This is a genomic window from Lysinibacillus sp. NPDC058147 (assembly GCF_042884205.1).
GTDB lineage: Bacteria > Bacillota > Bacilli > Bacillales_A > Planococcaceae > Lysinibacillus.
This window is the reverse complement of sequence record NZ_JBHVUJ010000003.1, coordinates 228944-286614: the sequence shown is the minus strand read 5'-3', so window position 1 is coordinate 286614 and position 57671 is coordinate 228944. Positions and strand designations below refer to the sequence as shown.

The 57671-nt window shown below is 37.9% G+C and carries 59 protein-coding genes (2 of these 59 running past the window's edge); 58 read left to right on the top strand and 1 reads right to left on the bottom strand.

What is annotated here, in order from left to right:
• From fliF to ACFVT8_RS10645, 58 genes are all read left to right on the top strand, one after another.
• Positions 1-856 carry the 3' portion of a flagellar basal-body MS-ring/collar protein FliF gene (gene fliF / locus ACFVT8_RS10930; RefSeq protein ID WP_387079980.1) on the top strand. 734 nt of this gene lie to the left of the window's left edge, so 856 of the gene's 1590 nt are visible here — the last part of the coding sequence; its start codon lies beyond the left edge, outside the window; the stop codon is at positions 854-856.
• 15 nt (positions 857-871) lie between these two features.
• A complete protein-coding gene (fliG, locus tag ACFVT8_RS10925; RefSeq protein ID WP_053594207.1) occupies positions 872-1885 on the top strand; it encodes a flagellar motor switch protein FliG in 1014 nt (337 codons plus the stop codon).
• Positions 1878-2666: a flagellar assembly protein FliH gene (gene fliH / locus ACFVT8_RS10920; protein ID WP_387079981.1), complete on the top strand. Its 789-nt coding sequence runs from the start codon at positions 1878-1880 to the stop codon at positions 2664-2666. Before fliG ends, fliH begins: the two co-directional genes overlap by 8 nt.
• A gap of 5 nt (positions 2667-2671) precedes the next feature.
• Positions 2672-3997 carry a flagellar protein export ATPase FliI gene (gene fliI, locus ACFVT8_RS10915; protein WP_053483299.1) on the top strand — a complete coding sequence of 442 codons (1326 nt, stop codon included), beginning with the start codon at positions 2672-2674 and terminating at the stop codon, positions 3995-3997.
• A gap of 1 nt (position 3998) precedes the next feature.
• On the top strand, positions 3999-4448 hold the full coding sequence (gene fliJ / locus ACFVT8_RS10910; RefSeq protein WP_387079982.1) for a flagellar export protein FliJ: 450 nt from the start codon (positions 3999-4001) through the stop codon (positions 4446-4448).
• 4 nt (positions 4449-4452) lie between these two features.
• Positions 4453-5061 carry a MotE family protein gene (locus tag ACFVT8_RS10905; RefSeq protein WP_387079984.1) on the top strand — a complete coding sequence of 203 codons (609 nt, stop codon included), beginning with the start codon at positions 4453-4455 and terminating at the stop codon, positions 5059-5061.
• A 23-nt stretch (positions 5062-5084) separates the two neighbouring features.
• A complete protein-coding gene (locus tag ACFVT8_RS10900; RefSeq protein ID WP_387079986.1) occupies positions 5085-6353 on the top strand; it encodes a flagellar hook-length control protein FliK in 1269 nt (422 codons plus the stop codon).
• Between the two features lie 2 nt (positions 6354-6355).
• The gene (gene flgD, locus ACFVT8_RS10895; protein WP_387081482.1) at positions 6356-7036 is read left to right on the top strand and encodes a flagellar hook assembly protein FlgD; all 681 of its coding nucleotides are present in this window, start codon (positions 6356-6358) and stop codon (positions 7034-7036) included.
• Positions 7037-7051: 15 nt separating this feature from the next.
• Positions 7052-7423, top strand: a complete 372-nt coding sequence (locus ACFVT8_RS10890) for a TIGR02530 family flagellar biosynthesis protein (RefSeq protein WP_387081484.1) — start codon at positions 7052-7054, stop codon at positions 7421-7423.
• Positions 7424-7500: 77 nt separating this feature from the next.
• Complete coding sequence (flgG, locus tag ACFVT8_RS10885; protein ID WP_387079988.1) at positions 7501-8469, top strand: flagellar basal body rod protein FlgG; 969 nt, start codon at positions 7501-7503, stop codon at positions 8467-8469.
• Positions 8470-8631: 162 nt separating this feature from the next.
• Positions 8632-8853, top strand: a complete 222-nt coding sequence (locus tag ACFVT8_RS10880; RefSeq protein ID WP_049668748.1) for a flagellar FlbD family protein — start codon at positions 8632-8634, stop codon at positions 8851-8853.
• A complete protein-coding gene (fliL, locus tag ACFVT8_RS10875) occupies positions 8843-9271 on the top strand; it encodes a flagellar basal body-associated protein FliL (RefSeq protein WP_387079990.1) in 429 nt (142 codons plus the stop codon). Before ACFVT8_RS10880 ends, fliL begins: the two co-directional genes overlap by 11 nt.
• 31 nt (positions 9272-9302) lie before the next feature.
• Entirely contained in the window at positions 9303-10298 is a 996-nt protein-coding gene (fliM, locus tag ACFVT8_RS10870; RefSeq protein ID WP_387079992.1) for a flagellar motor switch protein FliM, read from the top strand.
• Positions 10291-11532, top strand: coding sequence for a flagellar motor switch phosphatase FliY (gene fliY / locus ACFVT8_RS10865; protein WP_387079994.1), 1242 nt, complete (start codon positions 10291-10293; stop codon positions 11530-11532). Before fliM ends, fliY begins: the two co-directional genes overlap by 8 nt.
• A gap of 21 nt (positions 11533-11553) precedes the next feature.
• Positions 11554-11916: a response regulator gene (locus tag ACFVT8_RS10860; protein ID WP_049668450.1), complete on the top strand. Its 363-nt coding sequence runs from the start codon at positions 11554-11556 to the stop codon at positions 11914-11916.
• A 4-nt stretch (positions 11917-11920) separates the two neighbouring features.
• Positions 11921-12592 (top strand): flagellar biosynthetic protein FliO, encoded by a 672-nt coding sequence (locus ACFVT8_RS10855; RefSeq protein ID WP_387079997.1) that lies wholly within the window; start codon positions 11921-11923, stop codon positions 12590-12592.
• Positions 12589-13254: a flagellar type III secretion system pore protein FliP gene (gene fliP, locus ACFVT8_RS10850; protein WP_370042857.1), complete on the top strand. Its 666-nt coding sequence runs from the start codon at positions 12589-12591 to the stop codon at positions 13252-13254. The genes ACFVT8_RS10855 and fliP overlap by 4 nt, the downstream gene beginning before the upstream one ends.
• A gap of 13 nt (positions 13255-13267) precedes the next feature.
• A complete protein-coding gene (gene fliQ, locus ACFVT8_RS10845; RefSeq protein ID WP_053483288.1) occupies positions 13268-13537 on the top strand; it encodes a flagellar biosynthesis protein FliQ in 270 nt (89 codons plus the stop codon).
• 4 nt (positions 13538-13541) lie between these two features.
• Positions 13542-14318, top strand: coding sequence for a flagellar biosynthetic protein FliR (gene fliR, locus ACFVT8_RS10840; protein WP_387079998.1), 777 nt, complete (start codon positions 13542-13544; stop codon positions 14316-14318).
• Between the two features lies 1 nt (position 14319).
• A complete protein-coding gene (flhB, locus tag ACFVT8_RS10835; RefSeq protein WP_387079999.1) occupies positions 14320-15408 on the top strand; it encodes a flagellar biosynthesis protein FlhB in 1089 nt (362 codons plus the stop codon).
• 23 nt (positions 15409-15431) lie between these two features.
• The gene (flhA, locus tag ACFVT8_RS10830) at positions 15432-17465 is read left to right on the top strand and encodes a flagellar biosynthesis protein FlhA (protein ID WP_387080001.1); all 2034 of its coding nucleotides are present in this window, start codon (positions 15432-15434) and stop codon (positions 17463-17465) included.
• A complete protein-coding gene (gene flhF / locus ACFVT8_RS10825; protein WP_387080002.1) occupies positions 17462-18649 on the top strand; it encodes a flagellar biosynthesis GTPase FlhF in 1188 nt (395 codons plus the stop codon). Before flhA ends, flhF begins: the two co-directional genes overlap by 4 nt.
• Positions 18646-19521, top strand: coding sequence for a MinD/ParA family protein (locus ACFVT8_RS10820; protein ID WP_387080003.1), 876 nt, complete (start codon positions 18646-18648; stop codon positions 19519-19521). Before flhF ends, ACFVT8_RS10820 begins: the two co-directional genes overlap by 4 nt.
• Positions 19522-20676 carry a protein-glutamate methylesterase/protein-glutamine glutaminase gene (locus tag ACFVT8_RS10815; RefSeq protein ID WP_387080005.1) on the top strand — a complete coding sequence of 385 codons (1155 nt, stop codon included), beginning with the start codon at positions 19522-19524 and terminating at the stop codon, positions 20674-20676. It begins immediately after the preceding gene.
• 14 nt (positions 20677-20690) lie between these two features.
• The gene (locus tag ACFVT8_RS10810) at positions 20691-22763 is read left to right on the top strand and encodes a chemotaxis protein CheW (RefSeq protein ID WP_387080007.1); all 2073 of its coding nucleotides are present in this window, start codon (positions 20691-20693) and stop codon (positions 22761-22763) included.
• Between the two features lie 27 nt (positions 22764-22790).
• A complete protein-coding gene (locus tag ACFVT8_RS10805; RefSeq protein ID WP_370042849.1) occupies positions 22791-23237 on the top strand; it encodes a chemotaxis protein CheW in 447 nt (148 codons plus the stop codon).
• 9 nt (positions 23238-23246) lie between these two features.
• A complete protein-coding gene (locus ACFVT8_RS10800; RefSeq protein ID WP_132357421.1) occupies positions 23247-23879 on the top strand; it encodes a chemotaxis protein CheC in 633 nt (210 codons plus the stop codon).
• Entirely contained in the window at positions 23880-24386 is a 507-nt protein-coding gene (locus ACFVT8_RS10795) for a chemotaxis protein CheD (RefSeq protein WP_387080009.1), read from the top strand.
• Positions 24386-24760, top strand: coding sequence for a hypothetical protein (locus tag ACFVT8_RS10790; protein ID WP_387080011.1), 375 nt, complete (start codon positions 24386-24388; stop codon positions 24758-24760). The genes ACFVT8_RS10795 and ACFVT8_RS10790 overlap by 1 nt, the downstream gene beginning before the upstream one ends.
• 266 nt (positions 24761-25026) lie before the next feature.
• The gene (locus ACFVT8_RS10785) at positions 25027-25797 is read left to right on the top strand and encodes a FliA/WhiG family RNA polymerase sigma factor (protein ID WP_387080013.1); all 771 of its coding nucleotides are present in this window, start codon (positions 25027-25029) and stop codon (positions 25795-25797) included.
• Between the two features lie 37 nt (positions 25798-25834).
• Entirely contained in the window at positions 25835-26143 is a 309-nt protein-coding gene (locus ACFVT8_RS10780) for a hypothetical protein (RefSeq protein ID WP_053483277.1), read from the top strand.
• A 9-nt stretch (positions 26144-26152) separates the two neighbouring features.
• Positions 26153-26752, top strand: a complete 600-nt coding sequence (locus tag ACFVT8_RS10775; protein ID WP_387080014.1) for a hypothetical protein — start codon at positions 26153-26155, stop codon at positions 26750-26752.
• A gap of 157 nt (positions 26753-26909) precedes the next feature.
• Complete coding sequence (gene rpsB, locus ACFVT8_RS10770; RefSeq protein ID WP_132357415.1) at positions 26910-27629, top strand: 30S ribosomal protein S2; 720 nt, start codon at positions 26910-26912, stop codon at positions 27627-27629.
• Positions 27630-27730: 101 nt separating this feature from the next.
• Positions 27731-28618: a translation elongation factor Ts gene (gene tsf, locus ACFVT8_RS10765; RefSeq protein WP_387080016.1), complete on the top strand. Its 888-nt coding sequence runs from the start codon at positions 27731-27733 to the stop codon at positions 28616-28618.
• Positions 28619-28972: 354 nt separating this feature from the next.
• Positions 28973-29698 (top strand): UMP kinase, encoded by a 726-nt coding sequence (pyrH, locus tag ACFVT8_RS10760; RefSeq protein ID WP_387080018.1) that lies wholly within the window; start codon positions 28973-28975, stop codon positions 29696-29698.
• Positions 29698-30255: a ribosome recycling factor gene (gene frr, locus ACFVT8_RS10755; protein WP_387080019.1), complete on the top strand. Its 558-nt coding sequence runs from the start codon at positions 29698-29700 to the stop codon at positions 30253-30255. The genes pyrH and frr overlap by 1 nt, the downstream gene beginning before the upstream one ends.
• A gap of 523 nt (positions 30256-30778) precedes the next feature.
• On the top strand, positions 30779-31573 hold the full coding sequence (locus ACFVT8_RS10750; protein WP_387080020.1) for an undecaprenyl pyrophosphate synthase: 795 nt from the start codon (positions 30779-30781) through the stop codon (positions 31571-31573).
• Complete coding sequence (locus tag ACFVT8_RS10745; RefSeq protein ID WP_387080022.1) at positions 31570-32370, top strand: phosphatidate cytidylyltransferase; 801 nt, start codon at positions 31570-31572, stop codon at positions 32368-32370. Before ACFVT8_RS10750 ends, ACFVT8_RS10745 begins: the two co-directional genes overlap by 4 nt.
• Before the next feature lie 162 nt (positions 32371-32532).
• Positions 32533-33678: a 1-deoxy-D-xylulose-5-phosphate reductoisomerase gene (gene dxr, locus ACFVT8_RS10740; RefSeq protein ID WP_387080023.1), complete on the top strand. Its 1146-nt coding sequence runs from the start codon at positions 32533-32535 to the stop codon at positions 33676-33678.
• 45 nt (positions 33679-33723) lie between these two features.
• Complete coding sequence (gene rseP / locus ACFVT8_RS10735) at positions 33724-34986, top strand: RIP metalloprotease RseP (protein ID WP_387080025.1); 1263 nt, start codon at positions 33724-33726, stop codon at positions 34984-34986.
• A 191-nt stretch (positions 34987-35177) separates the two neighbouring features.
• On the top strand, positions 35178-36884 hold the full coding sequence (locus ACFVT8_RS10730) for a proline--tRNA ligase (RefSeq protein ID WP_387080027.1): 1707 nt from the start codon (positions 35178-35180) through the stop codon (positions 36882-36884).
• A 234-nt stretch (positions 36885-37118) separates the two neighbouring features.
• Positions 37119-41450: a PolC-type DNA polymerase III gene (locus ACFVT8_RS10725; RefSeq protein ID WP_387080029.1), complete on the top strand. Its 4332-nt coding sequence runs from the start codon at positions 37119-37121 to the stop codon at positions 41448-41450.
• Between the two features lie 596 nt (positions 41451-42046).
• Entirely contained in the window at positions 42047-42517 is a 471-nt protein-coding gene (rimP, locus tag ACFVT8_RS10720) for a ribosome maturation factor RimP (protein ID WP_079560495.1), read from the top strand.
• 30 nt (positions 42518-42547) lie between these two features.
• Positions 42548-43687, top strand: coding sequence for a transcription termination factor NusA (gene nusA / locus ACFVT8_RS10715; RefSeq protein WP_387080031.1), 1140 nt, complete (start codon positions 42548-42550; stop codon positions 43685-43687).
• Positions 43688-43865: 178 nt separating this feature from the next.
• Positions 43866-44144 (top strand): RNase P modulator RnpM, encoded by a 279-nt coding sequence (rnpM, locus tag ACFVT8_RS10710; protein WP_068983119.1) that lies wholly within the window; start codon positions 43866-43868, stop codon positions 44142-44144.
• Positions 44141-44452, top strand: a complete 312-nt coding sequence (locus ACFVT8_RS10705) for a YlxQ family RNA-binding protein (RefSeq protein WP_387080033.1) — start codon at positions 44141-44143, stop codon at positions 44450-44452. Before rnpM ends, ACFVT8_RS10705 begins: the two co-directional genes overlap by 4 nt.
• A 14-nt stretch (positions 44453-44466) precedes the next feature.
• Entirely contained in the window at positions 44467-46722 is a 2256-nt protein-coding gene (gene infB, locus ACFVT8_RS10700; protein WP_387080034.1) for a translation initiation factor IF-2, read from the top strand.
• Positions 46722-47000, top strand: a complete 279-nt coding sequence (locus ACFVT8_RS10695; protein WP_387080036.1) for a DUF503 domain-containing protein — start codon at positions 46722-46724, stop codon at positions 46998-47000. The genes infB and ACFVT8_RS10695 overlap by 1 nt, the downstream gene beginning before the upstream one ends.
• A gap of 104 nt (positions 47001-47104) precedes the next feature.
• Positions 47105-47446 carry a 30S ribosome-binding factor RbfA gene (gene rbfA, locus ACFVT8_RS10690; protein WP_100543905.1) on the top strand — a complete coding sequence of 114 codons (342 nt, stop codon included), beginning with the start codon at positions 47105-47107 and terminating at the stop codon, positions 47444-47446.
• Between the two features lie 136 nt (positions 47447-47582).
• The gene (gene truB, locus ACFVT8_RS10685) at positions 47583-48494 is read left to right on the top strand and encodes a tRNA pseudouridine(55) synthase TruB (RefSeq protein ID WP_387080038.1); all 912 of its coding nucleotides are present in this window, start codon (positions 47583-47585) and stop codon (positions 48492-48494) included.
• A 13-nt stretch (positions 48495-48507) separates the two neighbouring features.
• On the top strand, positions 48508-49461 hold the full coding sequence (ribF, locus tag ACFVT8_RS10680) for a riboflavin biosynthesis protein RibF (protein ID WP_387080040.1): 954 nt from the start codon (positions 48508-48510) through the stop codon (positions 49459-49461).
• Between the two features lie 411 nt (positions 49462-49872).
• On the top strand, positions 49873-50142 hold the full coding sequence (gene rpsO, locus ACFVT8_RS10675; RefSeq protein ID WP_249073087.1) for a 30S ribosomal protein S15: 270 nt from the start codon (positions 49873-49875) through the stop codon (positions 50140-50142).
• A 275-nt stretch (positions 50143-50417) separates the two neighbouring features.
• On the top strand, positions 50418-52532 hold the full coding sequence (pnp, locus tag ACFVT8_RS10670; RefSeq protein WP_387080042.1) for a polyribonucleotide nucleotidyltransferase: 2115 nt from the start codon (positions 50418-50420) through the stop codon (positions 52530-52532).
• Between the two features lie 126 nt (positions 52533-52658).
• A complete protein-coding gene (locus ACFVT8_RS10665) occupies positions 52659-53882 on the top strand; it encodes a M16 family metallopeptidase (RefSeq protein ID WP_387080044.1) in 1224 nt (407 codons plus the stop codon).
• A 202-nt stretch (positions 53883-54084) separates the two neighbouring features.
• Complete coding sequence (locus ACFVT8_RS10660; RefSeq protein ID WP_387080046.1) at positions 54085-55080, top strand: ABC transporter substrate-binding protein; 996 nt, start codon at positions 54085-54087, stop codon at positions 55078-55080.
• 15 nt (positions 55081-55095) lie between these two features.
• Positions 55096-56088 carry a FecCD family ABC transporter permease gene (locus ACFVT8_RS10655; protein ID WP_387080048.1) on the top strand — a complete coding sequence of 331 codons (993 nt, stop codon included), beginning with the start codon at positions 55096-55098 and terminating at the stop codon, positions 56086-56088.
• Complete coding sequence (locus ACFVT8_RS10650; protein ID WP_387080049.1) at positions 56088-56870, top strand: ABC transporter ATP-binding protein; 783 nt, start codon at positions 56088-56090, stop codon at positions 56868-56870. The genes ACFVT8_RS10655 and ACFVT8_RS10650 overlap by 1 nt, the downstream gene beginning before the upstream one ends.
• An 11-nt stretch (positions 56871-56881) precedes the next feature.
• Positions 56882-57376, top strand: a complete 495-nt coding sequence (locus ACFVT8_RS10645; protein WP_387080051.1) for a HugZ family pyridoxamine 5'-phosphate oxidase — start codon at positions 56882-56884, stop codon at positions 57374-57376.
• 33 nt (positions 57377-57409) lie between these two features.
• Here the strand turns inward: ACFVT8_RS10645 and ACFVT8_RS10640 are convergent, their stop codons facing one another.
• Positions 57410-57671: the final stretch of an ABC-2 transporter permease gene (locus tag ACFVT8_RS10640; protein WP_387080052.1), read on the bottom strand. The gene runs 356 nt beyond the window's last position; 262 of the gene's 618 nt are visible here — the last part of the coding sequence; the start codon falls outside the window, past its right edge; its stop codon occupies positions 57410-57412.

Genomic DNA, 57671 nt, shown 5'->3' with positions numbered 1-57671 from the left:
TGAACGTGATCTACAACGCCAAGTTCAAAATATGCTAGGTACCCTTATGGGACAAGACAAAGTAATAGTTTCTGTGTCAACAGACATTGATTTCAAAAAAGAAAATCGTGAAGAAAACCTAGTAACACCGGTTGACGAAGAGAATATGGCAGGAATAGAAATTAGTGCTCAACGTATTTCGGATCAATATTCTGGTACAGCTGCAGCTACTGGTACACCTGAAGCTGAAACGACAACAGATAACTTTACTACTTATAACGAAGGTACTATGGGTAACGGGGATTCCGAGCATACCGAAGAAACAATTAATTATGACGTAAACCGTATACGCAAAGAGATCCAAGAGGCACCTTATAAAATTAAAGATATGGGTATCCAAGTAATTGTTGAACCACCGACAGGAGCTGACGCGGGAACGTTACCAAATGGGGTTCAAGAGGATATCCAGAAAATTTTAAGTACTATTGTTCGTACGACGATTTCTAAAGATGTAGCAGCTGAACTTACTCAACAGCAAATCGATGAAAAAGTAGCTGTTTCAGTGCATGAATTAAATGGTAAAGCAACAGAGGTAGCTAGCGAAAAATCTGTTATTCCATGGTGGGTTTGGGTAATCGGCGGCATATTACTAGCTGTAATATTATTGCTTGCATTCTTCATTGTCCGATCACGTAAACGTGCGCAGGAAGAAGAAGAACTTAGTATCCTAGATGAACAAGAAGAACTAATGATTGAAGATATTAATGAAGAAATTGAAACGGAAGCTACAATGCGTCGTAAGCAGCTTGAAAAAATGGCAAAAGATAAGCCAGACGATTTTGCGAAGTTACTACGTAGTTGGATTGCGGAAGACTAACTAGGAGGTTCGACTGTGTCCAAGAAAGATAAAGAATTAACCGGAAAACAAAAGGCCGCTCTCTTGTTAATTTCATTAGGGCCTGAGGTTTCAGCTTCTGTCTATAAACATTTAACAGAAGAGGAAATTGAACGTTTAACATTAGAGATTTCAAGCGTTAAAAAAGTAGAAGCAAATGTTAAAGAGGAAATTATTGAAGAATTCCACAATATTGCACTTGCGCAAGATTATATTACACAGGGTGGTATTGGCTATGCGAAGACAGTATTGGAGAAAGCACTTGGTGTAGAACAGGCGCAAACGATTATTAATCGTCTAACATCTTCTTTACAAGTGCGTCCCTTTGACTTTGCACGTAGAGCTGATCCAGCACAAATTTTTAACTTTATTCAAAATGAACATCCACAAACGATTGCCCTTATTCTATCTTATTTAGAGGCAGGGCAAGCGGGCGTTATTTTATCTTCATTGCCACAGGAAGTACAGGCTGATATTGCTAAACGTATAGCCGTAATGGAATCAACTTCACCAGAAGTTATTAGTGAAATTGAATCTGTTTTAGAACGTAAATTGTCATCAACTGTTACACAGGATTACACAGAAACGGGTGGCATAGATGCAGTTGTTGAAGTGTTAAATGGTGTAGACCGACAAACGGAAAAAACGATTCTCGATGCACTCGAAATTCAAGATCCAGAGCTTGCAGAAGAAATCAAAAAACGTATGTTTGTATTCGAGGATATTGTTACGCTCGATAACCGTTCGATTCAACGTGTTATTCGTGATTGTGAAAATGAAGACTTACTGCTTTCAATGAAAGTTTCAAGCGAAGAAGTAAAAGATATTATTTTCCGCAATATGTCACAGCGTATGGCTGAGACATTTAAGGAAGAAATGGAAATTATGGGACCTGTACGTCTGCGTGATGTAGAGGAAGCACAATCTCGAATTGTTGCGGTTATTCGTCGCTTAGAGGATGCTGGTGAGATTATTATTGCACGTGGTGGAGGAGATGACGTCATTGTCTAGAATCATCCGTTCTGTATATACACAGTCCAATGGCGATCATGTCAAAAAGATTCAAATTCGTGACATGTTTGAGATGCAAGAGATAGAAAACGGAGAAGTTCCACCTCAAAAACAAATTACTATCGAAGAAGTGCTAGAAGAGCGCGAACGTTTGCTTGCAGATGCTAGAGCTACTATTCAGGCTGAACGTGAGGCTTATGAACAAGAGAAGCAAATGTTCTTTCAGGAAATTGAACATTTAAAGCAAGGTTGGGAAGAAGAACGACCTAATCGAGTGCAAGAAGCGTATGACGAAGGATTTGGTCAAGGATATGAGGATGGGATAAACAAAGCAAATGAAGCGATGGCCCAATCTCTCCAAACGGCCAATGAAATAATTAATCATGCGAGCGAAAATGCTCGAAAATATATTGAAGATCAGGAATCGATCATTTTAGAGCTAGGCTTAACCGCTGCAGAGCGAATTATTGATGCGTCTTTAGAGCGAGACAATGAATTATTTGTTTCAATCGTTCGTAGAGGTCTTAAAGAAGCGAGAGAAATGAAAGAAATAAAAATTTACGTTTCACCTATCTACTATGCATTAATTACTGCTAATCGAGATGAACTAGCTGAAATGTTCCCAACTGACGTACCATTTATGTTATTTGTAAATGAGGATTTAGAAAATGAAACAGATTGCTATATTGAAACAAATCATGGCCGTATTGTTGTAAGTATTGATGAGCAATTAAACGAACTAAGATTAAAGCTATATGAAATATTAGAAAGTAAGGAATGATCTAGATGAAAACGGCTCAATTAATCGAACAAATTCCTCAAATACCAACCTTTAAAAAATTTGGTAGAGTAACTAGAGTTGTCGGCTTGATGATTGAGTCGCAAGGTCCAGATAGTTCTATTGGTGACGTTTGTAAAATTCATGTAGAAACTTCTAAAAACGGTCATCAAATCATCTTAGCAGAGGTTGTAGGCTTCAAAGATGAAATTGTTGTCTTAATGCCTTTTACCTCTCTTCGAGAAATATCAATTGGCTGCCTAGTCGAAGGTACAGGGGCACCGCTTGAGGTAAAAGTAGGTCCTGAGCTTATCGGGAAAGTACTTGATTCCATGGGAAATCCAATAGATGGAACTGTATTACCGAAAGGATTAATGTCAGTTCCGACTGAGCAGGACCCACCGAATCCGCTAACACGCCCACCTATAAATGAGAGACTTGAAGTAGGTGTTAAAGCAATTGACGGCATGTTAACTGTCGGTAATGGACAACGTGTTGGTATTTTCGCTGGTTCTGGGGTTGGGAAAAGTACATTGCTCGGTATGATTGCGCGCAATACCCAAGCAGATTTAAACGTAATCGCACTGATTGGAGAGCGTGGTCGTGAGGTTCGTGAATTTATAGAGCGTGATTTAGGACCGGAGGGTTTAAGTCGATCTATAGTTGTTGCTGCCACTTCTGATCAGCCTGCATTAATGCGAATTAAAGGAGCATTTACCGCAACAGCAATTGCCGAATATTTTAGAAACCGTGGTTTAAATGTCATGTTAATGATGGACTCAGTGACCCGTGTTGCTATGGCACAGCGTGAAATTGGTCTTGCAACAGGTGAACCACCAGCTCAAAAAGGATACACACCATCTGTATTTGCGATTTTACCGAAACTATTAGAACGCACAGGTACTAATGAGAAAGGCTCTATTACTGCCTTTTATACAGTATTAGTAGATGGTGATGATATGAATGAGCCAATTGCAGATACTGTGCGAGGGATTTTAGATGGTCATATAGTCCTTGATCGAAACCTTGCCAATAAAGGTCAATATCCAGCTATTAATGTATTAAAAAGCGTCAGCCGTTTGATGAATCATGTGGCAGAACCAGAACACAAAAAGGCTGCCGAACGATTAAGGGAGCTCTATTATACATATGACAAGTCAGAGGATCTAATTAATATCGGTGCTTATAAGAAAGGTACATCAAAAGAAATTGATGAAGCAATTTACTATGAACCTCTCATTACCGCATATTTAAAGCAGGGCTATTTAGATAAAGTGACCCTTGTGGAAAGTATGAATGAGTTAATTTCATTATCGAACGGTGGTGGAAACTAGGGTGGTCAGCTATATATATCGTTTTGAAAAAGTGTTAACCATTCGTGAACAAGAAAAAAATGAAACTGAAATTGCGTATAAAGAATCTGTACGTTCTTTTGAAGAAGTAGCAACTAAGCTATATGATTTGTTAAAAAAGAAAGAAGATTTAATAGAGTTTCAGCAGGAGCGTTTAGCTGTAGGCTCATCAATAGAGGAGGTTCATCACTATGCACGATTTATTGATAGCCTCGAAAAAACAATTGTTGATGTACAGCAGAAAGTTGTTCAAGCTCGTGCAAAAATGAATTGGCACGAAGAAAAATTATTAGAAAAAAACTTGGAAGTACGTAAATTTGAAAAAATGCGAGAAAAAGATTTTAAAGTATTTCAGCAGGAACAGGATCGTATCGAAGGTATTTTTTTAGATGAGATTTCATCGCTTACGTATAACAAGAGAGAAATCAGGTGATTTCATGGCAAAAACAGACAATCGACTTAAAACAGAATTAGTAGAACATCCGCCTAAACGTAAATCAGGAGGCTTTCGCAAGTTTTTTACTTGGTTTGTAATACCTATCATGTTTGTAGCGGCAGTTCTACTTGTTGTTGCAACCCTTATGAATACGAATGTCTTTGATTTAGGGAAGAAGGCAGTTCAAAGCTTACCATTCGTTCCTTCAGAAGAACAACAAGCAAAAGATGCTGTAGTTAATAATGATTCGAAGGTTGTAAATTTACAGGCCGAAGTACAAGAAAAAGATGCGGAAATCGCTCAGCTGCAAAAGAAAATGGATACTGCAACAACTGAAAAAGAAAAGTTAACGACAGAAAATGAACAGCTGAAATTTGAAATTGAAAAATTAAATAGGGAGCAAAGTGACGTAAAGCGTGACTTTACTGATATTTTAAAAACATTTGATAAGATGTCTCCTAAAGCAGCAGCGCCAGTCCTTATTAAAATGAGCGATACTGAAGCACTGCGTATTTTAACAAACTTAAAACCAGATAAATTAGCAGCGATTCTCGAAAAAATGAGTCCACAAGATGCAGCGAAATATACAGAAATGATGGCTAAACAATAAGATAATCTGAAAGGAGGTGAAACATGATGGATGTGGCGATGATGCAAATGATGTCTAATGCTATACCAACTAAAACAGCGACTACAAAACCTGCAACACAAGGCGATTCCAATGTTAAAGCAAATGAACCGTCGAACAAGTTTGGGTCTGTTTTTGGACAGATTATTTCTTCTTCAAATCAAAAACAGCAACCTACACAGTCAACAGATATAAAGGATACCTCTGATTTAGCAGCAGTTTTAAATGCTGATTCTATAGAAGAAGTACTAGACGTACTGGGTATTCCACACGACGATGGTTTGTTAATGCTTCAAATTGGTGACGAGGGCAAAGCTGTTGCTATGGATGAAATGTTAAATCTTGATAATTTAATGGATGCGTTGGGGATTGATACCGAACAACTTCAAAAGTTAGTACAACAGTTGCTAGGCGAGGATAAAGAAGCGAAAGATGTATGGGAGCTTTTAGCAATAGTAGACGCTCAAGCACCAATGCTTCAAACACAAGTAGTAGCAGCTTTACAGGGTGAAGGACAAGTGACTCCAAAGGAAGTAGCGCCATTGCTTCAAGTGTTAAAGTTAGCACAATTAGTTGGACAAAAAACGGACTTAACAGCATCACAAGAAAACGTGTTAACTGACATAAAAAGTCTTTTAACAACGATACAAACACAAGTAGAGACGACTCTATCTGAACAGCAAGTAACAACTAAAACAACCGTAACACTTCCGTTGCAAGGCTTCCAGAAAGTAGTTCAACAGGTTCAGGTTACAAAGCAGGCAGACACAAGTGCTAATGAAATAGTGACTCCTAATACAGTCCAAACAAAAGCAGACACGTTCCAAGTGACCCTGCCAGCGGCAAAACCAGCACAGTCTGAGGCATTTTTAAAAGAGATGCAAGCAATTATCAATAGAGCCCAAATTTCTAATGCACAAGGTATTACACGTTTAACATTGAAATTGTATCCAGAAAATTTAGGAACAATTCGTATCGAGCTTGTGCAAAATGACGGTGTCCTTACAGCCCGTCTACTAGCTTCAACAGCTCAAGGACGTGAATTACTAGATAGTCAGGCACATCAATTAAAACAAGCTTTTGTTCAGCAAAATATTCAAGTTGACCGTCTCGATATTGCCCAATCATTGCAAGACGCAGATCGCCAACAACGTGATCAAAACTTCTTCAATAATTTCTTTAAGCAACAACAGCAAGATGAGCAAGAGCAAAAAAGCGAAGATGACGATGAAGGCAAATCATTTAGTGACTATTTAATAAATGAGGAGGTGTAATGATGGCCGATGCAACGACTAATACAAAACCAGTAAATACAAATGTAACGGATGAACTTTATTATTCCAATTATAAGAAGCCAACGAAGCAGACGGGGAATAGTGATCTTGGAAAGGATGCTTTCTTAAAATTATTAATTACTCAATTACAACATCAAGATCCGACAAATCCTATGGACGACCGAGAATTCATTTCTCAGATGGCACAATTCTCTTCTTTAGAGCAAATGCAAAATATGACAAAAGCGATGGAATCATTACTTGCCTCACAGCAACAAACACAACTTATGAGTTATACAACATTTATTGGTAAGGAAGTGCAATGGCACGAGCTAACAGATAAGCTAGACGAAAAAAATAAACCTATTATTAATGAAGGAACAGGCACAATTAAATCGGTGAAGTTTGTAGATGGTGAGCCGGTGTTTGTACTAACTGATGGTAAGGAATTAACTCCTGGTAATATCTCAGCTATTTTAGGCGGTTCAAGTGAAAATGTAGTAACAGAATCTCCACTTGTACAAGCAAGTAAACTAATTGGTAAAAATGTTACGTATAAGGAAGGCGAGCAAGAACTACAAGGACGTATCGTTTCTGTAACAACAAAAGATGGCGTAATTCATTATGTCTTAGACAATGACAAAAAATTAACAGATAAAGAATTTACCGTAATCAGCGAATAAAGGTGGAGAAGAATGATGGATAAGTTTTCACTTCATCGTGTACCATTGCATCCATCTATTCGCCAGGCACAACCTAAGCCAATAAACACACAGCAATCGTTTAAAGCTCATTTACAAGAAGCTACCAATCAACAAGAGTTAAAAGTGAGCAAGCATGCCCATGAACGTATTATGGAGCGTAAGATAGCGATTTCTGAACAAGAATGGCAGGTTGTATCAGACAAGGTATTTGAAGCACACTCAAAAGGTGTCAAACAACCATTAGTCTTGATGGATCAAGCAGCTTTAATTGTCAGTGCTAAAAACGCAACTGTCATTACAGCGATGGACCGCACGGAAGCAAAACAGCAAATATTTACAAATATTGATGGCACTATCGTGCTATAAGGGCTGGACCTTTGAAAGGAAGCCTAAGTGTGCTGATTGATAGAGGCACACAATATAAATGAAGGGAGAACGACATTATGTTACGTTCTATGTATTCAGGTATTTCAGGTCTTAAAAACTTCCAAACAAAGCTTGACGTTATTGGTAATAATATTGCTAACGTTAATACAGTTGGTTTTAAAAAAGGGCGTGTTAATTTTAAAGATTTAATGTCTCAAACACAAGCTGGTGCATCTGGATCTACGGCTACACGTGGAGGTGTAAACCCTCAACAAGTAGGTCTAGGTTCACAATTAGCTGCTATCGATACTATCCACGGTGGCGGATCCTTACAGAGTACAGGACGTGGACTAGATTTAGCTATTGAAGGCGATGGTTTCTTTATGGTGGCTGATGCTAATGGCGCTCCAGACGCAGATTCTGGCTTTATTGATGAAGAAGGATTCAATAACACGTTATTTACACGTAATGGTATTTTCTACATGGACAACAATGGCTACTTAGTAAATGCCGACGGGAAATATTTAGTTGGGGTCACTGCTGGTGACGAGATTGTTACCGAGAAGGATGATACAGGTATTTTACCAGATGATGCACCCAAAACATCTGGTGATGATGGTGCTAATTTATTTGATGATGAAGGAGTATTAACACCTGCTGAGGGTACTGTAGGACCTATTCGGATCCCGACAACAGCTAAAGAAGTAAATATCGGAGCTGATGGTACTATTACTTATACAGATTTAAACGGTGATCTACAGTGGGCTGGACAGTTGGTAATGGCTAAATTCCCGAACGCTGGTGGTCTTGCTAAAGTAGGGGGTAATTACTATCAACAAACTACAAACTCAGGTGTAGCATATGCACAGGTAGCTACTGTAGCAGGTATGGGTAAAGTTGTTGCAGGTGCTGTAGAAATGTCTAACGTCGATCTATCTGAAGAATTCACAGAAATGATTGTTGCACAACGTGGTTTCCAATCGAATACTCGTATAATTACAACGTCAGATGAAATTCTTCAAGAGTTAGTAAACTTAAAACGATAAATTAAATGAGTTATTTTTAGTTCTGTCGCTAAGCATGTTTAAGAAAAAACGTATAAATTACTGGGACATAATCCTGGTGAGGCTAGTGTTCAGATTGTAAAAACATAATTTCATATGAGGGAGGGTCGGGCCGGCTCTCTTGCTAGACCCGGCCCTATTTCAATGATTGAACTAACACGTCTAAATGGCAAAGCATTTACATTGAATGCTTTATACATAGAAACGGTCGAATCTTTTCCAGATACGACTATTACATTAACGACTGGAACCAAAATCATTGTTTTACAAAGTGAAGATGAGGTGCGACAAAAGGTAACTGCCTTTTATAAAAATATACAAATACTATCAAACCCGCATCTACGAGGTGAAGAAGATGAAGAATAACAAAGTGTTAACGATGATTATCATCGTGCTAGTAGCAATTATACTTATCGGGGGTATTTGCTTTGCATTGTTTACACAATTTAATAAACCAGCAAAGTCTCTTGAGCCAACTATTGATGAAATCGTAGCAGCTTCTGTTGAAATTCCGGAAATTACAACTAATCTAGCTGATAACAAAATTGTACGCTTTTCGTTAAAAATTCAAACATCAAGTAAAGATGCTGCTGCTGAATTAACGAAGCGTGATTTCCAAGTGAAAAATATTGTTCTTCAAGAGCTTTCCGAAATGGAGCAAAAAGATTTAGAAGGTAAGCAAGGTAAACAAGTTTTCCAAAAATCATTAAAAACAAAAATTAATGAATTGATGCAAGAGGGAGAAGTTCAGGAAGTTTATTTTACCTCCTTCATCACCCAATAATAAAGAAACTGCTTGAAATGGAGGTGGGCAAATGGCAGGAGATGTGTTATCTCAATCCGAGATAGATGCGCTGCTTTCCGCAATATCAACTGGGGAAATGTCAGCGGACGACATAAAAAAAGAGGACGAGGGACGCAAGGTTAAAGTATATGACTTTAAACGAGCACTACGTTTCTCAAAAGATCAAATCCGAAGTTTGACCCGTATACATGAAAATTTTGCACGATTACTGACAACTTTCTTTTCTGCTCAGCTGAGAAGCTATGTGCAGATTACTGTTGCATCAGTAGACCAAATACCATTTGAAGAGTTTGTACGTTCGATTCCGAATATGACACTCATTAATGTGTTTGAAGTGCCGCCATTAGATGGTAATATATTGATGGAAATAAACCCAAACATTGCCTACTCGATGTTAGATCGTTTAATGGGCGGTAGTGGGGCGAGTCATAGTAATGTGGACAACTTAACAGAAATTGAAACGAAAATTATGACAAACCTTTTTGAACGTTCATTCGACAATTTACGCGAGGCTTGGGAAAATGTTGCGGAGATTGATCCAATTTTAGTAGAGCTTGAGGTTAATCCTCAATTTTTACAAATGATTTCACCAAATGAAACGGTTGTCGTTATTTCCTTAAACACAATCATCGGTGAGACAAGCGGTATGATTAATATTTGTATTCCGCATGTTGTATTGGAGCCAATTGTTCCGAATCTTTCTGTTCGCTACTGGATGCAGACAAATACAAAAGAGATGTCTCCAGAGCAAACAAAAATGCTTGAAACACGTGTGAAACAAGCAAAACTACCTGTTTCCGTTGAACTAGGTATTACAGACATTACCATTGAGGATTTCCTCACAATGCAAGTTGGAGATGTCATTCAATTAGAACAAAAAATTGACGATCCACTACTATTAAAAGTAGGAACATTACCGAAATTTACAGTTCAACCAGGAAAGCAAGGCAAAAAATTAGCAATCCAGATTATCGACCCTTTGAAAGGAGGAGACGAAGATGAGTGATGAAATGCTCTCCCAAGAAGAAATTGAAGCGTTATTAAGGGGCGAGACGTTGGAAGATAAAAACAGCGACACTGAAGCTTCAACAAATGAGGATATTAATGATTTAAAGGTAGAGGATTATCTCGATTCGTTTGCGCAAGATGCATTAGGTGAGGTAGGAAATATATCTTTTGGTAGCTCTGCCACAGCCCTTTCAGCGTTATTAGGTCAAAAAGTAGATATTACTACTCCAAGTATTTCAATGATTAACCGTAATAAATTAGAAGAGGAATTCCCTCATCCTTATGTAGCGGTACAAGTTGAATATACAATCGGGTTAACAGGTATGAATTTACTTGTTATTAAGCAATCTGATGCAGCGATTATTGCTGATTTAATGTTAGGTGGAGATGGCTTAAATCCGAAACCAGACTTAGGTGAAATTCAGCTAAGTGCCGTGCAAGAAGCTATGAATCAAATGATGGGTTCTGCAGCTACTTCAATGTCGACAGTATTTAATAAAAAAGTGGATATTTCTCCACCTACTATTGATTTAATGAATATTTCTCAAAATGAAGGACGAGAGAATATTCCTGAAGATGATTTACTCGTAAAAGTATCCTTCAGATTGAGAATTGGTAATTTAATTGATTCAAATCTAATGCAATTATTACCGCTGAAATTTAGCCAAAACATTGTGAAATCTTTATTAGGAGAAACGGAATCAATCGAGGAACCTGTAGCTGCGACTATAGCGCCTGAAGCGCCAGTAGCACCGACTCCTGTACAACCACAGGCGTCTATGCAACCACAAGCACCTGTAACACCACCGCCTGCGCAGCCAGTATATCAACAACAGGCAGCGCCTGTGCAGCAACCAATGTATCAAGAGCAACAACAGATTCCGATGCAAGCAACAAGACCTGTTCAACCGGTCAATGTTCAACAAGCACAGTTTGCTAGTTTTGATCCAAATGTTATCTCGCAATCTGAAGCTAGAAATTTAAATATGCTACTTGATATTCCATTGCAAGTTACTGTAGAGTTAGGACGTACAAAGCGTTCTGTAAAAGAGATATTAGAACTATCTAGCGGTTCGATTATTGAACTAGATAAATTAGCTGGTGAACCGGTTGATATTTTAGTTAATAGCCGTTTAATCGCTAAAGGTGAAGTCGTTGTTATTGACGAAAACTTCGGTGTCCGTATTACAGATGTTTTAAGTCAAGCAGAGCGCTTAAATAATTTAAGATAGTTTCAATTGGAGGAGTTAACCATGTCTAAAAGAATTTTGATTGTAGACGATGCTGCATTCATGCGCATGATGATCAAGGATATTTTATCGAAAAATGGATTTGAAGTTGTCGGAGAGGCAGCAGATGGTTTACAAGCTGTTGAAAAGTACAACGAATTAAAGCCAGATTTAGTAACAATGGATATCACGATGCCAGAAATGGACGGTATTGCAGCTCTTAAAGCAATTAAGGGTTCAGATCCAAATGCAACTGTAATTATGTGTTCAGCAATGGGACAACAAGCGATGGTAATCGATGCAATTCAAGCTGGTGCGAAAGACTTTATCGTTAAGCCTTTCCAAGCTGATCGTGTAATTGAAGCGATTCAAAAAGCTCTAGGATGATCGAATGAAAATGTTAAAATCATTTCGTCAAACGATGATTTTCGCATTTCTTGTATCCTTCCTGTTTTTGTACCCTACAACGACTCCTGTGTATGCAGACTCTAACAAGAATATGGTAGACGACTGCTTCAAAGGAGATTGTAAAGAAGATATTGCTCCAGCTGCTAAACAAGATTCAGATATACAAGCAGCTGGAGATGTATCTGCATGGGAATACATAAAAATGGTTTTGGCGCTTATTTTTGTTGTAGCTTTATTTTATGGGTTAATGAAGTTTTTAAATAAAAGAAATTTAAACTTTCAACGTAATCAATTAGTACAAAATTTAGGCGGTTTATCGTTAGGTGCTCAAAAGTCCGTACAGCTATTACAAGTAGGTAAAACACTATATTTAGTGGGGGTCGGTGAAGATGTCCAACTATTACGTGAAATTACTGATCCTGAGGAAGTTGCAGCGCTTTTAGCACTTTATAATGAACGACAAGAACTTGCAACAACATCACCGTATATTGCAGAAGTATTATCTAAGTTTAAGAGAAAAAATAATGAAAGTTCACCAGCGCAGCAAAAACAAGGCTCTTTTGGTGAGCTATTTGAAAAAAAGATTTCCGAAATTAAACAGGAGCGCAGTGAAGAACTGGAGAAATGGAAGCAAAAGGAGAATGATGATAAATGAATGATGTAATCAGTGTTTTTTCCAACAGCGATCCGACTAATGTCTCTAGCGCTGTGAAGCTTCTCTTATTGCTAACAGTTCTCTCGCTGGCACCAAGTATTTTAATTTTGATGACATCGTTTACACGCATTGTTATAGTGCTTTCGTTTGTTCGTACTGCGTTGGCCACACAGCAAATGCCACCTAACCAGGTCATTGTAGGTCTTGCCTTATTTTTAACTTTCTTTATCATGGCCCCAACATTTCAAGAGGTCAATAAAGAGGCATTGCAGCCATTATTTTCTGAGAAAATCGGAATTGAAGAAGCGTATGATCGTGCCAGTGTGCCGTTTAAAGAGTTTATGAGTAAGCATACAAGGCAAAAAGATCTTGATTTATTTTTAAAGTATAATAAGGCAGAAAAGCCAGCATCTGTAGAAGAAATTCCTCTTACAATGCTAGTACCTGCTTACGCGTTGAGTGAGCTTAAAACAGCGTTTCAAATTGGCTTTATGATTTTTATTCCATTCCTAGTAATCGACATGATTGTCGCAAGTACTCTAATGTCGATGGGGATGATGATGTTACCACCGGTTATGATTTCATTGCCGTTTAAGATTTTATTATTTGTACTCGTTGATGGTTGGTATCTAGTGATGAAATCATTACTACAAAGTTTTTAGGGGATGATACAGTATGACAAGTGAATTGGTTATTTCAATTGCAGAGCGTGCCATTATGATTATCCTTCTAACAAGCGGTCCGCTATTATTAGTTGCTTTAATCACTGGTTTAGCGGTAAGTATTTTTCAGGCAACAACATCGATTCAAGAGCAAACATTAGCATTCGTTCCAAAAATCATAGCTGTATTAGCTGCTATCGTATTTTTCGGTCCTTGGATGTTATCACAAGTGACTAGCTATGCGAGAGACATTTTTGAGAATTTAACGCGTTATATAGGGTGAGTAGATGAATGAATTAATCCCGCATTTTACGGTTTTCTTATTAGTACTTGTGCGCGTATCGGCATTTTTTGTCACTGTGCCCTTCTTCTCGTACAGAACGATTCCGCCACAAGTTAAAATAACTCTCGCATTAGTTTTAGCTTGGATGATGTACTATACAATTGACGTCGAACCATTTGTATTTAATGGTGATTACATACTTTTAGTGATGAAAGAAGCGCTCATTGGACTGTTACTCGGTCTAGTAGGCTATATCATCATGTCGGCAATTCAAATTGCCGGAAGCTTTATAGATTTTCAAATGGGTTTTGCCATTGCCAATATTATTGACCCGCAAACAGGTGCACAAAGTCCATTGATAGGACAATTTTTTAATACGCTAGCAATTCTCTTTTTACTAGCTATAAATGGACATCATATGATTCTCGATGGAATTTATTATAGTTATCAATTCTTACCGATGAATCAAGGATTTCCTAATTTCGCAAATGACAATTATATAGAGTTTATCATCACAACATTTACGGCTGTTTTTGCGATTGCCTTTCAAATGGCTGCTCCTGTTGTAGCATCTTTATTTTTAGTCGATTTGGCGCTAGGAATCACAGCGAAAACTGTACCACAATTAAATATCTTTGTAGTTGGTTTTCCTATTAAAATTGGCGTTAGTTTTCTAGTGTTATTCACAATGATGGCTGTAATGGTTCAAGTGATACAAAAGCTAATTACAATAATGATTTATGCTATGCGTGACTTAATGGCTATTTTAGGTGGTGGATAAAATGTTGCTACTGCTGGATTTAGATTTACAGTATTTTGCGGGAGAGAAAACGGAAAAGGCGACGCCCAAAAAACGACAAGATGCTCGAAAAAAAGGTCAGGTTATCAAAAGTCAGGATATTTCCAGTGCGATTGTCATGCTCATGGTATTTATCTTTTTATACTTCTTTGCAGGTTCAATGCGAGACGATCTTTTAGCTTTTTTTAGGCAAACTTTTATTCATAACATACGCGTAGAAACACTAACAATTGATAGTGTGATGCGCCTATTTACAGAAACATTAGCGCAAATGGCTTATATTATTGTTCCAATTATGGGAATTGCATTTGTTGGAGCATTGGCAGGGAACTTTCTACAATTCGGTTTTCTATTTACATTAGAGCCGATGAAGTTTGATTTGAAAAAAATGGACCCAATCAAAGGGTTGAAAAAAATATTTTCAGTTAAAGCCATTATAGAGCTTCTAAAGTCAGTATTAAAGATTAGCTTCATCGGTGGCGTGACGACAATTATAGTTTGGACGAACTTACCAGAAGTTTTGGCGTTATCCTTTAAAAGTCCATGGGTAACTCTTATTACTGTGGGTAAGCTTGTTGGCATCATGGGGATAGCTGCTTCGCTCGTCTTACTTTGTGTATCCCTTTTAGACTGGATGTATCAAAAATTTGATTACGAAAAAAATCTTAAAATGTCTAAGCAAGATATTAAAGATGAATATAAAAATAGTGAGGGCGATCCGCTGATCAAATCGAAAATCAAGCAACGCCAACGCGAAATGGCGATGCGTCGTATGATGTCAGAGATTCCAAACGCCGATGTTGTTATAACAAACCCAACTCACTATGCGATTGCCCTCAAATATGATGAGGAAAGTATGGATGCCCCACGCATTGTTGCCAAGGGTACAGACTTTATCGCTCAAAAAATTAAACTGATTGCGAAAGAACATGACGTAATTATGGTTGAAAATAGACCATTAGCACGAGCAATGTACGATCAAGTAGAAATCGGTGATCAAGTACCAGAAGAGTTTTTCAAAGCAATAGCAGAAGTGCTTGCTTATGTTTATCGAATTAAGCGGAAAATTTAAAGCTTTTTGTAGGAGGGACACAAATGAAAGTTCGCGATATAGGGGTTTTAGGTGCGGTTATTTTAATCGTTGCGATGCTCATCATTCCTCTTCCTCCGTGGATGTTAAGTTTCTTAATCGTCATTAATATTACATTAGGATTAATAGTACTGTTAACAGCAATGAGTATGAAGGAAGCGTTAGACTTTTCTATTTTCCCCTCAGTTATTTTATTGTTAACTTTGTTCCGACTCGGACTGAGCGTTTCTACAACACGTGCCATTTTAGCCAAAGGTGATGCTGGTGCTGTTGTTGAAACGTTTGGTGACTTTGTAGTCGGCGGGAATGTACTAGTTGGTTTAGTTGTATTCTTAATTCTTGTGTTAATTCAGTTTATCGTTATTACAAAAGGGGCGGAGCGTGTAGCTGAAGTAGCAGCACGTTTCACACTGGATGCGATGCCGGGTAAACAAATGAGTATTGATGCTGATTTAAATGCAGGAATTATTTCTGAACGGGAAGCACGTGAACGACGCGAAAAAGTAGCGGGTGAAGCGGACTTCTACGGAGCGATGGATGGTGCCACAAAATTCGTAAAAGGGGATGCCATTGCCTCAATGGTCATGGTTATTATCAACTTATTATTTGGTATCATCATCGGTGTTGTGCAGATGGATCTTAAATTTGCAGATGCAGCAAATCATTTTTCTAAGTTAACGGTTGGGGATGGTATTGTCTCACAAATTCCTGCGCTACTTATCTCTACAGCAACTGGGATTGTCGTAACGCGTGCATCCTCTAAAGGTAGTCTTGGTGAAGATATTACAGGACAGTTATTTGCTCAAGCAAAACTGCTTTATGTAGCGGGTGGAACAATACTTTTACTTGGATTTTTCACACCTATTCCTCTCTGGATTACAATTCCAATTGGGGGTTCACTAATTGCTGGTGCTTATATGATGGATCATAAAAAACCAGAGGATGAAGAAGAATTACTTGAACTTGAGGAAGAAGTGGCAACAGACGGCATGAAGAGCCCTGAAAACGTTGTGAATTTATTAAATGTGGACCCAATCGAGTTTGAATTTGGCTATGGTTTAATACCGTTAGTAGATGCTGCTCAAGGCGGTGATTTATTAGACCGAGTCATTATGATACGTCGACAGTTAGCATTAGAATTAGGGATTGTCATTCCGGTTGTCCGTATTCGCGATAACATTCAATTACAACCAAATGAATATCGCATTAAAATAAAGGGTAACGAAATGGCGCGTGGTGAACTTCTGCTTGATCATTATTTAGCAATGAGTCCAGGAGATGATGATTCCATCGAAGGAATTGACACAGTTGAACCGTCATTTGGCTTACCTGCAAAATGGATTACTGAACAAGTTAAAGAGGATGCCGAAATGTTCGGCTACACAGTTGTTGACCCACCAAGCGTTGTATCGACTCACTTAACGGAAATGATTCGTGCAAATGCTTATGAATTACTTGGTCGTCAAGAGACGAAGCAGTTAATTGATCATTTACGTGAAACGCATCCAATTTTAGTCGAAGAGTTGACGCCTACACCTTTATCGACTGGAGAAATTCAAAAAGTACTGGGTAAACTTCTACGAGAAAATGTTTCAGTCCGAAACTTACCAATTATTTTCGAGACACTAGCAGACTATGCAAAGTTAACGAGCGATACCGATATATTAACTGAGTATGTACGTCAATCATTGGCACGTCAGATTACTTCTCAATACGTAGGGGACAGCACATCATTAAAGGTCATAACAGTTTCGGGTAAAGTAGAGAAAATGATTGCTGATAGTATTCAACAAACTGATCACGGAAATTATTTAGCGATGGATCCACAAGATTCTCAAACTGTTCTGGAGACTATTGCTGCAGAAGTAGAACGCGTTTCCTTTATGGAGCAATCTGCTATTATCTTATGCTCTCCAGCAGTTCGTATGTATTTACGTCAGCTAACGGAGCGTTATTTCCCGCAAATTCCAGTTCTATCATACAATGAACTTGATGCTACAGTTGAAATTCAAAGTGTTGGGGTGGTGAATGTTGAATGAAAATGAAAAAATATTATGCATCCTCCATACCAGAAGCGATGAAGCTTGTGCGTGCTGAATTAGGTGAGGACGCTGTCATTTTGAATTCAAAAGTAGTAATTACAAAAAAGTTTTTTGGAATCATTAAAAAGAAAAGTTTTGAGGTTGTTGCAGGGATTGATTCAATGGAGCCAAGTAATGTGGCTCCAACACCTGCAGTTTCACCTATAACAACACCTAAAAAAGAAAATGTAAGGTTACAAGAGATTACGAATGCTGTGCAAGCTAAAGTACAGCAACAGAATGATGCGCCTTTACATGAGGAAACTGGCATTTCTGAAGATTTGAAGAAGGAAATTGCAGATTTAAAATCTTTAATGCATTCCATGCATAAGAAGACTATCCAAGATCAATATCCCGATGAACTCTTACCCTTCATTGAATACTTAAGACAGCAGGAGCTAAGTGAGGAGCTCATCACAACGATCGGTGATGAGCTTTTTACGCATTTCAAAGAAGCGTCAGAAATCAATTTTTCTCAATGTAAGATGATTACGAAAAATTTATTGCGCAAAGAGCTAGAGGATCTCCCAATTGGGGGCTTATCCTATGAAAAAAAATATATTAATGTTTTAGGTCCAACAGGTGTCGGAAAGACTACGACCATTGCTAAAATGGCAGCTAGAGCAGTTTTAGAAAAAAAGAAAAAAATAGGATTTATCACGACAGATACTTACCGTATTGCCGCAATTGAGCAATTAAAAACGTATGCTGGACTATTGCAGGCTCCTGTTGAAATTGCCTATAATGCAACAGATTTTGAACAAGCAATCCACCGATTGGCTCATTTAGATTTAGTGTTTATAGATACAGCAGGTCGCAATTATAAAGAGGTAAAATATGTAGACGATTTACAACGTCTCATAAAATTTGATGATCAAGCAGAGTCTTTCTTAGTACTTGCTATGACAACGAAAGAAAAGGACATGGCAAACATTATAGAGCAATTCAAGAAATTACCGGTTGAAAAATTCATTTTTACAAAGATTGATGAAACAAATTCTATTGGCACAATGATTAATTTAATGATTAAATATAATAAAGGACTTGCTTACTACACGAATGGTCAAGAAGTACCAGAAGATATTGAAGAAGCTGATCTAGAAGCAGTACTAAATTTATTTTTCCAAGGTGAAGAAAAATGAGAGACCAAGCTGAAACATTACGCTTGAAAATGTTGAGACAGCAGGGCGAATTAGGTAGGGCAATTGCGGTTGTTAGCGGCAAAGGTGGGGTTGGTAAAAGTAACTTCACGATGAATTTCGCAACTACATTGGCTAATAAAGGGAAAAAAGTTGTCATCGTTGATATGGATATTGGTATGGGCAATATCAATATTTTGATTGGAAGAAATGTTTCTTATAGTTTAAAAGATTACTTGGAAGGAAATAAGTTACTAGATGAGGTAATATTTGAAGGTCCTTACGATTTAAAGTATATTTCAGGTGGGTCTGGTATGTCGGGCGTCTTAGAATGGTCAGAGGAACTGTTTGAACGACTCATTCATGCATTTGAACAGCTTCAAAAAAACTTTGATTACATCTTATTTGATATGGGAGCAGGGGCTACTAGTTGGTCATTAGATTTACTTGCCTCAATTGATGAAATCATTGTTTTATCAACAGCTGAGCCAACTTCTATAACAGATGCATATTCAATGATGAAATACATTTATATGCGAGATCCAGACAAGCAGTTTTATATACTCTGTAACCGTGCTTTTAGTAAAGAAGAAGGACTGGAAACCAATGAACGCCTAAAGCGTACGATGAAACGTTTTTTGGACAAAGAGGTTACGATATTAGGCTCATTACCTGAAGATTCTGTTGTGCGTAAGGCTGTGCGTGAGCAAGTACCCTTTTCACTTGCCTATCCAGACGCACTTATTACAAAGACACTTCACCTTATAGTGGCGCGTTTTATGGAACACCGTGCGGAGGAAATTCATGCACATGATCAGTCAGCGGGTAAATTCTTAACTAAATTAAGAAGTATTTTTTCGAAAGGACGTGATTAATTGGACTTTTTACATAAAAGCAAGCTATTAGTTGTTGATGATTCTGCTTTTATGAGAAAGCTAATTAGTGACTTTTTTGTTGGCAACTCGAAGGTTGAAGTAGTTGGAACAGCACGAAATGGGAAAGATGCGATAAAAAAGATTCAATCATTGCAGCCAACAGTTGTGACAATGGATATTGAGATGCCTGAAATGAATGGGCTTGATGCTTTAAAAGAAATTATGACTATATGTCCAGTACCTGTTGTTATGCTCTCTAGTACTACTCAACGGGGAGCAGAAAATGCCTTATCAGCAATTGAATTTGGAGCAGTAGATTTTGTCGCAAAGCCTAGTGGAACAATTTCTCTTGATTTACATAAAATCCAAACCGAACTTGTCCACAAGGTTGAACAAGCATCATTGGTACCTATTTCAAAATTAAAGAAACCTTCTAGTAGTAAAAAACAACAAGAACAGACAATAACAGCGAGTACCATTAGAAGAGAATCACTTAGTGAAGGCAGAGTGACTCCTCCTGTCAATATTTTTCCGACAAGGGTAGAACTATCAAAGCCACATGTGGAATGGAGTAAAGTAGGTCGGAAAATTGTGCTGATAGGTACTTCCACAGGCGGACCTAGAGCATTACAAGAAGTGATTACAAAAATCCCAAAATCGATTCAAGCACCAATTTTAATTGTCCAGCATATGCCAGCAGGGTTTACAAAATCTCTTGCTACTCGTCTGGATCAATTGAGTGAAATTACGGTAAAGGAAGCTGAGCAAGGAGATATTCTCCAAAACGGAGTGGCGTATATTGCACCTGGTGGGTATCATTTAAAACTTAGAAAAGTAGGTACCTCCTTTGGCATAGTCCTTGATAATAATGAACCACCTAGATCAGGACATCGCCCTTCTGTAGATGTGATGTTTGAAGATGTGAGTCAAATTACAGATTTTGATAAAGTGGCAGTTGTTATGACAGGTATGGGCCATGACGGCTCTAACGGACTTAAAGCACTAAAAAGTACTGGAAATGTAATTGCAATCGCTGAGTCAGCAGAAACTTGCATAGTGTATGGAATGCCGAAAGCAGCAGTGGAAACTCAACTTGTCGATGAAGTTGCAGATGTAGATAATATTGCACAAACAATTATGAAATATTTGCCTTAAAGGGGTGTCCTCTTATGGAAGTCAATCAATATTTAGAGATGTTTATTGAAGAAAGTAAAGACCATTTACAAGCGTGTAGTGAACATTTATTAGAACTAGAAAAAAATCCAGATGATTTGGCGATTGTTGGAGAAATTTTCCGCTCTGCGCATACATTAAAAGGTATGTCTGCGACAATGGGCTTTGAAGATTTAGCGGACTTAACTCATAAAATGGAAAATGTGTTGGATGCAATCCGAAACGAGAAAATCCATGTTTCTCCTGAAATTTTAGATGTTGTCTTTGAGTCTGTAGACCATTTAGAAGAAATGGTGATGGACATTGCGAATGGTGGAGATGGAAAACGTGATGTATCTTCTACTGTTGCTCAATTAAAGCGTATTGAATTAGGTGAAGAAGCGATTCCTGAAGTAGTAGGAACTACTGAGACACCAGCTGTTGCTGTAGCAAGTATGTTAGAGTATGATGGCTTCGAACAAACAGTTATTTCACAATCTGCTGAGCAAGGTTTCAATGCATTTGAAATTTCAGTGAAATTACGTGAGGACTGTCTTTTAAAAGCAGCACGAGTATTTATGGTGTTTGAGATTTTAGAAAAAGATGGGGATGTTATTAAATCAAGTCCATCTGTAGAAAAACTTGAAGACGAACAGTTTGATCAACAATTTTACGTAGCTTTCGTAACAAAAGAATCTGCCGAAGATATGCAGAAAAAGATTATGAAAGTTTCGGAAGTCGAAGAGGTGATTGTCTCCACTATCGAACAAAAGCAATATAGTGAAACAGAACAAGCACTTCAAGAAGTAGCAGCAACAGCTACAGCAACGGTAGAAGCGGTGGCTAAACCTGCTACTGCTCCTGAAAAAAATACTGCAGCACCTCAACCGGAAAAAGCAGCAACTCCTGCTAAGGCTGATAAAAGCCATGCGCCTGTTGGTAATAAAACAATTCGTGTTAATATCGAGCGACTTGATATATTAATGAATTTATTTGAAGAGCTTGTTATCGATCGAGGACGACTACAGTCTATTGCAACTGAGGTTAACCATGGAGAGTTAAATGAAACAGTAGAACGTATGAGCCGTGTTATGGGTGACTTACAAACTATTATTTTAACGATGCGTATGGTTCCGGTTGAAACAGTATTCAATCGCTTCCCAAAAATGATTCGTCAATTATCTCGTGATCTAAACAAGAAAATTAACCTCGAAATTATTGGCGCTGAAACAGAATTAGATCGTACAGTAATCGATGAAATTGGGGATCCTCTTGTTCATTTAATTCGTAATTCTGTTGACCACGGTATTGAAAATCCTACGGCTCGTCTTGCTAAAGGTAAACCGGAAGAAGGAACAGTTGTACTGCGTGCTTATCATAGTGGTAACTATGTCTTTATTGAAATTGAAGATGATGGAGCAGGTATTAACCGTGAAAAAGTACTTGCGAAAGCTATTTCTAAAGGTATTGTTACACAAGAACAATCATATTCGATGTCAGATAAGCAAATCAATGAGCTTATTTTGGCTTCTGGTTTCTCAACGGCAGATGTTATTTCTGACGTATCAGGCCGAGGCGTTGGATTGGACGTTGTTAAAACAACAATAGAATCATTAGGTGGAAATATTTCAATTGAATCTACACAAGATGTAGGCTCAGTATTCTCGATTCAATTACCACTAACATTATCGATTATTTCTGTAATGCTAGTAGAAATCGAAAAAGAAATTTATGCAATTCCACTTTCATCAATTATCGAAACTTCAATTATCCGTTCATCAGAAATTATGAATGCTCATAATCAAAAAGTAATCGACTTCCGTGGCAAAGTAGTACCACTAGTATTCTTAGAAGAAATCTTTGAGGTACCTCGCAAAGAACTACAGGATGATGAATTCCATTCAGTGGTCATCGTTCGAAAAGGTGAAAAGCTTGCTGGTTTAGTTGTAGATTCATTCATTGGCCAACAAGAAATTGTTCTGAAATCATTAGGAAATTACTTAACGAATATCTTTGCAATTTCAGGTGCAACAATTTTAGGTAACGGGAAAGTAGCCTTAATTGTGGATTGTAACGCACTTATTAAATAAGGTGAATGAATAAGAGAGGTGTAAACAATGACAAACGCAGTGGAACAAGAAAGTATTAAAGTAATTGTTTTTCAATTAGCAGATAAAGAATATGCGATCCCAGTGTCACATGTACAAGGGATTGAAAAACTAATGCATATTACACGTGTACCGAAAACGGCGAAATATGTAAAAGGTGTTATTAACCTTCGCGGTGTCGTAACGCCAATTGTAGATTTACGTGAACGATTTGAATTACCTGTCTCTGAGCATGAAGAAACTACACGTATTATCATTATTTCATTAGAAGATATGGAAGTAGGTTTCGTCGTAGACTCTGCAAATGATGTGTTAGACATTCCAGCGGACTCAATTGAACCACAGCCCGAAGTGGTAGGTTCATTGGAAGAAGAGTTTATTTCAGGAGTGGCTAAAATAGATAAACGATTATTAATTTTATTGCATTTAGAGAAAGTACTAAATCCACTAAAGTAGGGATCGATAATGACATATAATCAAAAGATTACATCACTACATTTAGATGTATTGAAGGAAATTGGTAATATAGGTGCTGCGCATGCTGCGACAGCACTTTCCAATTTACTTGGTAAAAAAATTGATATGCGAGTACCCAAGGTTGAAATGGTGTCATTTAATGACATGATGGAGCTTGCTGGAGGATCTGAAAATGTCGTAGTTGGAATCTATCTACGCATTGAAGGTGATGCTGAAGGTAGTATGTTCTTTATCCTGCCAATAGAACAAGCAAATCGTTTTATTCGTCGTCTCATATTTGATGAATCATTCGACTTTAAAAAACGACCTGTTTCAGAGTTAGGTTTATCAGCTATGCAGGAAATGGGTAATATTTTATCCGGCTCTTATTTATCGGCGTTATCTGACTTTACAAATTTAAAAATTTATCCAACAGTGCCAGGACTAAGTGTTGATATGTTTGGTGCTATTATTAGTATTGGTTTGATAGAATTATCACACGTTAGCGATAATGTTATCGTAATAAACACATCCATTTTTGAAGACGGTGTAGAGGATCAGGAAACAGTAAGAGGGCATTTCTTCTTATTACCAGATCCAGACTCATTTGATGCTATTTTTAAAGCATTAGGAGTTTCGTAGATGATACTAAACAGTAGTAATGGGCAAGTTATCAAAGTTGGAATTGCACAAATGGATGTAGTAAAGTTACCAAATACGATAAGAACATCAGGACTTGGGTCTTGTGTAGGTGTTATTTTATATGATGAATCAAAAAAAATTGCTGGTTTAATACATGTGATGTTGCCGGATTCGAGTTTAGGTAGACAAGAGTCAATAAATGTCGCTAAATTTGCAGACACAGGCATTGCAGCAATGATTGACTTATTAAAGTTAGAAGGCGTTCAAAAATTCAAACTAAAGGCAAAAATTGCGGGTGGTGCACAGATGTTTCAATTCACTTCAGATAAAGACTCCATGCGTATCGGCCCACGTAATGTAGAAGCTGTAAAGCAAGAGCTAAAGCGTCACGGAATTCGTTTAGTTGCCGAAGACACGGGTGGTAATAGTGGTAGAACAATTGAATTTAATCCTGCGACGTCGTCATTACATATTCGAACGGTTAACCAAGGAGTGAGCGAAATATAATGTTTGGTTCTATTTTTTATAACCTATGGGGAGCGTTAATTGCCTTTTCTCTATATTTTTTTATTACATTTCTAAAGCCCTATACACCACTACGTATTATCATAGGGTCATTTGTGGCGGGAATATTTGTGTTTTTCGTAATGTATATTGTAAGGTTTTTAATTGCCTACGTTTTATTCACACCAGAGGGCGATGAAGAAGTCGTTGAAGGTGAGCATGAAGAAAACGCATCCGACAATCACGAGGAAGAAAATCAAGAAACACAGACGGCCAACTCTGCCGTTGAGTTTCAAGATGAAAGCTCAGAAGAAATTGCTCAGGTTGTACGAACGATGATGAATCGTGAGGATGATCCACAAGTTAATAATGCTTAAAAATGGGAGTCGCGAGTAGCGGCTCTTTTTTATAGTTATCTAAATTCTTTTGCATTAGTAAGTTTTTACTATATCCAAACTAAAAAATGCCTGACACATAAATGTAAAGAATCTGTGATAGAGTACGAGAAACAAATGAAATTATAGTCGATTTTTGTTATAATATAGGAAAGAATTACAGAATGAACTATTAAATATACATCAAGGTAATATAAGACAGTGGCAAACAGACGCGTAAATGCGTTTTTCTTAGAGAGGTGGATTACATGACACAACCAATTCTGAACGATGAACAAAAGCTGTGGAACCGCTGGATAAATGAACGTGATCCAGATGCTGGTGATTTACTTATAAAAAAATATATTTCTCTAGTATCTTATCATGTACAACGAATTGGAGCTAGCTTACCAAAGAATGTATCGCGAGATGATTTAACGAGCTTAGGTATGGTAGGTCTTTTTGACGCGTTGAATAAATTTGATATTAATAGAGACTTGAAATTTGATACATATGCCTCTTTTAGAGTAAGAGGAGCAATTATTGATGGTTTACGTAAGGAAGATTGGTTGCCACGCTCTGCACGTGAGAAGGCGAAAAAGTTAGATGCACAGATTGAACAGTTAGAACAAAAATATATGCGTCATGTAACACCTGAGGAACTTGCTGAACATATGGCTTTACCTGTTGAGGATGTTTACCAAACTGTACAAGAGCATTTCTTTTCAAATGTTCTTTCCATTAATGAGCAGCAAGATCAAGATGAGACTGATGGAAAGTCATTTGTTATTCGTGATGATACGACTAAAACACCTGAGCAAGCTATAGTTAAGTCAGAATTGCTTGGGGATTTAGCGGAAAATATCCAAAAGCTCAATGATAAGGAGCAGCTGGTGCTTAGTTTATTTTATTCTGAGGAATTAACATTAACAGAAATTGGAGAAATGCTTGAATTATCAACATCACGCATTTCACAAATCCACTCTAAGGCGTTATTAAAGCTACGGAAATTATTATCCAATGAAATGATTAATGCATAATAATCCTTATATACATATCATTGAAGGAGGGAGTCATATGAGTTTAAAGGGTGTCGAATTACAAATAGCTATTCCAAAAACGTTTGAAGCAGGAAAAATGGCTGATCAGGCACAACAACAAACTTTGGCTCAGCAAGTACATGCAAATGAAGCGTTAAAAAAAGAAATAGAACGCAAGCAAAAAGTTGTGAATACTTCAGAAGGTATGGATGGGATTAGTGAAGATGAAGAAGCAGGTGGCGAGTATATAAAAGGTACTCGAAAAAAGAAAAATAAGGATGACGAGAAGCGTGAAAAGCAGGCGCAGCATCCGTTTAAAGGGAATTTCGTGGATTTTAGTGGATAGGAGTTTACTATGACAATCATACTAATTGCAGTTCTATTTATTTTACAGCTAATTTCATTTTACTTCCTTATTATATTAAATACGAAGCTAGCAAAATTTAAGGACTTAGAAAAAAAGCAGGAGCGCTTAATGAGTGAAATGGATGATACCATCAGTGTCTATTTAGCTGAGATGAAAGATGAAAATGATCGCCTAATTCAAGAGCTGCAAAGAGTTTCTAAGTCTGAAACTAAAACGAATGCTGTGAAACAGGAAGAACAGATTGTGAGACAGGAGCAGGCGCAACCACCTTCTCTGAAAAAGGAAGAAAGCACAGTAGACGGTCCTATTAGTCTAGATAATGAACAGCGTATTTATGTGCCCAAAAATATCGTAGCCAATGCGTATTCACGTCAGCAGCAAACTGGAGCTAAAACTGAAGCGAAGGTGGTACATTCGAAGCAACAAGCAACTGATGCAACCAAAAAGCAAGAAGCTAAGCTAAAGCCATTAACAGTGGAACAACAAGCTATTGAATTAGCGAAACAAGGTAAAACACCAGAAGAAATTGCCAAGCAGCTGCAAAAAGGAAAGACGGAAATCGAGCTTTTATTGAAATTTCACCACTAAAACAGTTGCGAATGGGATAAAGCTATGATATAGTTGCAAATGGTGTTATTAATACACACGCATTTTGATGTAGTAAGTGGTGCTCTAAGCATAGGGTAGCTTGTTGCAAGTGATAAATGCGGAGGATAAAAACCAAACATACTAGGAGGAAATTCACATGTCAGTAATTTCTATGAAACAATTACTTGAAGCTGGTGTACATTTCGGTCACCAAACTCGTCGTTGGAACCCAAAAATGAAGAAATATATCTTCGTTGAGCGTAACGGGATCTACATCATCGACTTACAAAAAACTGTTAAAAAATTAGAGGAAGCTTATGACTTCATGCGTCAAGTTGGTCAAGACGGTGGTAAAGTTCTTTTCGTTGGTACGAAAAAACAAGCACAAGAAGCGATCAAAGATGAAGCTGAACGTTCAGGCAACTACTACATCAACCAACGTTGGTTAGGTGGTACTCTTACAAACTTCGGTACTATTCAAAAACGTGTTGCACGTATGAAAGCAATCGAAAAAATGGAAGAAGAAGGAACTTTCGAAGTTCTACCTAAAAAAGAAGTAATCCAACTTAAAAAAGAACACGAACGTCTAATCAAATTCTTAGGCGGTATCCGTGATATGCACGATCTTCCAGACGTAATGTTCGTGGTTGACCCACGCAAAGAACGCATTGCTGTTGCAGAAGCTCGTAAATTAAACATCCCTCTAGTAGGTATTGTTGATACAAACTGTGATCCAGATGAAATCGACTACGTAATCCCTGCTAATGATGATGCTATTCGCGCTGTTAAACTTTTAACTGCTAAAATGGCTGACGCTTTAATCGAGTCAAAACAAGGTGAAGAAGAAGCTCCAGCTGTAGAAGCTGCTGCTGAGTAATTCACGTTTACAAAAAGGTGATAAGTGGCTCAGGACCCTTATCACCTTTTTTAGAACTTATCACTAAAATTTGTACAACCAATTTGAGGAGGAAACACTAAATGGCAAACATTACTGCACAATTAGTAAAAGAATTACGTGAAAAAACTGGCGCTGGAATGATGGATTGTAAAAAAGCGTTAGTACAAACTGATGGCGATATTGATGCTGCAATCGATTTCCTACGTGAAAAAGGTCTTTCTTCAGCTGCTAAAAAAGCTGACCGTATCGCTGCAGAAGGTACTACTTACATTTTAGAACAAGGTAACGAAGCAATCATCCTTGAAGTAAACGCTGAAACAGACTTCGTTGCTAAAAACGATAAATTCCAAGTATTAGTTGCTTCTTTAGCTGAGCAATTACTTGCTGCTAAACCTGCAACAGTTGAAGCTGCATTAGAGCTTACAAATGCTGAAGGTGTAAAAATTGTTGACCAAATTTCAACTGCAGTTGCAACTATCGGTGAAAAAATCACTCTTCGTCGTTTCGAAGTGAAAACAAAAACTGATGCAGATGCATTCGGTTCTTACTTACACATGGGCGGCCGTATCGGTGTATTAGTTGCTTTAGAAGGTTCTACAGACGCTTCTGCTGCTAAAGATGTTGCTATGCATATCGCAGCTATTAACCCTACTTATGTTTCTCGTGATGAAGTTTCTGCTGAAGAAGTTGAACGTGAGCGTAAAGTATTAACTGAACAAGCTCTTAACGAAGGTAAACCAGAAAACATCGTAGCAAAAATGGTTGAAGGTCGTCTTGGTAAATACTTCGAAGATGTTTGCTTACTTGACCAAACGTTCGTTAAAAACTCAGATCAAAAAGTACGTGACTTCGTTGCTTCAACAGGCGGTTCAGTAAACGGCTTCGTACGTTACGCTGTAGGTGAAGGTATCGAAAAACGTGAAGATAACTTTGCTGAAGAAGTAATGAGCCAAGTTAAAGGTAACTAATTTAGCTTGCGTTTGATCCTAACCAAATAATATCTAGATTTTTCTAGACAAAAGAATGGGGAACACAACATAGCGTGTTCCCTATTTTTCCGAAATGAACGGAAAAAAAGATAAAATTGGTTCATCCACCAAAAGTTGTGGATGTTTGTTAAAACGTATACTATATATATAAGTTGATCGGGGTGGAGACTGGGCAGGAAAGCGCCCGGTCGGAATAGAAATCAACCACTCGTTATGGTTATGAGCCATATAATTTCCTATTCTGCCTTATTCATAACTAGCAATTATTGTTATTTATACTATAATGGAAAAGGGAATAGAGATGTTTTAAATAAAGTCTGACGGAGGTTTACAATGAGTGTGCCACAATATAAACGAGTAGTTATAAAATTAAGTGGTGAAGCGTTAGCTGGAGAAGCGGGCTTCGGTTTATCACCAAAAATAATCAAGTCTGTTGCAGAAGAAGTAAAAGAAGTAGTAGATCTTGATGTAGAAGTTGCTGTTGTTGTAGGTGGCGGTAATATATGGCGTGGAAAAATCGGTAGCGAAATGGGGATGGATCGTGCAGCAGCCGACTATATGGGTATGCTAGCAACGGTTATGAACTCTTTAGCGTTACAAGATGCACTAGAGAAATTAGGAATTGAAACACGTGTACAATCTTCAATCGTAATGACACAAGTAGCAGAGCCATATATTCGCCGTAAAGCAGTTCGTCACCTAGAGAAAAAACGTGTAGTAATTTTTGCAGCAGGTACGGGTAACCCATTCTTCTCTACTGATACTACAGCTGCATTACGTGCAGCTGAAATCGACGCAGATGCGATTTTAATGGCAAAAAATAATGTAGATGGTGTTTATTCTGCTGATCCAAAAGTAGATGCAACTGCCATCAAATATGATACACTCACATACTTAGACGTTATCCAACAAGGCTTACAAGTAATGGATTCGACAGCTTCTACTTTATGTATGGATAATGATATTCCGTTAATTGTCTTCTCAATTACGGAACCGGGTAATATTAAACGTGCCGTTCAAGGCGAGAAAATTGGAACAGTTGTTAGGAGGAATGCATAATGGCTAAACAAGTTTTAGAACAAGCTAAAGAAAAAATGAACAAGACAATTGCTGCTTTTACACGTGAACTATCTTCAATCCGTGCAGGTCGTGCAAATGCTGCTCTTTTAGATCGCATTACGGTTGACTATTATGGTGCACCAACACCAATAAATCAGCTTGGTGGTGTTTCGGTACCAGAAGCACGTTTATTAGTTATTACACCTTACGATAAAACAATTTTAGGTGAAATCGAAAAAGCGATTATGAAATCAGATATTGGTATTACACCAACAAATGATGGATCTGTTATTCGTTTAATGATTCCTGCTTTAACAGAAGATCGTCGTAAAGATCTTGTGAAGCAAGTGAAAAAAGAAGCAGAGGATGCAAAAATCGCTGTACGTAATGTTCGTCGCGATGCTAATGATGATCTTAAAAAACTTGAAAAAGCTGGCGAAATCACAGAAGATGATCTACGTGGCTACGGTGAAGATATTCAAAAATTAACGGATGAATTCATTGTTAAAGTAGACCAAGTAACGAAAGATAAAGAAAAAGAAATTCTAGAAGTGTAAGCAATTATTTGCTTTGCATATCTATGATGGAACTTTTTGATGAGATGAAGGCGTCCTATAAATAACAGGACGTCTTTTCTCTTTACTGTTAAAAGTTATATACAGTAAACTTTAATTATTTTAGAGAAAAAATCTTTCATCTATTATTGCTTTCTTTTAAAATTAAAAGAAATACATTATTGAAGATTGAACGAAATAAGGGAAACAATACCCCTTTTTAACCTTAAGTTGAGCGAGCGTGATAAAAGCCTTAAAAGCCCTTCTTTATAAAGAGTTCATCACCAAAAGCTGGAATGACATTTTAGTGAAAACATATGTCGAGTTAAGTTGATTTTCGATTCGACTGTGCTCAGTAGTAACGAAAATGGAACAAGACGATAAGGTGATAATCCTAAAATGTGTGTAGTTCTAAAATAAGATAGTTCATACATAGTCAATTTAGAGGGAAAAAAAAGACAAAAAGCGCTTTTGTTTGTTATGATAGGTTAGTATACGTCCGATTAGTTGTAGTGGGGGAGTTAGCATGTTTAAAAAGCTATTAGGTAAACAAATAAATATGGATTCACTATCATTGGAGGAACGTGTTGCCCTTGCTAAAAACGAGCCGATTCCTGCCCATGTAGCGATTATTATGGACGGAAATGGACGTTGGGCGAAAAAGCGTGCCATGCCACGTATTGCTGGACACCATGAAGGTATGAAGACGGTACGAAAGGTAACTAGATTTGCATCAGATCTAGGTATTAAAGTTTTAACAGTGTATGCGTTCTCTACAGAAAATTGGAAGCGACCAAAAGCAGAGGTCGATTTTCTAATGCGTCTACCTGTAGAATTTTTAGGTTCCTTTTTACCTGAAATGATGGAACGTAATGTACGTGTTGAAATGATAGGAGATCCATCTTTGTTACCTGCACATACGCAAAAAGCGTTGTATGAGGCGATGGAGGAGACTAAGCATAATACAGGATTAATTCTAAATTTTGCTCTGAATTATGGAAGTCGTTCGGAAATGGTTAGCGCCATGAAAACAATGCTTCAAAAGGTGCAGGACGGTCAGTTAACGATGCAAGACATAACGGAAGAATGCTTGACATCTCATTTAATGACGGCTCATCTGCCAGAGCCAGATTTATTAATTCGTACAAGTGGTGAAGTACGATTAAGTAATTTTATGTTATGGCAGCTCGCCTATACAGAATTTTGGTTTACAAATACATTGTGGCCAGATTTTAGTGCGGAAAACTTACTGGATGCGGTGGAAAACTACCAGAAACGTAATCGCCGTTACGGTGGGTTGAAGGGAGAAGAAACAACTTGAAACAACGAATTATCACGGCAATAATTGCAGCAGCACTATTTATTCCATTTGTTATCTATGGAAAAGTGCCATTTACAATACTTGTGCTTGCAATGGCTGTTGTCGGCTTTTATGAAATACTAAAAATGAAAGGTATTTCACTTTTTTCAGTGCCTGGTTTTTTAGGGCTACTAACATTAATATTCCTTGTTATTCCAAAGGACTGGTCGAGTAAGGTAGTAGATGCAATTGGCTATTCCTCCGATTTAATGGTTGTGTATGGTCTAATGATGCTATTGCTCATATACGTAGTCCTTGTAAAAAATAAAATTACATTCGATGAAGTTGCATTTATTTTATTAGGTGCGTTTTATGTTGGGTTAGGATTCCATTACTTAATCGAAACACGAAGCTATGGTCTAGAGTTTGTCGTATATTGTTTACTTGTAGTTTGGACAACTGATTCAGGTGCATATTTTGTTGGAAGAAAGATAGGCAAAAATAAGCTATGGCCAGAAATCTCACCGAAGAAAACCGTGGAAGGTTTTGTAGGGGGAATTGTCATTGCAGTAATCTTTGCTGTTGGGATGCAGGCAATTTATCCATTTAGGGATGGCTATGTCTCACTTATTTTCATTACAATCTTTGCGTCAATTATTGGTCAAATGGGCGATTTAGTGGAATCTGCTATCAAGCGTCATTTTGACGTAAAAGATTCAGGCAAAATTTTACCTGGACATGGAGGTATTTTAGATCGCTTTGATAGTCTATTATTCGTCGTGCCTTTACTACATTTTTTGCATTTTTTTAGTAACTAGGAATGATAGCTACTCATCGGTCGCCTATAGGAAACATCCAGTCGGAACCGAAATCAACTCTACGTTATGGTGATATGCCATAACAATAGCATTTTCCTCTAAACAGAGTGATAATAATCGTGCTATATCATTTGCTGAGATAGAAAAAGGGGACAATTTGTCGTGAAAAAAATTAGTTTACTTGGTGCAACTGGTTCAATCGGTTGGCAAACCTATGATATTTTAAAAGAACAACGCGATGCCTTTCATTTAGTGGCGTTTTCTTCAGGGAAAAATATCGAAAAAACTCGTGAAATGATTGAAACTTTAAAGCCTGAGCTTGTATCTGTTCAATTAGAAGAAGATGCAATTATGCTCGCTAAAGAATATCCACAAGTACATTTTACGTTTGGTGCAAAAGGGCTTGTAGAGGTCGCTACACATCCTGATTCAACGGTGCTTGTAAACGCGGTTCTTGGAAGTGTTGGACTAGAATCGACATTAGCTGCAATTCGCATGGGCAAAACAATTGCCATCGCCAATAAAGAAACACTTGTAACCGCGGGACATTTAGTGATGGCTGAGGCCAAGAAATATAATGCAGCAATTTTGCCGGTTGATAGTGAGCATTCTGCGATTTTCCAATCGATGAATGGTGAGAATCCGAAAAATATTGAACGTTTAATTATTACAGCTTCTGGTGGTAGCTTCCGTGACAAAACACGCGAGGATTTGAAGCATGTAACGGTTGCGGATGCGCTAAATCACCCGAACTGGTCAATGGGTGCGAAAATTACGATAGATTCAGCTACAATGATGAATAAAGGACTAGAAGTCATTGAAGCACATGTCTTATTTGATATGCCTTATGATAAAATTGATGTACTTTTGCATAGAGAAAGTATTATTCACTCCCTAGTTGAGTATCATGATACTAGTGTCATTGCACAGTTAGGTACGCCGGACATGCGTGTACCTATCCAATATGCATTAAGCTACCCAGATCGTATGCCGCTGCATAACGGACAACGACTTAATTTAGCACAAATTGGTCAGCTACATTTTAAAGAAATGGATTTTGAACGTTATCCAGCATTGCGACTAGCATATGAGGCTGGGCGCACAGGCGGTACAATTTTAACAGCAATGAATGCAGCGAATGAAGCGGCAGTTGCGGCATTTTTACAAGGGAAAATAACATTCCTTGAAATTGACGAAACGATTGAGCGTGTCATGCAAGCACATAACAACATATTAGTGCCAGATTTGCAAACAATTTTGCATGTAGACAGTGAAACAAGAAAAACAGTGTTAGACATGGTAAAATAAAGAGAGAAGATATCGTTAATTATTCGCTTTTAAAGGTGGGGTATTATGCAAACAGCTATTGCATTTATTTTAATATTTGGCCTACTTGTATTCTTCCATGAATTTGGTCACTTCTTGTTCGCAAAACGGGCAGGGATTATGGTTCGAGAATTTGCAATCGGTATGGGACCAAAAATTTATGGGAAAACACATGGTGAAACAATCTATACGATACGTTTATTGCCGATTGGTGGTTACGTACGTATGGCTGGTGAGGACATGGATGGCGCTGAATTACAGCCGGGCTATCGAGTAGGGCTTATTGTAGATGAAGATAATGTGGTAAAGAAAATTATCTTTAATCAAAATAATAAGCAATTACCAGATCTGTTATTTTTAGAAGTTGAGCGTGCTGATTTAGAAAAGGATTTGTTTGTAGAAGGCTATGATGAAGAAGAAAATTTAGTTCGTTATAATGTTGCAAGAGATTGTATTCTCGTAGAAAACGGTAAAGAAACGTTAATTGCACCATACGATCGTCAATTTAACGCTAAAACAGTCGGTCAACGAGCTATGACAATCTTTGCTGGCCCGTTATTTAACTTTATATTAGCTTTTATTATTTATATGTTGATTGGATTAATTCATGGTGTACCTACGTATGAGCCAATCATCACAGAAGTAGTAGATAATGATCCGGCTGCACAAGCAGGAATGCTTGCAGGAGATAGAGTAGTTGGCATTGATGGACAAGTAGTTAAAAAATGGCAAGACCTGGCTGCTATTGTACAAGATCACCCAGGTGAAAATATTAATGTAACAGTTGATCGAAATGGTCAGCAAGTTAACCTAAATATGAAGGTAAAAGAAGTAGAACAAAATGGCGAAAAATATGGTCAAATAGGGGTTAAGTATGAGAGCCCACGTGAATTTAATCCATTAAAGGCTGTTGTTTATGGCGCTCAAGAAACTTATAATATGACTGCTAAAATATTTGAATTGCTTGGTATGTTAATTACCGGTAAATTCACAATAGATGCTCTATCAGGTCCAGTAGGAATTTACAAAGCGACAGAGCAAGTAGCTCAATATGGATTCATCAATTTAATGAATTGGGCTGCAATGTTAAGTATTAACCTTGGAATTATGAACTTACTACCGCTTCCAGCACTAGATGGTGGGCGACTATTGTTCTTTGGCTTCGAAGCAGTAAGAGGTAAACCGATTGATCGTCAAAAAGAGGGTCTTGTGCATTTTGTTGGTATCGTACTATTGATGATCTTAATGGTCGTAGTTACATGGAACGATATACAAAGATTTTTCTTTTAACTAAATGAAGTAAAGTTAAGTTTTTCAAGTAAAACATATTTAAAGGAAGCCCTGGCAATTACGCCATGGTGAAAATTGATTGAAAAAACATAGCTTTGAGCGCAATTTTTTTGAAACATTGCGTTCAAAGCTAAATTTGTTTATGCTAATTAGAGTATAAAAACTTATCTATTAAAAAGGTGGAACACTGAATGAAGCAAAGTAAAACATTTATCCCAACGCTACGTGAAGTACCTGCTGATGCAGAGGTAAAATCACATAAGCAATTACTACGTGCAGGGTTTATTCGTCAAAATACAAGTGGGGTATACTCGTATTTACCGCTTGCAAAACGTGTGTTAACAAAAATAGAAAACATTATTCGTGAAGAGATGGAAGCAATCAATTCAATTGAGCTTTTAATGCCTTCATTACAATCTGCTGAACTTTGGCAGGAATCAGGCCGCTGGGAAAAATATGGTCCAGAATTAATGCGTTTAAAAGACCGTCATGATCGTGATTTCGCATTAGGACCAACACATGAAGAAGTAATTACAACTTTAGTACGCGATGAAATTAAATCATATAAAAAATTACCATTAACACTTTATCAAATTCAAACTAAATTCCGTGATGAAAAGCGTCCTCGCTTTGGTTTACTACGAGGTAGAGAGTTTATTATGAAAGATGCATACTCTTTCCATGCATCACGTGAAAGTTTAGATGAAACATATGATGATATGTATCGTGCCTATTCAAATATTTTCTCTCGTCTAGGTTTAAACTATCGTGCAGTTATTGCAGATGCAGGCTCAATTGGTGGGAAAGGCACACATGAATTTATGGTGCTTTCAGAAATTGGAGAAGATACAATTGCATACTCTGATACGTCTGATTATGCGGCGAACATCGAAATGGCAGAAGTTCTTGTAGACTATCAACCATCAGATGAAGCATTAAAAGAGCTTGAAAAAGTGGCAACACCAGATCAAAAAACAATCGAAGAAGTATCAGCTTTCTTAAATGTTGAACCTTCAAATGTCATTAAATCATTAGTGTTTGACGTTGACGGTGAATTAGTGGTTGTACTTGCTCGTGGAGATCACGAAATTAATGATATTAAACTGAAAAATGCGCTTGATGCTGGTTCTGTTGAACTTGCTAGTGAAGCGGCGATTCTTGAAGCATTAGGCTGTGGAATTGGTTCAATCGGTCCTGTTAAATTACCAGTAGACATAAAAGTAGTAGCTGACAATGCTATTAAATCGATTCGTAACGGTGTTGCTGGTGCGAACGAGGATGGTTTCCACTTAGTAAACGTTAACCCTGAGCGTGATTTTGCAGTGAATGAATACGTAGATATTCGTTTTATTCAAGAGGGTGATCCATCTCCTGATGGACAAGGTACTATCAAATTTGCAGAAGGTATCGAAGTTGGTCATATTTTCAAATTAGGAACAACTTACTCTGCAAAAATGAATGGTACATTCTTAGACGAGCAAGGTAAAGCACAGCCATTCATTATGGGATGCTATGGTATTGGTGTATCACGTATTTTAGCTGCTGTTGCAGAGCATTTCCAAGATGAAAATGGTTTTGTTTGGCCAACACAATTAGCTCCTTATGATATCCATGTTGTTCCTGTTAATACAAAGGATGAAGCGCAGGTTGCCTTAGCTGATGAACTTTATGGTTTATTGAAATCATACCGTTATGATGTGCTATTAGATGATCGTGCTGAGCGAGCTGGGGTTAAATTTGCAGATGCTGATTTAATTGGCTTACCTGTCCGTGTAACAGTAGGTAAAAAAGCAACTGAAGGTGTTGTTGAAGTGAAATTCCGTCAAACAGGTGAAACGTTTGAATGGAAAAAAGAAGAGGTCATTGATCGCTTAAATGAATTTTTTCGCAAAAATTAATTTCCTTTAGAGCTTGTCCCAAAAAGGATGTAATGGCACTAAATAGATAAAAGATTCGCGCCACTTCTCGGGGACAGCGAGCCAAGCATGAATTCATAGATGTTTAGGATTTGTGAGGCTTGACGGTCGCCCGCGGAAAGGGAGCGAATTTTTTCTTTGGTTCGTAAACGTTGGTGAGGAAATAAAACAAGGGGCTTTTAAGACTGCCTCTTTCTGAAAGTAGGTGTCAATAGATTGGAACAGCAACAAGAAGCAAGATCGAAGTTTCAAATGCTCTTGCAACAACTAGAGTTAACAGATGATGTGTATATGTCCTTTTTTGAAGAAGGTGAATTATCAAGACTAACTGTACACAAAAAGAACAGGCTATGGAATTTTACCATTAAATTACGAGATGTACTTCCTTTTCCACTATACCAACTATTTCGTACTCGTTTGACTGAAAAATTTTCAGCGATCGCTCAAATCCACACAACTTTTGATACAGTAGAGAAAAATGTTACAGAAGAACTTGTCCAACAATATTGGCTAACAGTAGTAGAACAAATAGATGAAATGGCGCCACCTTTAAAACATTGTCTAGCATCGCAAATGCCTATGTGGAATGGGCAAAAAATTACTTTATCCTGCATGCAAGAAATGGAATTTATGATGCTGAAAACAAAGTATGCAGAAAAGCTTTCCGAAAGCTATAGTCAATTTGGCTTTCCACACATTGTGATAGATTTTGTGCTTCAAGATCAAACGGAAGAAATGATTGCGGCACAGGAAGCTTTCATGGAACAGAGGCGTTTAGAGGAAGCAGCTTTAGCTCAGCAAGCGATACAAGATTACCAAAAACGTGAGCAGGAGAAGAAAGAAAATCCAGCTATTGCGAACCTTGGCGACCGCCCATTCCAGCTTGGTATGTTAATTAAAGATGATGAAACAATGGAAATTAAACGCATTGTTGAGGAAGAACGCCGTGTTATCATAGAAGGTTTTGTTTTTGATACGGAGATTAGGGAGCTGAAAAGTGGTCGCTCTTTATTACAAATTAAAATTACCGACTATACGGATTCCATCGTTGTAAAAATGTTCTCGCGTGATAATGATGATGCAGAGCTAATGCAACATTTGAAAAAAGGTATGTGGGTTAAAGTTCGTGGTTCTGTACAAACTGACACATTCATTCGTGATTTAATCGTTATGGCAAATGATATCAATGAAATCAAAAAAGAAACACGACAGGATAAAGCGCCAGAGGGAGAAAAACGAGTTGAATTGCATTTGCATACACCAATGAGTCAAATGGATGCTGTGACACCAGTTGATAGACTCGTTGCACAGGCTGCAAAATGGGGTCATCCAGCCGTGGCTATTACCGACCATGCTGTTGTGCAATCCTTCCCAGAGGCATATTCTGCAGGGAAAAAGCATGGAATAAAAGTTATTTACGGTCTGGAGGCTAATTTAGTAGACGATGGTGTACCGATTGCTTATGCATCTGAGCACCGATTATTAGCTGATACTACCTATGTCGTGTTTGACGTAGAGACGACAGGGCTATCAACTGCTTACGATACTATCATTGAGCTCGCTGCGGTGAAAATTAAAGATGGCAATGTGATAGACAAATACGAAAGCTTTGCAAATCCACATCATCCACTTTCAGCAACGACCATTGAACTGACAGGTATTACAGATGATATGGTACGAAACGCGCCAGAAGTAGAGCAAGTCATTAAGGAGTTCCATGCATTTATCGGAGATGGCATAGTAGTAGCCCATAATGCATCGTTTGATATGGGTTTTTTATACACAGGCTATAAAAAATTCGGGCTAGAGGGAACGATTCATCCAGTTATTGATACGTTGGAGCTTGCCAGAATGCTTTATCCAACGATGAAAAACCATCGTTTAAATACACTTTGTAAAAAATTCAATATTGAATTAACCCAGCATCACCGAGCTATTTACGATACAGAGGCAACTGGTTACTTACTTTTACAGCTGTTAAAAGACGCAGATGAATTAGATATCAAATACCACGACGACTTTAATAAGCATGTTGGTGGTGGAGATGCTTATAAAAAGGGACGACCAATGCACTGCACAATATTAGCGGTAGATAATGCTGGACTAAAGAATTTATTTAAAATAGTCACCCACTCCCATACAAAAACTTTCTATCGTGTACCCCGCGTAACACGAGCGGTTCTAGAGCAATATAGAGAAGGTTTATTAGTTGGATCAGGTTGTAGTAATGGTGAATTATTTGAGACGATGATGAATAAATCCCCAGAGGAAGCAGAGCAAGTTGCGAGATTTTATGATTATATTGAAGTTCAACCAAAGGCAGTGTATGCACCTTTAATTGAGCGTAATGTCATTCGTGATGAATGGACACTTGAAGATATTATTCGCAAGCTCGTAAAGCTAGGGAAGAAGATGGATAAACCAGTTGTAGCTACCGGTAATGTCCATTACTTAGATCCGACAGATGGGATGTTCAGACAAATTCTAATCGGTTCTCAAGGTGGCGCCAATATTTTAAATAGATCGAAGCTGCCTGAAGTTCATTTTAGAACAACTGATGAAATGCTTGAAGAATTTGATTTTTTAGGACCGGATCTTGCAAAGGAAGTAGTTGTTACTAACTCTCAAAAAATCGCAGATATGATTGGTGATGTTAAGCCAATTAAAGATGATTTATATACACCAAAAATCGAAGGCTCAGATGATGAGGTCACAAATTTAACCTATGAAATGGCTCATCGTATATACGGAGAAGAGTTGCCAGAAATCGTGAAGGCTCGAATTGAAAAGGAACTAAAGTCAATTTTAGGCCATGGTTTCGGAGTAATTTATTTAATTTCTGCGAAGCTTGTGAAAAAATCATTAGCTGATGGCTATTTAGTAGGTTCCCGTGGTTCAGTTGGTTCTTCATTAGTGGCGACCTTTATGGAGATTACGGAAGTAAATCCACTTCCTCCTCATTATGTTTGTCCGGATTGTAAGCATTCCGAGTTTTTTAATGATGGTTCAGTAAGCTCAGGCTTTGACTTACCAAATAAAGATTGTTCTGAATGTGGAACGCCGTATAAAAAGGATGGACAGGATATCCCATTCGAAACGTTCCTTGGCTTTAAAGGAGATAAGGTACCTGATATTGATTTGAATTTCTCAGGGGAATATCAACCACAAGCCCATAACTATACAAAGGTATTATTCGGTGAAGATTATGTATATCGTGCTGGGACAATCGGTACAGTTGCGGAAAAAACAGCGTATGGCTATGTAAAGGGCTATGCAAATGATAATAATCTACATTTCCGTGGTGCCGAGGTAGATCGATTAGTGCAAGGCTGCACGGGCGTAAAACGTACAACAGGGCAGCACCCTGGGGGGATTATCGTAGTACCGGATTATATGGATATTTTTGACTTCTCACCAGTGCAATTCCCTGCGGATGCACAAGATGCAGAATGGCGTACAACACACTTTGATTTCCATTCCATTCACGATAATATTTTAAAACTTGATATTCTTGGGCACGATGATCCGACTGTGATTAGGATGTTGCAGGATTTATCGGGGATAGATCCAAAAACCATTCCAACAGATGATCCAGTCGTTATGAAAATCTTTAGTACTCCAGAATCTTTAGGCGTAACAGAAAAACAAATTGGCTGTAAGACAGGAACACTCGGTATTCCTGAGTTCGGTACCCGTTTTGTACGCCAAATGCTTGAAGATACAAAGCCATCAACATTCTCAGAGCTTGTGCAAATTTCAGGACTTTCACACGGAACGGACGTATGGCTTGGTAATGCGCAAGAGTTAATTCAAAACGGTACATGTGTACTGAAAGAAGTAATTGGCTGTCGTGACGATATTATGGTGTATTTAATTTATCAAGGTCTAGAACCGTCACTGGCGTTTAAAATTATGGAGTCCGTGCGTAAGGGGAAAGGTTTATCTGAAGAATTCGAAGCAGAGATGCTAGCGAATAAAGTACCAGGCTGGTATATCGAATCATGTAAGAAAATAAAATACATGTTCCCGAAAGCCCACGCGGCAGCTTACGTGTTAATGGCTGTTCGTATCGCTTGGTTTAAGGTGCATTTCCCGATTCTTTATTACGCAGCGTATTTCACAGTACGTGCAGATGATTTTGATTTAATTGCGATGGTACAGGGCTCGCAAATGATTCGTGCAAAAATTGATGAAATCAATATGAAGGGCTTAGATGCTTCAACAAAAGAAAAAAACTTATTAACTGTAATGGAACTAGCACTTGAAATGTGTGAGCGCGGTATGAGCTTCCAAAAGGTGGACTTATATCGTTCGCAGGCTAGTGAATTTATCATTGATGGAAACTCTTTAATCCCACCATTTGACGCAATTCCTGGACTTGGTACGAACGTTGCTAAACAAATTGTGGCTGCACGTGAGGACGGAGAATTTTTATCGAAGGAAGATTTACAACAACGAGGTCGAGTATCCAAGACATTAATAGAATACATGGATCAATTAGGTTGTTTAGAAGGAATGCCTGATGCGAATCAGTTATCACTTTTCTAAAATAAGAAGGTTAGACTGAAGACATCATCATCATAACGAATAACTTATAAGCCTTATGCTCAAATTAAGGCTATAAAGTTGAGGATGACATTTGTTAAAATGTATACCTTGTATAAAAGTTGATTGGAGTGGAGGCTAGGCGACTCCTTGGGGATTAGCGTCACAGATGAGACCCTGGAGCGAGCATCGCGAGTGAAGCGGCTCATCGGACGCCCCCAGGAAGCTCTGCTCTGCGCGAAAGCGAAGCGTCAGTGGCAAAGCGCCAAGCCGGAACGGAAATCAACTCTCACGTTATGGTGATGAACCCTAATTTAAGCAAAAAATTCAAATTCCAGACACAATTATGCCGAGGCATAATTGATTAGATGTCTAGAAAAAGGAAATTTGCATTGTGCTGTAAACTATGCTATCCTTATGGTAATAATTTGTTGATATTTTTCCAGCAAAAGAGTGGGGCCTTCCCGCTCTTTTCTGTTGTTATACCGTAGCAAAACAAATTTTTGACTAACCGCAGGTAAGACCGTTAAATTTCACCAAAGCTACTGGTGGAATTTCTGTTTTATTACGCTAGAATTAGATAGATACAGGAGGAAACAATGAGCAAAGTACCATCTTTAATTGAAGAGCTCGCTAAACCGATTGTTGAAGAGTTGAATCTTGAGCTAGTAGATGTCGAGTTCGTAAAAGAAGGACGTAACTGGTTTTTACGTGTTTATGTGGATACACCTGAGGGTGGAATTGACATTGAACAATGTGCTCAAGTAAGTGAACGACTAAGTTTACTGTTGGATGAAAATGATCCAATTACACAAAACTATTATTTAGAAGTTTCTTCACCTGGAGCAGAACGTCCATTAAAAAAAGATACTGATTTTGAAAAAGCGATTGGCAAATTTATTTATGTTAAAACATATGAGCCTATCAAGGACATGAAGGAATTCCAAGGCTACTTAACGTCATACGATGAACATACATTAGTGATGGAAGTACGCATTAAAACGCGTAAAATTACAGTAACAATTGAACAAGAAAAAATCGCATTGGCACGACTTGCCATCGATTTTTAAGCATAATGCATATTTAGGAGTGAAAACAAAATGAGTAGTGATTTGTTAGATGCGCTAAATGCGCTGGAAGAACAAAAAGGAATTTCAAGAGATGTGTTAATTGAAGCAATAGAAGCGGCATTAGTTACAGCTTACAAACGCAACTTCAATCAAGCACAAAATGTCCGTGTTGACTTAAATTTAGATAAGGGCTCTATTCGTGTCTTTTCACGCAAAGATGTTGTTGAAGAAGTAGAAGATGACCGTTTACAAATCTCTGAAGAAGATGCCAAGGCTATCAACCCTGCATATCAATTAGAAGATGTGGTTGAGCAAGAAGTGACACCTCGAAACTTTGGTCGTATTGCTGCACAGACAGCGAAACAAGTTGTTACACAACGTGTACGCGAAGCAGAACGTGGCCTAATTTACGAGCAATATGTGGACCGTGAAGATGATATCGTGACAGGTGTAGTTGAGCGTTTAGATGCTCGTAATATCTACGTAGGTCTAGGAAAAGTAGAGGCTGCATTACCACAAAACGAACAAATTCAAGGTGAAACATATCATCCACATGATCGCATCAAGGTCTATATTACAAAGGTTGAACGTACAACACGTGGACCACAAGTTATTGTTTCACGTACGCATCCTGGTTTATTACGCCGCTTATTTGAAATGGAAGTACCTGAAATTTATGAAGGTATTGTAGAAATTAAATCAATTGCTCGTGAAGCAGGGGATCGTTCTAAAATCTCTGTTTTTGCACATAACGAAGAGGTAGATCCAGTAGGTTCATGTGTAGGTGCAAAAGGCGCTCGTGTGCAAACAATTGTAAATGAATTAAACGGTGAAAAAATCGATATCGTTGAATGGTCAGAAGATCCAGTTGTATTTGTAGCAAATGCTCTTAGCCCATCTAAAGTTTTAGATGTTCAAGTCAATGAAGAAGAAAAATCTACTACTGTTGTTGTTCCAGACTATCAATTATCACTAGCAATCGGTAAACGTGGTCAAAATGCTCGTTTAGCGGCTAAGCTAACTGGCTGGAAAATTGATATTAAGAGTGAAACAGATGCCCGTGAGTTAGGTATTTATCCATCTGCAACAAGCACTTTCGTACCTGCTGAGGATGAAGAAAGTGATTTTGATGATGTGACAGTTGACTTATATCAAGACGACGAAGAATAAGTAAGAAAGCCCGTGTGACTAGTTAGCTGCCATTATTCAGTGGGCGTTGGGCTGCGTCGACTGAATAATGGCAGAGCCTATGTTGGAAAATATTATGGTTGAAATCCAAATATATATAATGTAGTGCAATGGCTAGTCCACCTCTTACGACAAGCTTCAGAGAGGAAAGGTGATTCTTATGGCTATTAATAAAAAAGTACCTCTTCGAAAATGTGTAGCTACCGGAGAAATGCTACCAAAGAAAGAAATGATTCGTGTCGTTCGTTCGAAAGAGGGCGAGGTAAGTGTTGATGTCTCCGGAAAAAAACCCGGACGTGGTGCCTATGTCTCTAAATCGGAAAAGGCGATTGAAATCGCCCGTAAGAAAAATGTTTTAGGGCACCAACTTGATGTTAAAATTCCTGAAGAAATTTACGATGAGCTTATTTTGTTGATTCGTAGGGAGTCTATTATATGATTAATAATCAAGCGGTGTATAATTTGCTTGGGATAGCGGCAAGAGCCCGTAAAGTGATTTCAGGAGAAGAGTTAGTAGTAAAGGAAGTCCGCAATGGTAATGCTAAGCTAGTACTGCTTGCAAACGATGCTTCTAAAAACTCTAGCAAAAAAATTCAAGATAAATGCACGTATTACAACGTTGAGTATCATGTAATTGGTGATCGTTATGATCTAGGACATGCTACAGGTAAGGAGGCCCGAGTGGCTTTAGCTATTACCGATAAAGGTTTTGCAAGCAAATTGTCTAGTCTACTCAACGAAAAATAATCGGGGGTGAGCAGATGACCAAAATCAGAGTTCATGAATATGCGAAACAAGTGAATAAAACGAGTAAAGAGGTTATTGAAGCACTAAATAAATTAAATGTTAGTGTAACAAACCATATGTCAATGTTAGAAAAAGACATAGTGGCAAAGTTAAACCAATCATTTAAAAATATAAAAGATGTGAAGCAACCTACTCAAAACGTATCGCAAAAATCACAGCAATCGGTGAAAAAGCAAGATGGGCAAAAGCAGCAATCTGCTACTTCCAAGCCTAAAGCAAATAATCAGCAACAAACGTATCAAAACTCAAATTCGTCTAACGAAAAATCTAAGAATACAAAAGGTAGTCAAAATCGAAATATGACAAATAATAATAATAACAATAATAATAATAATAATCGTAGAGGTGGCGGAGGTTACAACCAACGTCCAAAACCAGGAATTCATGGCGGAAAACGTCGCCATCCAAAAACACATCAGCCAAGTCTGCCAGTGAAACAAAAGGAATTACCAGAAAAAATTACTTTTGTTGAATCACTTTCAGTAGCGGAATTAGCTAAAAAATTACACCGTGAGCCATCAGAAATTATTAAAAAATTATTTATGCTTGGTGTAATGGCAACAATTAACCAAGAATTAGATAAGGATGCAATTGAATTAATTTGCGCAGACTATGGTGTAGAAGTTGAGGAAGAAATTCGTGTAGATATTACGGATTTAGAAACACACTTCGAACAAACAGAAGAAGTTAACGAGGCAGACTTATCAGAACGTCCTCCTGTAGTAACAATTATGGGTCACGTTGACCATGGTAAAACTACATTATTAGATTCTATTCGTAATACAAAAGTTACAGCAGGAGAGGCTGGAGGTATTACTCAACATATCGGTGCTTACCAAGTAACTGAAGGCGACAAAAAAATTACGTTCCTAGATACACCTGGACACGCTGCGTTTACAACTATGCGTGCGCGTGGTGCGAAAGTAACGGACTTAACGATTTTAGTAGTAGCTGCGGATGATGGTGTTATGCCACAAACTGTAGAAGCGATTAATCACGCAAAAGCAGCAGAAGTACCAATTATCGTTGCAGTCAATAAAATGGATAAACCTTCAGCTAATCCAGACCGTGTAATGCAAGAGTTAACAGAGCATGGCTTAGTTCCGGAAGCTTGGGGCGGCGAGACTATTTTCGTACCGATCTCAGCATTAAAAGGTGAAGGCATTGATACATTACTTGAAATGATTTTACTTGTCGCTGAAGTTGGAGAATTAACAGCGAACCCTAATCGCTTAGCACTTGGTACAGTAATTGAAGCTCAACTAGACAAAGGCCGAGGCTCTGTTGCAACACTTTTAGTACAAGATGGAACATTAAAAGTTGGGGACCCAATTGTTGTCGGTCATACTTATGGGCGAGTACGTGCTATGGTGAATGATAAAGGCCGTCGTGTGAAAGAAGCTGGACCATCAACGCCAGTAGAAATCACAGGCTTAAATGAAGTACCACAAGCTGGTGACCGTTTCGTTGTCTTCGAAGATGAAAAAACAGCACGCCAAGTTGGGGAAACTCGTGCAATGTCAGCGATTCAAGCACAGCGTTCAGAAAAACAACGCGTAACGCTTGATAACTTATTCGAACAAATGAGTCAAGGCGAAATGAAAGAGCTAAACTTAATTGTTAAAGCTGACGTTCAAGGTACTGTAGAAGCTATGGCTGCATCATTAATGAAAATTGATGTTGAAGGCGTAAACGTGAAAATTATTCACACTGGCGCTGGTGCGATTACAGAATCAGATATTTCTCTTGCTGCTGCTTCAAATGCAATTGTTATTGGCTTCAACGTTCGTCCAGATGTCAATGCAAAACGTGCTGCAGAAGAAGAGGGCGTAGATATTCGTCTACACCGCATTATCTATAAAGTAATCGAGGAAATTGAACAAGCAATGAAAGGTATGCTTGATCCAGAATTCGAAGAAAAAATTATTGGTCAAGCAGAAGTTCGTCAAACAATTAAAGTATCAAAAGTTGGTACAATTGCTGGTTCATACGTAACAGAAGGTAAAGTAACTCGTGATTCTGGCGTACGTGTAATCCGTGACAATGTAGTAATTTTTGAAGGTGAATTAGATACACTTAAACGTTTCAAAGATGAAGTTAAAGAAGTTGCAAGAGGTTACGAATGTGGTATTACAATTACAAACTTCAACGATATTAAAGAAGGCGACATTATTGAAGCTTATATTATGGAAGAAGTTAAACGCGTATAATGATTGTTTATGCAGAAGTTGAATTCATGATTCAAACTGCCCATTCGTTGAAGGAAAAACGTGCTGTTTTACAGCGTATGCTTACCCGCACTAAGCAAAAATTTAATGTATCCATTGCTGAAATTGACCATCAAAATGTATGGCAACGCACGAAAATAGCGCTTGTAGCTGTTTCTTCTTCAAAAGAAGCAGCCGAGCGTGAAATTAATCACGCGCTTCACTACTTACAGTCAAATCCGGCTTGGGAACAGCTAAATGTGTGGCGAGACTATTTATAAGTAACATTAGAAGTTGTGTTGTATGATTTAGTCATACCTTGCATGTAAATATATGTGCAAGTGAGGATACAACTTTCTGTACATCGAAATTGAGGTGACAAACTATGTCTCTACGCTCAAACCGTGTCGCTGAGCAAATGAAAAAAGAGCTTGGTGATATTATTGGACGTAAAATAAAAGATCCGCGTGTTGGTTTCGTTACTGTTACTGGTGTTGAGGTGACAGGTGATTTACAGCAAGCGACAATTTATATTACAACTCTAGGCAATGAACGTGAAAAAGAGGAAACACTAAAAGCTTTATTAAAGGCTTCTGGTTTCATTCGCTCAGAAATTGGCTCACGAATCCGTTTACGTCGTACACCAGAACTAATCTTTGAGTTCGATTCATCGATTGAATATGGAAACCGTATTGATTCATTGCTACGTGGTTTACACGAAGAATAAGTTTAACTAAAAAAGTCTGCCATATGCATTTTCATGCAGGCAGACTTTTTACATTCATCAAAAAATGCAATAGAACATTTTGTGGTCTATCATTTTAAAATAAACTAAAAATTGAATTGATTGTAGGAGGAAATTTATGAACGGTATTTTACCGCTTTGGAAGGAACGTGGCATGACAAGTCATGATTGCGTCTTTAAATTACGTAAAATTTTACGTACTAAAAAAGTTGGCCATACAGGCACGCTTGATCCAGGTGTTGAGGGAGTTCTTCCGATTTGTATTGGTCAAGCAACACGCATTGCAGAATACTTAACTGATGCAGGAAAAACCTATGAAGCTGTTATTTCAATTGGCCGTACAACGACAACTGAGGATGCAGAAGGAGAAATGGTTGAGCAAGATAGTACGAATAAAAAGTTCACACGTGCTCAATTGCAAGAGGTTTTAGCATCGCTAACAGGTGTTATTCAACAAACGCCACCGATGTTTTCGGCAGTCAAAGTAAATGGCAAACGTCTTTATGAATATGCTCGAAAAGGTGAAATTGTCGAAAGACCTACACGTCAAGTTACTATTTCTGCATTAGAGCTACTAGATGATGTAGAAATATATGAAGGGAAAGAAATTACATTCCCTGTACGTATAGCGTGTAGTAAAGGGACGTATATTCGAACACTAGCTGTGCAAATCGGAGCGGCACTTGGCTATCCTGCACATATGAAAGAGCTCGTACGTACAGCATCAGGTACATTTACACAAGAAAATTGTTTTACATTGGCACAAGTTGCTGAGCTGATGGAAGCTGAACAAATGGATACATGCATTTTACCAGTTGAGTATGCATTAACAGATTACCCATATATTGAGATCACTTCTGCGAACGAAAAAGAAATTTTCAATGGACAAGTGCTTCCCGCAGATACATTATTAAAGAAACATGATAAAATTGTTTTTGGAATCAATGGGAAAGCATTTGCGGTTTATCAAGCCCATCCTACAAAGGAAGGGTTAATGAAGCCACATAAGATGTTTCCGACGATAGAGTAGGAGGATTTTTAGTATGGAGGTCATTCATTTAAAATACCCACACCAACTACAGCAAGAAAGCATGCAGCCATATTCATTGGCACTTGGTTTTTTTGATGGTGTACATAGAGGGCATCAGGCAGTTATTAAGGCAGCGAAGGAAGAAGGAGACAAGCGTCAAATTCCAACGGCTGTTATGACATTCGATCCCCATCCTTCTTTAGTGCTTGGCGGACGTAACGAAAAAGTATTTTATATAACGCTATTACAGCAAAAACTGCAGCTTTTTGAAGAACAGGGTGTTGATACAGCATTTGTTGTACATTTCACATCTGATTTTGCAAAGCTTTCACCTGAAGCGTTTATTGATACATTTATTCGTGGGTTGAACATTCAACATGTTACAGCTGGCTTTGATTATTCTTTTGGTGCATTTGGTAAAGGTACAATGGAAGATATGCGTGCATTGAGTAATGGAGATTACGGCGTAACGGTTGTTGAAAAGAAAACGGATGATATTGAAAAAATTAGCTCAACACGTATCCGTAAGCTTTTGCAAGAGGGAGATATGGAAGAAGCAAGATTGCTCCTAGGACGACCATTTGAAGTTACTGGTATCGTTGTACATGGTGATAAGCGAGGACGCACAATAGGTTTCCCAACTGCAAATATCCAAGCGTTGGAGGGGACTTATATTCCAGCAAGCGGTGTATATGCGGTTCGATTACTTGTCCAAAATAAATGGTATGATGGTGTATGTAATGTAGGCTATAAACCAACATTTAAAGATCCGAATGACAAGCAATTATCCATCGAAGTCCATATTTTAAACTTCGAAAAAAATATCTACGGTGAAGAAGTACATGTCGCTTGGTATAAACGTATAAGAAGTGAACGAAAATTTGATGGTATTGAAGCATTGAAAGCACAAATCGAACAGGATAAACAGGAAGCAATTGACTATTTCAAGATTATTACAAAAAGTTAAAGCGTATACCATGAATATAAGTTGATTGGAGTGGAGGCTGGGCGACTCCTTGGGGATCAGCGTCACAGATGAGACCCTGGAGCGAGCAACGCGAGTGAAGCGGCTCATCGGACGCCCCCAGGAAGCTTTGCTCTGTGCGAAAGCGTAGTGCTAAGGTAGTGGCAGCAACAAAGCGCCCAGCCGGAACGGAAATCAACCATACACGTTACGGTGTGAGCTATATTTTATCGAGTTAATGCACATTAAAACTACTTTAACATATGAATAGGCTGACGTTATCGCTTGCTTGACCTTTTGATTTATGGTAACATTCATAAGTGCATAATATGCTTAACCTTAGCTCGGTATATCGATGACTCCAACGAATACTGTGCTAATGGGGATAAACAATTATTTAGGAGGTCCATACAAATGGCTATTTCAAAAGAACGTAAAAACGAAATTATTGCTGAGTTCCGTACTCACGAAAGTGACACTGGTTCTCCAGAAGTACAAGTTGCAGTATTAACAGAGGAAATTAACGCTCTAAACTCGCACTTACGTACACACAAAAAAGATTTCCACTCTGAGCGTGGTCTTCTTAAAATGGTAGGTCGTCGTCGTCACTTATTAAAATATCTTCGTGAGACTGACGTACAACGTTACCGTGAACTAATCACTCGTTTAGGCTTACGTCGCTAATTGCAATCGAAAAGCGGGATTAATCCCGCTTTTTCTTTATGTTTATAAACATTAGGAAGATAGTAAGCTTAAAAAGCCTATATGACATGAATTTCAAGCAAAAAAATTTGTTTCAATCAAATATAGAAATAAATCCTAAATAAATTGGCAATAACTGAATTTAAATGTATGATTATTTGATGAAATATTTAGCATAGAACAAGCATTTTTGGTACACTTACTATTAGTACATACAGACGAAGTAAGTGTTTTTATAATAGAGAGGGGTTCATTGAATGAACGAAAAGAAAGTCTATTCCTATGAATGGGCTGGCCGTCCACTTGTAATCGAAGTTGGACAGTTAGCAAAACAAGCAAATGGGGCCGTATTAGTGCGCTATGGTGATACATCTGTACTTTCAACAGCAACAATGTCAAAATCACCGAAACCACTTGATTTCTTCCCATTAACAGTAAACTACGAAGAACGTTTATACGCAGCAGGTAAAATTCCTGGTGGTTTTATTAAACGTGAAGGACGCCCATCTGAAAAAGCAATATTAGCAAGCCGTTTAATTGACCGACCAATTCGTCCAATGTTCCCAGACGGTTTCCGTAATGAAGTACAAGTTATTTCAATGGTTATGTCTAACGATCCGGATTGCACGTCTGAAATGGCTGCAATGGTTGGTTCATCATTAGCGTTAGCTATCTCTGATATTCCATTCGACGGACCGATTGCAGGTGTACAAGTTGGATATATTGACGGTAAATTTATTGTGAACCCAACAGTGGAACAATCTAATCAATCAACAATCCATTTATCTGTAGCAGGTAACAAGGATGCTATCAACATGGTTGAAGCTGGTGCATTAGAAGTACCGGAAGAAGTAATGCTAGAAGCCATTATGTTTGGTCATGAAGAAATCAAAAAAATTATCGCTTTCCAAGAGCAAATTGTTGCAGAAGTAGGGAAAGAAAAATTACCGGTAACATTATTTGAAATTGATGAAGCGATTCAAGCAGATATAAAAGCAGCTTGTGAGACTGACATGCATGATGCAATTCAAACTGCAGAAAAACATGCACGTGATGAGGCTATTCAAGCGGTAAAAGACCGCGTTATTGCTTCTTATGAAGAGCAAGAAGCGGATGAAGTAACAATGAAGCAAGTTTATACAATTCTAGATAAAATGGTTAAAGACGAAGTACGTCGTCAGATTACAGAAGATAAAGTTCGTCCAGATGGTCGTAAGTTAGACGAAATTCGTCCACTTTCTTCTGAAACAGGCTTATTACAACGTACTCACGGTTCAGCATTATTTACGCGTGGACAAACACAGGCTCTTTCTATTTGTACATTAGGTGCACTTGGTGATGTACAAATTATCGACGGTTTAGGTGTGGAAGAATCAAAACGCTTTATGCATCACTATAACTTCCCGCAATTCTCTGTAGGGGAAACTGGCCCAATCCGTGGACCAGGTCGTCGTGAAATCGGTCATGGTGCACTAGGAGAGCGTGCTCTTGATGCGGTTATTCCAGATGAATCTGTATTCCCATATACAATCCGTTGTGTATCAGAAGTACTTGAATCAAACGGTTCTACATCTCAAGCTTCTATCTGTGCTTCAACGTTAGCGATGATGGATGCTGGTGTTCCATTAAAAGCACCTGTAGCAGGTATTGCAATGGGTCTTATTAAAAAAGGCGAGCATTACTCTATTTTAACTGATATTCAAGGTATGGAAGACCACCTTGGAGATATGGACTTTAAAGTTGCAGGTACAGCTAAAGGTGTAACAGCACTTCAAATGGACATTAAAATTGATGGTTTATCACGCAATATTTTAGAAGAAGCATTAACGCAAGCTAAAATTGGTCGTATGCACATTTTAGAATCAATGCTTGCTACTCTTGCAGAACCACGTGAAAAACTGTCTACATTTGCACCGAAAATTGTGATCGTGAAGATTAATCCTGATAAAATTCGCGATGTTATCGGACCTGGTGGTAAACAAATTAACAAAATTATTGAAGAAACTGGCGTAAAAATTGATACTGAGCAAGATGGTACAATTTACATCTCTTCTGCAGATGAAGAAATGAACGCTCGTGCAAAACAAATTATCGAAGACATCGTACGTGAAGCAAAAGTTGGCGAGTATTACTTATCAACAGTTAAGCGTATTGAAAAATTCGGTGCGTTCTGTGAAATATTCCCGGGTAAAGATGGCTTACTTCACATCTCTGAAATTCAAGAGGAACGTACAAAACAAGTTGAAGATGTCTTAAAACTTGGCGATCAATTACTTGTAAAAGTTATTGAAATTGACAAGCAAGGTCGTGTGAATTTATCTCGTAAAGTTGTTATCCAAGAGGAAAAAGAACGTGCTGAGCAAGATAAATAATAAATTGTAAAAAAGGCTGCGTATAATGCGCAGCCTTTTTTAAATCAAGTATAAGGAATTTGGTTCTATTTTGTGGGAAGCTTCACAATGTGATGTAGAACCAGAGATATAATTGGGGGAGATTTTTTGGTACAAGTACATACATGTCAGAATGGTGTGCGTATTGTGTCTGAGCAAATCGATCATGTAAGATCCGTTGCGCTAGGCATTTTTGTTAATGCAGGATCTCGTTATGAGCTACCTGAGGAGAATGGTATTACTCATTTTATAGAACATATGCTTTTTAAAGGGACAAAAACTCGAACAGCTCGCCAAATTGCTGAAGAATTTGATCGCATTGGTGGAGAGTTAAATGCCTTTACATCCAAGGAAAACACTTGTTATTATGCAAAGATTTTAGACCATCATGCAGAGCTTGCAGTCACAATATTAGCAGATATGTTCTTTAATTCTACGTTTGCTGAAGAAGAATTAGAGAAGGAAAGACAAGTTGTACTTGAGGAAATATTAATGAGTGAAGACGCAGCTGATGACGATGTTCATGAAAAGCTATGGAGTGTGATGTATCCAAATGATGCACTAGGTCGTCCAATTCTAGGAACTGCGGCTACTTTAAAAACATTTACAGCAGATATGATTCGTAACTATATGGCTAAACATTATGGACCAGAATCAGTTGTTATTTCAATAGCAGGAAATATTTCTGCGAAGCTCATGCAAACAATTGAAGACTTATTTGGCCAATATCAGCCATCACCACTTGTAGTTGAACCGGTACTATCGAATCCTCATTTTTATCCAGGAGAGATTTCAAAAACTCGTGATACGGAGCAGGCGCATTTAGCCATTTCTTATCCAGCGATCGGTGTAAAAGATCCAGATATGTATAGCTTTATTGCACTTAATAATATAATTGGTGGTAATATGAGCTCGCGTTTGTTCCAAGAAGTACGCGAAGAACGAGGTTTAGCCTATTCAATATTTTCTTACCAATCTTGTTATGCTGATGTTGGAGCATTTACGATTTATGGTAGTACAAGTCGTCAGCAATTATCACAGCTTCAACATACAATTGATGCGACATTACTTGATATCGTAGCTGGTGGCGTGACAGAGGAAGAACTTATGAATGCGAAGGAACAGTTGAAGGGTAGTTTTGTACTCGGTTTAGAGGGGACAGGCGCTCGTATGAATCGCAACGGTACAAGTGAGTTAGTGCATCGTAAACATCGCTCAGTAGATGAAGTGTTAGCGTCAATTGATGCCGTATCAATGGAATCGATTGATCGCTTAATAGCAAAAATCTTGAAAGCTGAGCCAGCCATTTCAATTATTGGCCCAGAAGCTTAAAATACATGGAGCACAAGACTATCGTTATAGTTTGTGTTCCATTTTAATTGAAAAGTCTTAATAGGAGGATCTCGATAGCTTTCGAGGTTCTTTTTTTTGTTGAAAATGCTCATTATCAATTAGAGGTTGCCATTCTCAATAAAGTTTGATAGTATAATTGATATTGAAAATCATTATCAATTAAATGGAGGCAATTATTATTATGAAAAATTGGTTAGGTGTTGGACTTCTGGCATTATCACTTACATTAGTTGGATGCTCCCAACAAGAAAAAGAGGAAAATAAGGAGTCACAAAAAGACGGGACATCACAGCAACAGGAAATATCAGAATCAACTAAAGTACAGGAGGGGAAATTTGAGGATGGTGTAGATGAGGAGGCATTTCAAAAAGCATTAGCTAGTTTTCCCGCAACAGTTCCTGAAAAAATCGTTACTACATCGGTTCCTTTAACAGAGATGCTACATATCCTTGATATTACACCTGTAGGCGTTCCAACATCGACAAATCCGATTCCGGCAGATTTCGATGCTATTAAACGAGTTGGCTCACCTATGGCACCGGATTTGGAAATTATTTCAAGTCTACAAACGGACTTAATAATTGGGGCTTCTTCTCTACAAAGTTCACTGGATCAAGCACTCCAGGGAATGAATTTACCAACAGCCTATCTACCGACAGATTCTTATGATGACTTGAAATTGAGTTTCAAGGTACTTGGTACATATTTTGGAAAAGAAGAAGAAATGAATAAAGTACTACAAAATATTGTTACAAAGGAAAAGGAACTTGAAACAAAAGCACAAGGAAAGAAACTTCCATCTGTCATGCTTGTTATCGGCACATCTGATTCCTTCATGGTTATGAATGAGAAATCCTATTTAGGTAGTCTAGTTGAGCGTTTAGGCGCTGATAATATCGCTAAATCAGTATTAAAAGCAGAATCAACTTATTCAGCAATGAATTTAGAAGATATAGTTGTTGCTGATCCAGATATTGTTTTCGTATTAGCATCAGGCGACCATGGAGCAAACGAAGATAAATTCAAACAAGAGATTGAGAAAAATAGTGCGTGGAAACAACTCTCAGCTTATAAAAACGACAAGATTTATATGCTTGATTATAGTACGTTCGGTGTAACATCCATTTCTAATGTTGAGACAGCACTTACGACAATCGCAGATTATTTTTATAAATAACAATGAGGTAAACCTATGATTAGTACAAAAAGAAGTCGCATCATTATTATCATAACCTTTGTGCTAACAATGTTAGCAGCTATCGTTGCGATAGGGCTAGGGAGTGTACATATTACAATCCCAGATATTTTAACAACAATTGTTAATGGTCGTGATAATGATAGCATGTATACTACAATTATTTGGGATATCCGTCTTCCACGCGTTTTACTAGCACTTATAATAGGTGCTAATATTGCAATCTCCGGAGCATTATTGCAGGCAGTAATGGGAAATCCACTAGCTGATCCAGGGTTGACGGGTGTTACAAGTGGAGCAGCAGCATTTGTTTTAATTATTATATTAGCAAATCCAGAATTCACTCATCTTATCCCAGTCGCAGCCTTTATAGGTGGTTTAATTGCTGCAACTATAATTTATGCACTTGCCTGGCGACGAACAGGCATTACACCTATTACTATTATTTTGTCAGGAGTTGCAGTGAATGCACTGTGTGGTGGAGTTATTGGATTTTTATCGATTCTTTATAGTGATCGACTACCATCAGCAGTGCAATGGATGAATGGTAGTTTAGCGGCCAAGGGAAATGCATCACTGAAAATGATTTATTTTTACGCAATAATAGGTTGGATCGTATCCATCTTTGCGATACGCAAGGCAAATATTATACGTTTAGGAGATCAAGTGGCAGTAAATTTAGGGGAAAATGTAACTCGTATTCGTATTATGTTATCTATTTTAGCAGTATTTTTAGCAGCTATCTCGGTAGCTGCAGTCGGAATGATTGGCTTTATTGGCTTAATCGTACCGCATATGGCTCGAATGCTTGTAGGCTCAGATTATAAATATCTACTACCCATGAGTATGGCAATGGGGGCTATTGTGTTACTTATTGCTGATACTGGAGGACGAACATTATTTGCGCCACTCGATATTCCAGCAGGTATTCTAATGTCTGTCATTGGTGGGCCTTACTTCTTATATTTAATGCGAAAGAAGGCGTTTTAATGTTAAAAATTGAACAGCTATCTGTCCGCTATGATCAAAAAGAAGTTGTCCATAATTTTTCTTTTGAAGTTGCGAAAGGTGAGATCCTATCCATTATTGGACCCAATGGCTCTGGAAAATCTACTATTTTAAAGGCTATTGCTCGTATGCAGCCTTATAATGAAGGAACAATTATCTTTGATGGCGAAAATATCCGTCGACTCTCGTCCAAAGACATAGCAAGAAAAATGTGCATGTTGAGTCAAAAAAATCAAGCTCCAACTGATATATCTGTTAAAAACCTAGTGGCATACGGTCGATATCCACATAAAAAGTGGTTTGAGCGTTTAAATGCAGAGGATGAGGCGATTATTGATTGGGCACTTGAGAAAACACATCTCACACATTACAGAGAAAAGCCTATTGCAGCTTTATCGGGTGGTGAAGCACAGCGAGCTTGGATAGCAATGGCTTTAGCGCAGCGGCCACAAGTTTTATTGTTGGATGAGCCAACGACATACTTAGATATCGCACACCAACATGAAATTCTAGAATTAGTGAGAGAGCTAAATTATGAAATGGGTATGACGGTTGTGATGGTGCTCCATGATTTAAATCAAGCATCTAGCTATAGTGATAAAATTGTAGTTGTAAAGGATGGTCAACGCGCCAAAGTTGGCACTCCTGAAGAGGTAATGACCGAAAAGATGATTCAGCAAATATACAGAATGGAAGCAGAAATTCAATATGTATCATGGGATAGTGCTCCACGGGTTCAATTAAAAAGTACTGTCAAAGCATAGGAGGAAGTAGGATGCGAAAAGAAATTGATATTGAGCAAGTAAAGCAAGGCTATGAAACATTTATTCAAGGAAAAAAAAGCTGTGTGTTAAGTCTAGTGGATAGTGAAGGGAAACCTTTTAGTAGCACTACTCCATTTGTGCGTGTGAATGGTAAATTTTACGTCTATATTAGTCGTATCGCAGAGCATTTCCAATTCATGGAGCAGGCTCAATTTGTAGATTTACTTTGCGTGGCAGATGAGGCAATAACACCAAATCCATTTGCAGCAGAACGAGCACGTTGGCAATGTAAACCAAAGCATTTAGGGAATGAAGGGTATGAGGAAGTATTTGCAGCCTTCAATAAATTGCATAATGCTAAAATGATGGAGCTGTTACGTACACTTGATTTCTCATTATTTGAGCTCACACCATTGGAAGGCCGCTACGTGATAGGCTTTGGTAAGGCATTTACAATTGATATAGCGAATGATACGTTAATCCATGTAGTAATTGATAAAAAATAGGTTGCCCTTTTTCGGCAACCATTTTTTTATTCTTTAAAAAACCTCTCTTGCTAAATATAAGGTAAGGCTTTGAAATAAAATAAAAATACTAATGATTAGACTCATGATTGTAGGGATCAAAATAATTATCAGGAAATTTCCCACTACTTGTGATAAATAGTAATGGATAGGGAAATTAATTATAAAAATAATGAAGATGGCTGTTATCATTCGAAAATGACGCGTCCGCTTTGTCTCGTCTAGATGATGGATATAAAACTGGATGGAGATGAGTAAAGAAGCACTGCTAATATAA

Coding starts and splice junctions, on each gene's coding strand:
- fliI (WP_053483299.1), top strand. CDS start 2,672: ATGAAAACGGCTCAATTAATCGAACAAATTCCTCAAATACCAACCTTT.
- ACFVT8_RS10905 (WP_387079984.1), top strand. CDS start 4,453: ATGGCAAAAACAGACAATCGACTTAAAACAGAATTAGTAGAACATCCG.
- ACFVT8_RS10900 (WP_387079986.1), top strand. CDS start 5,085: ATGATGGATGTGGCGATGATGCAAATGATGTCTAATGCTATACCAACT.
- flgD (WP_387081482.1), top strand. CDS start 6,356: ATGGCCGATGCAACGACTAATACAAAACCAGTAAATACAAATGTAACG.
- ACFVT8_RS10890 (WP_387081484.1), top strand. CDS start 7,052: ATGGATAAGTTTTCACTTCATCGTGTACCATTGCATCCATCTATTCGC.
- flgG (WP_387079988.1), top strand. CDS start 7,501: ATGTTACGTTCTATGTATTCAGGTATTTCAGGTCTTAAAAACTTCCAA.
- ACFVT8_RS10880 (WP_049668748.1), top strand. CDS start 8,632: ATGATTGAACTAACACGTCTAAATGGCAAAGCATTTACATTGAATGCT.
- fliL (WP_387079990.1), top strand. CDS start 8,843: ATGAAGAATAACAAAGTGTTAACGATGATTATCATCGTGCTAGTAGCA.
- fliM (WP_387079992.1), top strand. CDS start 9,303: ATGGCAGGAGATGTGTTATCTCAATCCGAGATAGATGCGCTGCTTTCC.
- fliY (WP_387079994.1), top strand. CDS start 10,291: ATGAGTGATGAAATGCTCTCCCAAGAAGAAATTGAAGCGTTATTAAGG.
- ACFVT8_RS10860 (WP_049668450.1), top strand. CDS start 11,554: ATGTCTAAAAGAATTTTGATTGTAGACGATGCTGCATTCATGCGCATG.
- ACFVT8_RS10855 (WP_387079997.1), top strand. CDS start 11,921: ATGAAAATGTTAAAATCATTTCGTCAAACGATGATTTTCGCATTTCTT.
- fliP (WP_370042857.1), top strand. CDS start 12,589: ATGAATGATGTAATCAGTGTTTTTTCCAACAGCGATCCGACTAATGTC.
- fliQ (WP_053483288.1), top strand. CDS start 13,268: ATGACAAGTGAATTGGTTATTTCAATTGCAGAGCGTGCCATTATGATT.
- fliR (WP_387079998.1), top strand. CDS start 13,542: ATGAATGAATTAATCCCGCATTTTACGGTTTTCTTATTAGTACTTGTG.
- flhB (WP_387079999.1), top strand. CDS start 14,320: ATGTTGCTACTGCTGGATTTAGATTTACAGTATTTTGCGGGAGAGAAA.
- flhA (WP_387080001.1), top strand. CDS start 15,432: ATGAAAGTTCGCGATATAGGGGTTTTAGGTGCGGTTATTTTAATCGTT.
- flhF (WP_387080002.1), top strand. CDS start 17,462: ATGAAAATGAAAAAATATTATGCATCCTCCATACCAGAAGCGATGAAG.
- ACFVT8_RS10820 (WP_387080003.1), top strand. CDS start 18,646: ATGAGAGACCAAGCTGAAACATTACGCTTGAAAATGTTGAGACAGCAG.
- ACFVT8_RS10810 (WP_387080007.1), top strand. CDS start 20,691: ATGGAAGTCAATCAATATTTAGAGATGTTTATTGAAGAAAGTAAAGAC.
- ACFVT8_RS10805 (WP_370042849.1), top strand. CDS start 22,791: ATGACAAACGCAGTGGAACAAGAAAGTATTAAAGTAATTGTTTTTCAA.
- ACFVT8_RS10800 (WP_132357421.1), top strand. CDS start 23,247: ATGACATATAATCAAAAGATTACATCACTACATTTAGATGTATTGAAG.
- ACFVT8_RS10795 (WP_387080009.1), top strand. CDS start 23,880: ATGATACTAAACAGTAGTAATGGGCAAGTTATCAAAGTTGGAATTGCA.
- ACFVT8_RS10790 (WP_387080011.1), top strand. CDS start 24,386: ATGTTTGGTTCTATTTTTTATAACCTATGGGGAGCGTTAATTGCCTTT.
- ACFVT8_RS10785 (WP_387080013.1), top strand. CDS start 25,027: ATGACACAACCAATTCTGAACGATGAACAAAAGCTGTGGAACCGCTGG.
- ACFVT8_RS10780 (WP_053483277.1), top strand. CDS start 25,835: ATGAGTTTAAAGGGTGTCGAATTACAAATAGCTATTCCAAAAACGTTT.
- ACFVT8_RS10775 (WP_387080014.1), top strand. CDS start 26,153: ATGACAATCATACTAATTGCAGTTCTATTTATTTTACAGCTAATTTCA.
- rpsB (WP_132357415.1), top strand. CDS start 26,910: ATGTCAGTAATTTCTATGAAACAATTACTTGAAGCTGGTGTACATTTC.
- tsf (WP_387080016.1), top strand. CDS start 27,731: ATGGCAAACATTACTGCACAATTAGTAAAAGAATTACGTGAAAAAACT.
- pyrH (WP_387080018.1), top strand. CDS start 28,973: ATGAGTGTGCCACAATATAAACGAGTAGTTATAAAATTAAGTGGTGAA.
- frr (WP_387080019.1), top strand. CDS start 29,698: ATGGCTAAACAAGTTTTAGAACAAGCTAAAGAAAAAATGAACAAGACA.
- ACFVT8_RS10750 (WP_387080020.1), top strand. CDS start 30,779: ATGTTTAAAAAGCTATTAGGTAAACAAATAAATATGGATTCACTATCA.
- rseP (WP_387080025.1), top strand. CDS start 33,724: ATGCAAACAGCTATTGCATTTATTTTAATATTTGGCCTACTTGTATTC.
- ACFVT8_RS10730 (WP_387080027.1), top strand. CDS start 35,178: ATGAAGCAAAGTAAAACATTTATCCCAACGCTACGTGAAGTACCTGCT.
- rimP (WP_079560495.1), top strand. CDS start 42,047: ATGAGCAAAGTACCATCTTTAATTGAAGAGCTCGCTAAACCGATTGTT.
- nusA (WP_387080031.1), top strand. CDS start 42,548: ATGAGTAGTGATTTGTTAGATGCGCTAAATGCGCTGGAAGAACAAAAA.
- rnpM (WP_068983119.1), top strand. CDS start 43,866: ATGGCTATTAATAAAAAAGTACCTCTTCGAAAATGTGTAGCTACCGGA.
- ACFVT8_RS10705 (WP_387080033.1), top strand. CDS start 44,141: ATGATTAATAATCAAGCGGTGTATAATTTGCTTGGGATAGCGGCAAGA.
- infB (WP_387080034.1), top strand. CDS start 44,467: ATGACCAAAATCAGAGTTCATGAATATGCGAAACAAGTGAATAAAACG.
- ACFVT8_RS10695 (WP_387080036.1), top strand. CDS start 46,722: ATGATTGTTTATGCAGAAGTTGAATTCATGATTCAAACTGCCCATTCG.
- rbfA (WP_100543905.1), top strand. CDS start 47,105: ATGTCTCTACGCTCAAACCGTGTCGCTGAGCAAATGAAAAAAGAGCTT.
- truB (WP_387080038.1), top strand. CDS start 47,583: ATGAACGGTATTTTACCGCTTTGGAAGGAACGTGGCATGACAAGTCAT.
- ribF (WP_387080040.1), top strand. CDS start 48,508: ATGGAGGTCATTCATTTAAAATACCCACACCAACTACAGCAAGAAAGC.
- rpsO (WP_249073087.1), top strand. CDS start 49,873: ATGGCTATTTCAAAAGAACGTAAAAACGAAATTATTGCTGAGTTCCGT.
- pnp (WP_387080042.1), top strand. CDS start 50,418: ATGAACGAAAAGAAAGTCTATTCCTATGAATGGGCTGGCCGTCCACTT.
- ACFVT8_RS10660 (WP_387080046.1), top strand. CDS start 54,085: ATGAAAAATTGGTTAGGTGTTGGACTTCTGGCATTATCACTTACATTA.
- ACFVT8_RS10655 (WP_387080048.1), top strand. CDS start 55,096: ATGATTAGTACAAAAAGAAGTCGCATCATTATTATCATAACCTTTGTG.
- ACFVT8_RS10650 (WP_387080049.1), top strand. CDS start 56,088: ATGTTAAAAATTGAACAGCTATCTGTCCGCTATGATCAAAAAGAAGTT.
- ACFVT8_RS10645 (WP_387080051.1), top strand. CDS start 56,882: ATGCGAAAAGAAATTGATATTGAGCAAGTAAAGCAAGGCTATGAAACA.